The 56,468-nt window shown below is 70.5% G+C and carries 49 protein-coding genes, 2 tRNA genes and 1 pseudogene (2 of these 52 running past the window's edge); 21 read left to right on the top strand and 31 right to left on the bottom strand.

The features are described from left to right. From ehuD to IA22_RS0100965, 4 genes are all read left to right on the top strand, one after another. On the top strand, positions 1-624 hold the 3' portion of the coding sequence (gene ehuD / locus IA22_RS0100980; protein ID WP_014156095.1) for an ectoine/hydroxyectoine ABC transporter permease subunit EhuD. Its footprint begins 21 nt before the window's first position; 624 of the gene's 645 nt are visible here — the last part of the coding sequence; the start codon falls outside the window, past its left edge; the stop codon is at positions 622-624. Beyond that, positions 614-1,447, top strand: coding sequence for an ectoine/hydroxyectoine ABC transporter ATP-binding protein EhuA (ehuA, locus tag IA22_RS0100975; protein ID WP_030122452.1), 834 nt, complete (start codon positions 614-616; stop codon positions 1,445-1,447). Before ehuD ends, ehuA begins: the two co-directional genes overlap by 11 nt. A gap of 175 nt (positions 1,448-1,622) precedes the next feature. After that, the gene (locus IA22_RS0100970; RefSeq protein ID WP_015577294.1) at positions 1,623-2,381 is read left to right on the top strand and encodes an IclR family transcriptional regulator; all 759 of its coding nucleotides are present in this window, start codon (positions 1,623-1,625) and stop codon (positions 2,379-2,381) included. 97 nt (positions 2,382-2,478) lie between these two features. Continuing rightward, positions 2,479-2,552 (top strand) — tRNA-Lys (locus IA22_RS0100965). Positions 2,553-2,620: 68 nt separating this feature from the next. Here the strand turns inward: IA22_RS0100965 and IA22_RS0100960 are convergent. The 3 genes from IA22_RS0100960 to IA22_RS0100950 all read right to left on the bottom strand — a co-directional run bounded on the left by IA22_RS0100960 (position 2,621) and on the right by IA22_RS0100950 (position 6,429). Further along, positions 2,621-3,211 (bottom strand): lytic polysaccharide monooxygenase auxiliary activity family 9 protein, encoded by a 591-nt coding sequence (locus IA22_RS0100960; RefSeq protein WP_014156092.1) that lies wholly within the window; start codon positions 3,209-3,211, stop codon positions 2,621-2,623. A 166-nt stretch (positions 3,212-3,377) separates the two neighbouring features. Then, a complete protein-coding gene (locus IA22_RS0100955; RefSeq protein ID WP_030122451.1) occupies positions 3,378-5,105 on the bottom strand; it encodes an SPFH domain-containing protein in 1,728 nt (575 codons plus the stop codon). Positions 5,106-5,142: 37 nt separating this feature from the next. Then, positions 5,143-6,429: a peptidoglycan-binding protein gene (locus IA22_RS0100950; RefSeq protein ID WP_030122450.1), complete on the bottom strand. Its 1,287-nt coding sequence runs from the start codon at positions 6,427-6,429 to the stop codon at positions 5,143-5,145. Positions 6,430-6,594: 165 nt separating this feature from the next. On the opposite strand from IA22_RS0100950, the gene IA22_RS0100945 reads away from it, so the two are divergent. Next, positions 6,595-6,668 (top strand) — tRNA-Lys (locus IA22_RS0100945). 539 nt (positions 6,669-7,207) lie between these two features. On the opposite strand, the gene IA22_RS0100940 is transcribed toward IA22_RS0100945, so the two are convergent. From IA22_RS0100940 to IA22_RS0100920, 5 genes are all read right to left on the bottom strand, one after another. Further along, positions 7,208-7,921 (bottom strand): class F sortase, encoded by a 714-nt coding sequence (locus tag IA22_RS0100940; RefSeq protein ID WP_030122449.1) that lies wholly within the window; start codon positions 7,919-7,921, stop codon positions 7,208-7,210. Position 7,922: 1 nt separating this feature from the next. Continuing rightward, positions 7,923-8,486, bottom strand: a complete 564-nt coding sequence (locus tag IA22_RS0100935; protein WP_014156088.1) for a hypothetical protein — start codon at positions 8,484-8,486, stop codon at positions 7,923-7,925. Positions 8,487-8,552: 66 nt separating this feature from the next. Further along, positions 8,553-9,347, bottom strand: coding sequence for an HAD-IIA family hydrolase (locus tag IA22_RS0100930; RefSeq protein WP_014156087.1), 795 nt, complete (start codon positions 9,345-9,347; stop codon positions 8,553-8,555). Positions 9,348-9,488: 141 nt separating this feature from the next. Further along, positions 9,489-10,370 carry a hypothetical protein gene (locus IA22_RS0100925; RefSeq protein WP_030122448.1) on the bottom strand — a complete coding sequence of 294 codons (882 nt, stop codon included), beginning with the start codon at positions 10,368-10,370 and terminating at the stop codon, positions 9,489-9,491. A 211-nt stretch (positions 10,371-10,581) separates the two neighbouring features. Continuing rightward, on the bottom strand, positions 10,582-11,736 hold the full coding sequence (locus tag IA22_RS0100920) for an ROK family transcriptional regulator (protein ID WP_037814690.1): 1,155 nt from the start codon (positions 11,734-11,736) through the stop codon (positions 10,582-10,584). A gap of 56 nt (positions 11,737-11,792) precedes the next feature. On the opposite strand from IA22_RS0100920, the gene IA22_RS0100915 reads away from it, so the two are divergent. Both IA22_RS0100915 and IA22_RS0100910 read left to right on the top strand, forming a co-directional pair. Beyond that, the gene (locus IA22_RS0100915; RefSeq protein ID WP_014156084.1) at positions 11,793-12,899 is read left to right on the top strand and encodes a Gfo/Idh/MocA family oxidoreductase; all 1,107 of its coding nucleotides are present in this window, start codon (positions 11,793-11,795) and stop codon (positions 12,897-12,899) included. After that, positions 12,896-13,375, top strand: coding sequence for a heme-degrading domain-containing protein (locus IA22_RS0100910; RefSeq protein WP_030122446.1), 480 nt, complete (start codon positions 12,896-12,898; stop codon positions 13,373-13,375). Before IA22_RS0100915 ends, IA22_RS0100910 begins: the two co-directional genes overlap by 4 nt. A 45-nt stretch (positions 13,376-13,420) precedes the next feature. Here IA22_RS0100910 and IA22_RS0100905 read toward each other — a convergent pair whose 3' ends face one another. The 3 genes from IA22_RS0100905 to IA22_RS0100895 all read right to left on the bottom strand — a co-directional run bounded on the left by IA22_RS0100905 (position 13,421) and on the right by IA22_RS0100895 (position 15,596). Further along, positions 13,421-14,281, bottom strand: coding sequence for a fumarylacetoacetate hydrolase family protein (locus IA22_RS0100905; protein ID WP_015577302.1), 861 nt, complete (start codon positions 14,279-14,281; stop codon positions 13,421-13,423). Positions 14,282-14,406: 125 nt separating this feature from the next. Further along, complete coding sequence (locus IA22_RS0100900; protein ID WP_014156081.1) at positions 14,407-15,177, bottom strand: YidC/Oxa1 family membrane protein insertase; 771 nt, start codon at positions 15,175-15,177, stop codon at positions 14,407-14,409. Positions 15,178-15,263: 86 nt separating this feature from the next. Then, positions 15,264-15,596, bottom strand: a complete 333-nt coding sequence (locus tag IA22_RS0100895; RefSeq protein ID WP_014156080.1) for a DUF6412 domain-containing protein — start codon at positions 15,594-15,596, stop codon at positions 15,264-15,266. Between the two features lie 252 nt (positions 15,597-15,848). Between IA22_RS0100895 and IA22_RS0100890 the strand changes: the two genes are divergently transcribed. After that, the gene (locus tag IA22_RS0100890; RefSeq protein ID WP_014156079.1) at positions 15,849-16,856 is read left to right on the top strand and encodes an SEC-C domain-containing protein; all 1,008 of its coding nucleotides are present in this window, start codon (positions 15,849-15,851) and stop codon (positions 16,854-16,856) included. Between the two features lie 40 nt (positions 16,857-16,896). Here the strand turns inward: IA22_RS0100890 and IA22_RS0100885 are convergent, their stop codons facing one another. The 3 genes from IA22_RS0100885 to IA22_RS0100875 are packed head-to-tail and all read right to left on the bottom strand — an operon-like array spanning position 16,897 to position 21,583. Next, on the bottom strand, positions 16,897-18,330 hold the full coding sequence (locus tag IA22_RS0100885; protein WP_030122445.1) for an extracellular solute-binding protein: 1,434 nt from the start codon (positions 18,328-18,330) through the stop codon (positions 16,897-16,899). Then, positions 18,327-21,005, bottom strand: coding sequence for a caspase family protein (locus tag IA22_RS0100880; protein ID WP_030122444.1), 2,679 nt, complete (start codon positions 21,003-21,005; stop codon positions 18,327-18,329). Before IA22_RS0100880 ends, IA22_RS0100885 begins: the two co-directional genes overlap by 4 nt. 5 nt (positions 21,006-21,010) lie before the next feature. Beyond that, the gene (locus tag IA22_RS0100875) at positions 21,011-21,583 is read right to left on the bottom strand and encodes a hypothetical protein (RefSeq protein ID WP_234435327.1); all 573 of its coding nucleotides are present in this window, start codon (positions 21,581-21,583) and stop codon (positions 21,011-21,013) included. 227 nt (positions 21,584-21,810) lie between these two features. On the opposite strand from IA22_RS0100875, the gene IA22_RS0100870 reads away from it, so the two are divergent. Further along, positions 21,811-22,026, top strand: coding sequence for a DUF4287 domain-containing protein (locus IA22_RS0100870; protein ID WP_014156074.1), 216 nt, complete (start codon positions 21,811-21,813; stop codon positions 22,024-22,026). A gap of 102 nt (positions 22,027-22,128) precedes the next feature. Here the strand turns inward: IA22_RS0100870 and IA22_RS0100865 are convergent, their stop codons facing one another. Next, positions 22,129-24,450, bottom strand: a complete 2,322-nt coding sequence (locus IA22_RS0100865) for an ATP-binding SpoIIE family protein phosphatase (RefSeq protein ID WP_030122442.1) — start codon at positions 24,448-24,450, stop codon at positions 22,129-22,131. 199 nt (positions 24,451-24,649) lie between these two features. Continuing rightward, a complete protein-coding gene (locus tag IA22_RS0100860; RefSeq protein WP_030122441.1) occupies positions 24,650-26,218 on the bottom strand; it encodes an MFS transporter in 1,569 nt (522 codons plus the stop codon). A 114-nt stretch (positions 26,219-26,332) separates the two neighbouring features. Between IA22_RS0100860 and IA22_RS0100855 the strand changes: the two genes are divergently transcribed. The 4 genes from IA22_RS0100855 to IA22_RS0100840 all read left to right on the top strand — a co-directional run bounded on the left by IA22_RS0100855 (position 26,333) and on the right by IA22_RS0100840 (position 32,372). Beyond that, positions 26,333-27,244 carry a TetR/AcrR family transcriptional regulator C-terminal domain-containing protein gene (locus IA22_RS0100855; protein WP_030122440.1) on the top strand — a complete coding sequence of 304 codons (912 nt, stop codon included), beginning with the start codon at positions 26,333-26,335 and terminating at the stop codon, positions 27,242-27,244. A 150-nt stretch (positions 27,245-27,394) separates the two neighbouring features. Next, positions 27,395-28,924 (top strand): ATP-binding protein, encoded by a 1,530-nt coding sequence (locus IA22_RS0100850; RefSeq protein ID WP_030122439.1) that lies wholly within the window; start codon positions 27,395-27,397, stop codon positions 28,922-28,924. A gap of 48 nt (positions 28,925-28,972) precedes the next feature. Beyond that, positions 28,973-31,909, top strand: a complete 2,937-nt coding sequence (locus IA22_RS0100845; RefSeq protein ID WP_030122438.1) for a Z1 domain-containing protein — start codon at positions 28,973-28,975, stop codon at positions 31,907-31,909. Positions 31,910-31,925: 16 nt separating this feature from the next. Then, a complete protein-coding gene (locus IA22_RS0100840; protein WP_081889732.1) occupies positions 31,926-32,372 on the top strand; it encodes a very short patch repair endonuclease in 447 nt (148 codons plus the stop codon). On the opposite strand, the gene IA22_RS34965 is transcribed toward IA22_RS0100840, so the two are convergent. The 5 genes from IA22_RS34965 to IA22_RS0100815 all read right to left on the bottom strand — a co-directional run bounded on the left by IA22_RS34965 (position 32,319) and on the right by IA22_RS0100815 (position 38,741). Next, on the bottom strand, positions 32,319-33,614 hold the full coding sequence (locus tag IA22_RS34965; RefSeq protein WP_081889748.1) for a DNA cytosine methyltransferase: 1,296 nt from the start codon (positions 33,612-33,614) through the stop codon (positions 32,319-32,321). The two genes, IA22_RS0100840 and IA22_RS34965, sit on opposite strands and share 54 nt — an antisense overlap. A 348-nt stretch (positions 33,615-33,962) precedes the next feature. Continuing rightward, the gene (locus IA22_RS38175; RefSeq protein WP_360449284.1) at positions 33,963-34,562 is read right to left on the bottom strand and encodes a protein NO VEIN domain-containing protein; all 600 of its coding nucleotides are present in this window, start codon (positions 34,560-34,562) and stop codon (positions 33,963-33,965) included. A 151-nt stretch (positions 34,563-34,713) separates the two neighbouring features. Then, complete coding sequence (locus IA22_RS0100825) at positions 34,714-36,537, bottom strand: DEAD/DEAH box helicase (RefSeq protein ID WP_030122434.1); 1,824 nt, start codon at positions 36,535-36,537, stop codon at positions 34,714-34,716. 2 nt (positions 36,538-36,539) lie between these two features. Beyond that, positions 36,540-37,964: a ParB N-terminal domain-containing protein gene (locus tag IA22_RS0100820; protein ID WP_030122433.1), complete on the bottom strand. Its 1,425-nt coding sequence runs from the start codon at positions 37,962-37,964 to the stop codon at positions 36,540-36,542. Between the two features lie 93 nt (positions 37,965-38,057). Continuing rightward, entirely contained in the window at positions 38,058-38,741 is a 684-nt protein-coding gene (locus IA22_RS0100815; protein ID WP_030122432.1) for a hypothetical protein, read from the bottom strand. Between the two features lie 216 nt (positions 38,742-38,957). Here IA22_RS0100815 and IA22_RS36730 point away from each other — a divergent pair, with 216 nt between their 5' ends. Beyond that, positions 38,958-39,770 (top strand): hypothetical protein, encoded by an 813-nt coding sequence (locus tag IA22_RS36730; protein ID WP_157840913.1) that lies wholly within the window; start codon positions 38,958-38,960, stop codon positions 39,768-39,770. Between the two features lie 64 nt (positions 39,771-39,834). Here IA22_RS36730 and IA22_RS34960 read toward each other — a convergent pair whose 3' ends face one another. Both IA22_RS34960 and IA22_RS0100805 read right to left on the bottom strand, forming a co-directional pair. Further along, positions 39,835-40,026, bottom strand: coding sequence for a DUF397 domain-containing protein (locus tag IA22_RS34960; protein ID WP_081889730.1), 192 nt, complete (start codon positions 40,024-40,026; stop codon positions 39,835-39,837). After that, positions 40,023-40,880 (bottom strand): helix-turn-helix domain-containing protein, encoded by an 858-nt coding sequence (locus IA22_RS0100805; protein WP_030122430.1) that lies wholly within the window; start codon positions 40,878-40,880, stop codon positions 40,023-40,025. Before IA22_RS0100805 ends, IA22_RS34960 begins: the two co-directional genes overlap by 4 nt. Positions 40,881-41,080: 200 nt before the next feature. Here IA22_RS0100805 and IA22_RS0100800 point away from each other — a divergent pair, with 200 nt between their 5' ends. The 5 genes and pseudogenes from IA22_RS0100800 to IA22_RS0100780 all read left to right on the top strand — a co-directional run bounded on the left by IA22_RS0100800 (position 41,081) and on the right by IA22_RS0100780 (position 44,944). Next, a complete protein-coding gene (locus IA22_RS0100800) occupies positions 41,081-41,587 on the top strand; it encodes an ATP-binding protein (RefSeq protein WP_051694752.1) in 507 nt (168 codons plus the stop codon). Positions 41,588-41,842: 255 nt separating this feature from the next. Beyond that, positions 41,843-42,517: pseudogene (locus tag IA22_RS38100) on the top strand (SPFH domain-containing protein); the annotation flags it as partial. Positions 42,518-42,577: 60 nt separating this feature from the next. Further along, positions 42,578-43,423, top strand: coding sequence for a serine/threonine-protein kinase (locus IA22_RS38095; RefSeq protein ID WP_327215874.1), 846 nt, complete (start codon positions 42,578-42,580; stop codon positions 43,421-43,423). 74 nt (positions 43,424-43,497) lie between these two features. Further along, positions 43,498-44,361, top strand: a complete 864-nt coding sequence (locus tag IA22_RS0100785) for a M55 family metallopeptidase (RefSeq protein ID WP_038271591.1) — start codon at positions 43,498-43,500, stop codon at positions 44,359-44,361. A 145-nt stretch (positions 44,362-44,506) separates the two neighbouring features. Next, entirely contained in the window at positions 44,507-44,944 is a 438-nt protein-coding gene (locus IA22_RS0100780) for an Imm10 family immunity protein (protein WP_030122426.1), read from the top strand. Positions 44,945-45,026: 82 nt separating this feature from the next. Here IA22_RS0100780 and IA22_RS0100775 read toward each other — a convergent pair whose 3' ends face one another. Genes IA22_RS0100775 through IA22_RS0100760 form a run of 4 tightly spaced genes read right to left on the bottom strand, consistent with a single transcriptional unit; the run spans position 45,027 to position 48,641 of the window. After that, complete coding sequence (locus tag IA22_RS0100775) at positions 45,027-45,632, bottom strand: response regulator transcription factor (RefSeq protein WP_014156065.1); 606 nt, start codon at positions 45,630-45,632, stop codon at positions 45,027-45,029. Next, positions 45,629-46,846, bottom strand: a complete 1,218-nt coding sequence (locus IA22_RS0100770; protein WP_014156064.1) for a sensor histidine kinase — start codon at positions 46,844-46,846, stop codon at positions 45,629-45,631. Before IA22_RS0100770 ends, IA22_RS0100775 begins: the two co-directional genes overlap by 4 nt. Positions 46,847-46,905: 59 nt before the next feature. Then, complete coding sequence (locus IA22_RS0100765; protein WP_014156063.1) at positions 46,906-47,718, bottom strand: ABC transporter permease; 813 nt, start codon at positions 47,716-47,718, stop codon at positions 46,906-46,908. Next, positions 47,715-48,641 carry an ABC transporter ATP-binding protein gene (locus tag IA22_RS0100760; RefSeq protein ID WP_015577319.1) on the bottom strand — a complete coding sequence of 309 codons (927 nt, stop codon included), beginning with the start codon at positions 48,639-48,641 and terminating at the stop codon, positions 47,715-47,717. The genes IA22_RS0100765 and IA22_RS0100760 overlap by 4 nt, the downstream gene beginning before the upstream one ends. A gap of 381 nt (positions 48,642-49,022) precedes the next feature. Between IA22_RS0100760 and IA22_RS0100755 the strand changes: the two genes are divergently transcribed. Beyond that, entirely contained in the window at positions 49,023-51,236 is a 2,214-nt protein-coding gene (locus IA22_RS0100755; protein ID WP_030122424.1) for a HelD family protein, read from the top strand. 66 nt (positions 51,237-51,302) lie between these two features. Here IA22_RS0100755 and IA22_RS0100750 read toward each other — a convergent pair whose 3' ends face one another. Then, positions 51,303-52,049, bottom strand: coding sequence for an SAM-dependent methyltransferase (locus IA22_RS0100750; RefSeq protein WP_030122423.1), 747 nt, complete (start codon positions 52,047-52,049; stop codon positions 51,303-51,305). A 772-nt stretch (positions 52,050-52,821) separates the two neighbouring features. Between IA22_RS0100750 and IA22_RS0100740 the strand changes: the two genes are divergently transcribed. After that, positions 52,822-53,913: a hypothetical protein gene (locus IA22_RS0100740; protein ID WP_030122422.1), complete on the top strand. Its 1,092-nt coding sequence runs from the start codon at positions 52,822-52,824 to the stop codon at positions 53,911-53,913. Between the two features lie 34 nt (positions 53,914-53,947). Here IA22_RS0100740 and IA22_RS0100735 read toward each other — a convergent pair whose 3' ends face one another. The 3 genes from IA22_RS0100735 to IA22_RS0100725 all read right to left on the bottom strand — a co-directional run. Next, a complete protein-coding gene (locus IA22_RS0100735) occupies positions 53,948-54,625 on the bottom strand; it encodes a response regulator transcription factor (RefSeq protein WP_015577324.1) in 678 nt (225 codons plus the stop codon). Then, positions 54,622-55,869 carry a sensor histidine kinase gene (locus IA22_RS0100730; protein WP_038271588.1) on the bottom strand — a complete coding sequence of 416 codons (1,248 nt, stop codon included), beginning with the start codon at positions 55,867-55,869 and terminating at the stop codon, positions 54,622-54,624. The genes IA22_RS0100735 and IA22_RS0100730 overlap by 4 nt, the downstream gene beginning before the upstream one ends. A 98-nt stretch (positions 55,870-55,967) precedes the next feature. Beyond that, positions 55,968-56,468: the 3' portion of an MMPL family transporter gene (locus tag IA22_RS0100725; protein ID WP_030122419.1), read on the bottom strand. Its footprint extends 1,725 nt past the window's final position; 501 of the gene's 2,226 nt are visible here — the last part of the coding sequence; its start codon lies beyond the right edge, outside the window — the gene reads right to left on this strand; its stop codon occupies positions 55,968-55,970.

Genomic DNA, 56,468 nt, shown 5'->3' with positions numbered 1-56,468 from the left:
GACGCGGCCGGGGACGCCCTTCCCCTGCTGCTCGAAGGATTCCGGGTCACGCTGCTCGCCACCGTGCTCGGCACGCTCGTGGCGGCGGTGCTCGGGCTCGCCGTGGCGGTCGCCGGCCGCGCGCCCTCCCGGTTCGTGACGGTGCCGGTGAAGGCGGTGACGGAGTTCGTACGCGCCACCCCGCTGCTGGTCCAGCTGGTCGGCGCGGCGGCCCTCTTCACCTCCGTCGAGCCGCTGACGATCGGCATCGTGGTGCTGGGCATCCACTACGCCGCGTACACCTCCGAGGTGTACCGGGCCGGGATCGACGGCGTGCCCAAGGGCCAGTGGGAGGCCTGCCGGGCGCTCTCGATGTCGCCCCGCCGGACCTGGCAGGCGGTGATCCTGCCGCAGGCGGTGCGCAACGTGCTGCCCGCCCTCGGCAACTACGCGATCTCGATGTTCAAGGAGACCCCGTTCCTCGCCGTGATCACGGTGCACGAGATGGTCTTCGAGGCACGCGCCTACGGCGCCGACCACTTCGCCTACACCGAGGCGTTCACACTCGCGGGACTGGTCTTCCTGGTCGCGAGCTACCCCACGTCGCTGCTGATGAGAAAGCTGGAGAAGCGCCTTGGCCACTGAACCCGCCCCCCTGGAGAAGACCGCCGCCGCGGCCGTGGACCCCCTGCACACCGGTGTCGAGCCGCTCGTCCGGTTCGACAAGGTGGTCAAGCGCTACGGCGACCACGTCGTCCTGGACGAACTGGACTTCAGCGTGCGGCGCGGCGAGCACGTCACGCTGATCGGGCCCAGCGGCTCGGGGAAGACCACGATCCTGCGCCTGCTGATGACGCTGGAGAAGGTCAGCGACGGCGTGATCTGGGTGGACGGCTCGCCCCTCTCGCACGTACGCGGGCCGGACGGTTCGCTCAAGCCCGCGGGCGAGAAGGAACTGCGCCGGTCCCGGAAGAAGATCGGGATGGTCTTCCAGCAGTTCAATCTCTTCCCGAACATGAAGGTCCTCCAGAACATCACCGAGGCGCCGGTCAACGTCCTCGGCATGGACAAGGACGAGGCCGAGTCGCGGGCCCGGGAACTGCTCGACCTGGTCGGGCTCTCCGGGAAGGTCGACGCCCACCCCTCCCAGCTGTCCGGCGGCCAGCAGCAGCGCGTCGCCATCGCCCGCGCGCTGGCCATGCGGCCGGAGATCCTCCTGCTCGACGAGGTGACGTCGGCGCTCGACCCCGAACTCGTGGCCGGGGTGCTGGATCTGCTGAGCGACATCGCCAGGACCACCGACATCACGATGCTCTGCGTGACCCACGAGATGAACTTCGCCCGGGACGTGTCGGAGACGGTCCTGATGTTCGACGCGGGACGGGTCGTGGAGTCCGGTTCGCCGGAGAAAATATTCACCGACCCCGAACACGAACGTACGCGCGAGTTCCTCAACGCGGTGCTGTGACCTTGCCTTTGACATACGGCCCATGACCTTGGCACATGCCGAGCGGGTGCGCCCCAGCTGACGGGGCCGGGGCGCACCGCCAACTCCGCCACAGGGCCTGTAATTCGGCCATATGGCGACTATCGTGGATCGTGAGCTTGTGGTCACAACCTGGTAGAGCCCTGGAGGGGTAACCGTGGCGTTGAAGCCCGAGCCGAAGGCTCCGTTCCTCTCGGTGCAGTACGCCCTGCGGGTGCTGGAATCGGTGTCCACGCACGGCGACGGGGTGACGGCGGCCAGGATCTCCCGGGAGACGGGCCTGCCCACCGGGCATCTCGCCCCTCTGCTGCTGACGCTGCGCCGCGAGGGGTACGTCGAGCAGATCGCCGACGGCGCGTACGTCGTCGGGCCCTCGCTCCTGGAGCTCGGCTCCGGCACCGCCCGCAGGCGGGCCCTGGAGGCGAAGCTCCAGCAGACGCTGGTGCAGCTGCGGGACTCGGTCGGCGCGGCGGTCTACGTCAGCCGCTACGTGGACGGGGAGATCCGGGTCACACAGGTGGCCGACGGCCCGCGCACGCCCGCCGTCAACGAGTGGGTGGACTTCCGCTCGGCCGCGCACGCCAGCGCGATCGGCAAGTGCCTGCTGACGCAGCTCGACCGCAACGGCCGGCGCGACCACATGTCCCGGCACCGCATCGCACGGCTGACGTCGCGGACGATCACGAGCGAGAAGGTGCTCTTCTCGAAGCTGGACAGCCAGCCGGCGACGGTGCCGGTGCTCGACCTCCAGGAGTACGCCGTGGGCACGGTGTGCGCGGCGGTCCCGCTGACGGCGGGCTCGTCGGCGGGGTGTCTGGCGCTGTCGCTGCCGATCGAGCACGCGCACCGGCTGCGTGCCGCGGCGGACACCCTGAACCGGCGCGCGGCGCCGGTCCTGCTGTCGCTGTCCCTCTGAGGGGGCCCGGGGAGAGGTGCGGCCGGGGTCACACGGCGGGGTGCGGGCGCGTGTCATCAGCACCCCCGAGGACCAGGTATTATTTTCGAGTCAGCAGGCGCCGTTAGCTCAGTTGGTTAGAGCAGCTGACTCTTAATCAGCGGGTCCGGGGTTCGAGTCCCTGACGGCGCACAGACACCACAGTGGGCGGTCTCCTTCCGGGAGACCGCCCACTGTGCGTCGTGCCCTGCCGAGTCGTGTCAGAACTGCACGTCGGAGCACGCGTAGAACGCGTTGGTGGTGTCCGCGACGTTCCAGACGGCCAGGACGATGTGCTTGCCGGTCTTCTGGGTGGGCATCGAGCCCTGGTGGGTCAGCGTCGCCGGGGGCTGCTGGTTCCCGTACGGCACCGTCATGAAGGGCTGCGACTCCAGGGCCGCCCTGGTGAGCGGCTTGGTGGAGTCCCAGCCGTTCTTGGTGATGTAGTAGCGGAAGTCGCTCGTGGAGTGCCGGGCGGTGAACTGCCAGCGGAAGCTGTAGCCCTGCCCCGCGGTGACCTTGGTGGCGGGCCAGGCGCCGCCGCGCGGGTCGTCGAGCTGGGCGAACTGGCTGTTCCCACCGGAGCAGATCTTGCCGTCCGCCGGTCCTGCCGCCGGGAAGCCCTTGGGGCCCTCGACGCTCTGCGGCTCCCACTGGATGTTGCCGCAGTTGGCCACGGTGCCGTTGGCACAGAGCTTCTGCCGGCTGATGGGGGAATCCGTGTAGCCGTGACTGCTGGCGCTGCTGGTGGCGAACATGGAGACGCCCGCTATCGCCAGGCCGATGACGGCCGCGCTTGCCCTTTTCCGCATGCTGTGTCGCTCCTCGAGAACGTGGGGGATGTTCTGGGGATGTCCTGAGCCGTGCTGCGCGCAACGCTCGTGCGGTCTAGACCAAGTCCAGATTATTGACGCGGCATGAACATGTCCAGACCAATGTGGACCGGGTTTCGCCGCGTACCCGTGCCGCCGGGAGCGGTCACACGCCGTCCCCGCCGCTCCGGCCGGTGTAGAAGGCCACCGTCAGGTCCCTGACCAGTGCCTTGTGCTCGTAGGCGTCGAGCTCGACGATGCCGCGCGCCGTGAGCCTGCCGACCGTGTCGTCCACGGCGTCGACCACGGACGTCAGCACCGCGTCCCGGTGCCTCGCGTCGACGGCCGCCACCCGGCACCGCTGCATCGCCGCGGCGACCTCGGGGGCGTACTCGATGCCGGTCGGCTGCGCCGAGTACACCTCGACGCCCACGGGCACGCAGTCCGCCTTCAGCATCCGGGTCAGCGCGTCGCCCACCGCCTCCGCGTCGCGCAGGGTGCGGGTGTCCTCGTGGAAGGCGTCGGCGGGCAGTTGCGAGAGGACCCGGGCCAGGGCCGCCTCCACCTGGTCGCGCAGATAGCGCTCGTGGTCCGCGACGCCGAGGGCGGCGCGGGCGGTGTCCTTCACCCGCCAGACGACGAGGACCTCCACCCGCAGCGCGGTACCGCCGGCGTCGACGGCGGGCAGCGGCTCACTGCGCCAGTGCCGCAGGCGTACGTCGATCCGGCGGCGGCGCAGCAACGGGGAGATCCAGAGGAGCCCGGTGCGCCGGACACTCCCCCGGTAGCCGCCGAAGAGCGTCAGCACGGAGGCGTGTCCGGCCCGGCCCCGTCCCAGACCGCAGCACGTGAAGAGCACCACGGCCACCAGCAGGCCGAGCAGCGCCCAGGCCAGGGCCCCGATGCCGTGGTCGGGGCGCGCCGCGAGTCCGATCCGGCCGGTCACGGCGGCGGGCAGCGCGCCCTGCCACCACAGCACGGCGAGTCCGGCGGCCACCCCGGTGGCCGCCGTGAACAGCGCCGCCCAGCCGGGCAGCGCGGGGCCCGGCCGCTCGACGAGCCGGGGGTCGGCGAGCGGCGAGGGACGGGTGGGAGCCTGCACCTGGGGCGAACGCGGCACGGGCGGGCGGTGGTCACCGGACCGCCGTCCGCCCGTCCCGGCGGTGGCCCCCGCGGAGGCGCCGCCCGGACCGGCTGCCGTGGCGCCGGGGCCGTCGTCGCGGAAGAGCAGGTGCACGGGGATGGTCGCGGTGGTCTCGGTGGCGATGACGGGCTGGCGTCGCCCGGCGCCCCACCATGCGACCGGGTCCGCGGCGCCGACGGTGAGCGCCACCGGGGCACGCCCCTCGTCGCCGGCCGGCCGGGGAGCACCGGGCACGGTCTTCCGGGAGCCCGACACCACGGGTGCCGCGTCCGAGGGTTCTGCCTCACGCGCCGTCTCCGGCACCGCGTCGGACGGCTCATCCCTCACCGGCTCCGCGACCGGAGACGCGGGAGCACGCGCCGCCCCCGGCAGGACCGGCTCCGGCACCGGTTCGGGATCGGGGGCCGGCCCGTGCGGACCGGGCTCCGGGCCCGCGCCGAGATCGAGGTCGAGCTCGACCGGAGCGGCCGGGCCCACCACGGCCACCGCGTCCAGGGCCGGCCCCAGGTCGGCCGGGATGTACTCGTCCTCCGCGGCAGGAGGATCACCCGCCACAGGCATCGTGTCCGGCACCGCCGCCGTGGACTCCGCCACCGGATCCGGCTCCGCGCCGGGCTCCGGGAGCCGGGCCCCGTGCTCCGTCCCCGCGGGTCCCGGCACGTCCCCCGTGCCCGGCCCGGGCACGATCACCCGCGTGTCCCGCTCGCCCAGCTCGTCCCACTCGCCCCGCACGTTCTCCGTGGATCGCATTCCCGCCTCCGTCATGTCCGTTCCGTCACTGCAGCCGTCACGCGAAGAGCCGCCGCCATGTCTCCGGCCCCGGATAGCCGTCGGCCGCGCTCCCGCTCCAGCCCTGGGCACGCTGGAACGCCTCGACGTTGCGGCGGTCCGCCTCCGTCCAGCGCCGGCCGGGGCCCGTCACGTAGTGCGTGCCGTATCCCTTCCGGACGAGCTGGACGCCGAGTTCCCGGACGTGGTCGTTGGACTGCCCGGAGGCGAAGAAGCTCTTTCCCGGGTACGCCGCGGTCCCGCCCGGGGTGCTGCCGGTCCCGGCCGCGGGGATCCGGTGCCCGGTCCCCTTGACCAGCAGGCTCCAGGTGCCCGGCCCCGGGAGGCCGTCCGCGTCCTTGCCCTTCCACCCCTGCGCGAGCTGGAACGCCTGCGTCGCCCGCTTGTCCGCGTCGCTCCAGCGCGGCCCCGCCCCCGCCGTGTAGAAGCGCTTCCCGCCCTGGGCGATGAGCAGTTGCCCGAGCCGGGTGACGTGCGCGTTGTTCGTCCCGGGGCCGAACTTCGCGGCGCCGGGGAACGCGGTGGCCGAACCGCTGCCGCCCGCGCCGCTGACGATGCCCTTGTAGCGGTAGGCGACGTACTTCGAGGAGTTGCTCCAGTACGCCATCGGCGTCGTGGCCTTCCTCGCGTGCGGGCTGGTCTGCTCGTACGCGAGGTAGTGGGTGTGCGTGTGATCGGTCCAGCCGCCGAAGACCGTGACGTGCGAACCCACCGAGGGGTCCGCCAGGTTGTGGAAGAGGAGGATGTCGCCGGGCTCCAGATCGGCCCGGGCGATCTTCGTACCGAAGGCGGCGAGGCTTCCGGTCCACTCGTTCGTACCGAGGTTCCACGCCATCGACACGAAGCCCGAGCAGTCCTGGCGGTAGCCGTCCGACCAGTACGCCGCCATGTCGTAGGGGACCTTCGCCGTCACCCATTTCTGGGCGCGTCTGATGATGTCGGTACGCGTCGTCGTGCGCTGCGTGGTGTCGGGGGCGGAGGGCGGGCCCGAGGCTCCGCTGCCGCTCAGGGGCCCCACCGTGCCCTGCGGGCTGCCCGGCTGGGGGTCCACCGCCGTGTCGGCGCGCGGGCCCCGGCCGGCGGCGGTCGCGGCGGCCTGGCCCGCCCCGCAGGACAGGACCACCCCGGCGGCGGTGACCATGACCAGCGCACGTCGCGCACCGTGCGCGGCGGGGTGGCCGCCCTGGCGCACGGGCAGCGCCGCGGCCGTACGACGCTGCCGGGCGCAGCCCGGACAGCCGCAGTCGGCGGGGGGTTCGTACTCCTCGAAGACCGGCACAGTCATGCGACTCTTCCCTTCGGCAGTCGTCCAGATCTTCCGTGGATCAACATTCCCGGCGTATCTCATGTTGACTGACTAAAGGGACAAAACGACCATCCGACAGGCCGTACGGAGAGGAATTGGTCAGGAGCACTCTCCCGAGTCCGGTAAAGTTCTCCAGGTCAGCAGGCGCCGTTAGCTCAGTTGGTTAGAGCAGCTGACTCTTAATCAGCGGGTCCGGGGTTCGAGTCCCTGACGGCGCACGCAACATCGAGGCCCCCTCACCGAGTGTGAGGGGGCCTCGCTGCTGTGCGCGACGGCGCACGGCGCGCCTCGGGGTCGCCTTTCGCCACCCCTGTATGCCTTCTTCACGGTATTCACCAGAACCGCACGCATGTGGGGTGAACCGCCTGTTTCGTCCTTGCGTTCGTGCCGCACGGCCCGCGATCCGACCCCCCGGGGTCGGAGAACGGCGGCATCGGAGCCTTCCGGGACGGTCCGGCCGCGAGGGCCTCCACATCCGCGCGCCGTCGACCGGAGGGGCCGCAGACCGCATTCCGCGGCGGGCCGGGCTCCGGACGCTCCCGCCCGGATCCGGACATCCTGCCGTAATCACTCGGGGCTCCGGGCCGGGTCGCCCTATGGTGTCGTGTCAGTGAACGACCCGACCTCCCGCGTCGCGTCCGGGCCACTCCCGCGACCCGGACACCGCGGTCGAGGACCGGCCCGGCCGGCGACTCCGAGGGGGAGCGGACGCCGACCGGGCCAGGCTGCCCCGTCGCGGGTACCTCCGTGCGGAACGTCAGGCGTGGCCCCGCGCCGCGCTCACCGGTCCGCTCGCCCCGGCGCTCCGCCCGGTGGACTTCTCCGCCGTCAGATACGCGGAGACGACGACGTTGGCCGTGTAGGCACGGGACGCGTGGTCGTACGTACCGCCGCAGGTGATCAGCCGGAGCTCGGCCCGCCCGTCCTCACGCGGCCCGTACGCCTTCTGCGCGTCGAACCGTTCCCGCGTGAAGACCTGGACGTCGTCGACGGTGAACTCGGCGACCTTGCCGTCGGACCGGCTCACCCGGACCTTGTCACCGGGCTTCGCGGCACTGAGTCCGTAGAACACGGCGGGCTTCGTCTCGGTGTCGACGTGGCCGACGAAGAGAGCGGCGCCCTCCGCCCCCGGTTCGGTGCCCTCCGCATACCAGCCGACGGCTTTCGGTTTCTCGAACGGCGGGGGCTCGATGGCTCCCTCGTCGTCGAGACCGCGCCGCACGATGCTCGCGTCGATCCCGACGGAGGGGATCTCGACCCGCTGCGGCACGGCGGCACCGTCGAGCGGATCGTGGGCCGGCGGCAGCGGAACGCCCAGGGGGCGCCCGACCGCGGCGACGTCACCGGTCGTCGGGGCCGAGTTGCCGGCGGTGGCGGCACGGCCCCACAGCCACAGGCCCAGCAGGAGAACGGCCCAGGTGACACCGGTCAGCAGGCGGCCCGTTCCGGCGGGGCTGTCAGGGGCCGCCATGTCAGTGGAGCGCCGAGCGGCGTCGGCGCGCGCCGCGGAACGCGACGGCGACGGCCGCTACGGCGCCGAGTCCGAGTCCGATGACGGCGTGCCGGGTGCCGGGGCCCTCGTCGGCCGCGGCCTCCTCGGCCAGCACCGCGGTACCTCCGCCGCCGGCCCGGACGGGGGCGACGGGCGAGGGGCGGCCGTGATGGACGACGGTGACCGTGCCGGTGGCCTTGCCGTGGCCGTCCTTGCAGGTCACCCAGATCTCGTAGTCGTCGGGTGCGGCGTCGGAGCGGATCCTGGCGTGGGCGACGAGGCCCTTGCCGTCGGCCGGCTCGAAGCGCGCTTCGGAAGCGAACGCCTCGGAGTTGCCGCGGGCCGACCTGTCCTTGCCGCAGACGTCGACCCGGAGCTCCACCTCCCCGCCGGGGGAGACACGCGACGGGCTGACCGAGACCGTTCCCGAACGCTTCTCGTCACCGGGGTTCTCGGTCTTGGACCCGGCCGACGCGGCGGACGCGGGAAGGGCTATCGTCCCGGCCACGATCGCGGCACAGAAAGTGAGGGGCAGTGAACGCATCGTAAACCTCCTGAGGAAAGGTTCACGCCTGGGAGGGCACCCCGCATCCGCTGTAGCCCGCTCGGGTCACGGCATCGGGAGGTCGACCAGGTCCACGAGGTCCGCGATCGAGTCGACCACCGTGGAGGGCCGGAAGGGATAACGGTCCATGTCGGCCTCCGTGGTCAGGCCGGTGAGGACCAGGAAGGTCTGCATCCCCGCCTCCAGCCCGGCCAGCACGTCGGTGTCCATCCGGTCGCCGATCATGGCGGAGGTCTCGGAGTGGGCACCGATCGCGTTGAGCCCGGTCCGCATCATCAGCGGGTTGGGCTTGCCCGCGAAGTACGGCGCCTTGCCGGTGGCCTTCGTGATGAGCGCGGCGACCGAACCGGTCGCGGGCAGCGGGCCCTCGGCGGACGGGCCGGTCTCGTCGGGGTTGGTGCAGATGAAGCGGGCACCGCCGTTGATCAGCCGGATCGCCTTGGTGAGCGCCTCGAAGCTGTAGGTGCGGGTCTCGCCGAGGACGACGTAGTCGGGCTCGTGGTCGGTGAGGACGTAGCCGATGTCGTGCAGTGCGGTGGTGAGGCCGGCCTCGCCGATGACGTACGCCGTGCCGCGCGGGCGCTGGTCGTCCAGGAACTGGGCGGTGGCCAGGGCGGAGGTCCAGATGTTCTCCACGGGCACGTCGAGACCCATGCGCTTGAGGCGCGCGTGCAGGTCGCGGGCGGTGTAGATGGAGTTGTTGGTGAGGACCAGGAAGGGCAGTCCGGAATCCCGCAGCCGCTTGATGAAGGCGTCGGCCCCGGGGATCGGCGTGCCCTCGTGGATGAGGACGCCGTCCATGTCGGTCAGCCAGGATTCGATCGGCTTGCGCTCTGCCATGTGACGGACTCCTGCCGTACGCGCTGTGCACCGAGGTGCTGGACGCCGGCGGCACCGCGTTGTGCAGCGCCGACGCTCCCGATCCTAGGCTGCACGTCACGGCGGACGGAACCGGTTGATCACACGGACCCGCGAACCGGATCAGTGGCGACCCCCGCGCAGGCGCCGGGACCAGAGCACCGCGGCCGCTCCGGTAAGGACGAGCGTCACGGCGGCGAGGCCGGCTCCGCGGAGCGCGCGCGCCTGGCCGGTGCGGGCGAGCTCGGGCACGGGGTCGCCTTCCGCGTCCGTCACGGCCCCGTCGTCCCCGGGCGCCTCGACGCCGCCGTCGACCACGGCGAAGGTGTACGCGGCGGACTCGCCCACCCAGTCCCCGTCGCTGCCGGCCTGCTCGGCCTCGTCCCCGGCGGCACGCCGCTGGACGATGGCGGCGTGGGCCGTGACCCTGCCGGGCCGGGTGTCGGAGGTGAAGGCCATCCGGACCTCGACCGTGACGGTCCTGCTCGCGGGGACGGTGAAGCCGGGGAAGTCGTCGTCCTGCTCCCCGCCGCCGAAGACGCCGATCTGCTCGTCGCGGTCGGTGGACTCCCAGCTCACCCGGTGTTCCTCGTCGGGGTGCGCCCGCTCGGTGAACTCCAGCTGGATCTGTTCGGCCGTGAGCGTCCGGTCCTCGTCGGTGAGCACCAGGACGGGGTGGATGGAGTGGCACGACGCGGAGGTCGTGTTGGTGAGGTCCAGGAACCAGGTCCCGTAGCCGCCGCCGGAGGCGTAGGTGTCGGGGCCGCCGTGGATCCGCGTCTCGATGGGGAAGTCCTCGCCGTCGGGGTCGCCGCAGGCGGGCGACTCCGGGGCCGCGACGGCGACGGCGTGGGCCGGGGCTCCGGTCGCGGCGGGGACGGTGACCGGGATGGCGACGGCGGCCGGGACTCCGAGGAGGCTCACCGGAACGGCCAGCCCCGCGGCCAGTCCGAGCCGGGTGAGGGCACGGCCGTCGCGCAGCCGTACGGGAGGTCTGCTGGACACGGTGGTTCCACCCTTCGCTGCTCGCGAACGGCCGGGGCGGGCGGCCGTCTGCCGGCGGCGGCACCGCCACGCGCGGCCGGACGTACGGCCCTGGCGGTACGTTTCCGCCCACGACGCTGTCACGCGCGCGCGTGGGACCGCCAACGCTCGGCGCCCCGTACCGCCCGTTCGGGCGTCGGGATCCGCCCGAACGGCCCCGCCCGGTGGCGTTTCACCGGCCCCGCGCCAGCGGCGCCCGCTCGCCGCCGTCCTCTCCCGCGCGGCCGAAGAGCGGGGCGAGGATCAGCTGGGCCGCTCCTTCCGCGACGGGGCGGTCGCCGCCTCCTGCCACGGTGACGGGGACGGTGGTGGTGCCCTCCCGGCGGGCGCGCTCCTCGATGACCGCGCGCACCCCGCTCACATAGGCGTCCTCGTGGGCGGCGACCGTACGTCCGCCGAGGACGACCCGGTCGATGTCGAGGAGCCCGACGAGGTTCGCGGCGCCCGCTCCGAGGACCCGGGCCGCCTCGGTGATGTCGCCGCGTGCGTCGGCGGCCAGGCAGAGCGCCTCGACGCAGCCGCGCCCGCCGCAGCCGCACGGAGGGCCGTCCAGCTGGAGCGTCTGGTGGCCGAACTCCCCGGCCCCGGTGCGGGCCCCGCGGTGCACGGCTCCCCCGAGGACGAGTCCGGCGCCGAGGCCGGTGCCCAGGTGGAGGTAGGCGAAGTCGGCGTCGGCCCGTTCCCGCAGGGCGAGACCGAGGGCGGCGGCGTTGGTGTCCTTGTCGACGACGACGGGCAGCCCGGCGTGCTCGGCGAGGGCGTCGCGCAGCGGGTAGCCGTCCCACTGCGGGAAGCCGGTGACGCGGTGCAGCACCCCGCCGCGGTGGTCCAGCGGGCCGGGCAGGGCGACGCCCACGCCGAAGACCTGCGGGGCCGCGGCTCCGGGGGCCCGGGGGGCGTCCGTCCGTACGGTCCGCACCGCTTGGGCGGCCGTGGCGAGGACCTCGGCGGCCGGGGCTCCGAGGTCGAGCGGGACGGTGCGGGTCGCGACCGTGGTGCCGGAGAGGTCGGCGAGGACGGCGGTGAGTTCGTCGCGGTCCAGGTGGAGTCCGACGGCGTACCCGGCGTCCGGGACGAGGCGCAGGACGGTGCGGGGCTTGCCCCCGGTGGAGGCGAGCCGGCCGGCTTCCGCGGCGAGCCCCTCCGCCCGGAGCCGGGCGGTGATCTTGCTGACGGCCTGCGGGGTGAGTCCGGTGCGCTCGGCGAGCTCCAGCCGGCTGATGCCCTGCTCACCGGCCACGCGCAGCAGGTCGAGGACGAGCGACGCGTTGTGGTGGCGCAGGGACGGGAGATTCGCCCCGCCGCTCCTGCTGTTACTCCTGTTCACCACACCATTGTCCCCATCGCTTGCACTTTGGCAACAGCGTTGCTTAAGTGGTTCGCATGACTGCCAACGCTCCTCTCCGCGTCGGGCTCGTCGGCTACGGCCTGGCGGGTTCCGTCTTCCACGCCCCGCTGGTCTCCGCGACCGGGGGCCTCGTCCTCGACACGGTCGTCACGTCGAACGAGGAGCGGCAGGCGCAGGCCCGCGCCGAGTTCCCCGGCGTGCGGCCGGCCTCCTCGCCCGAGGAGCTGTGGCCGCGCGCGGACGAGCTGGACCTGATCGTGATCGCCTCGCCGAACAAGACCCACGTCCCGCTCGCCCGGGCCGCGCTGGAGGCGGGGCTTCCGGTCGTCGTGGACAAGCCGCTCGCCGGTACGGCCGCCGAGGCGCGCGAGCTGGCCGCACTGGCCGCGGAGCGGGGGCTGCTGCTCTCCGTGTTCCAGAACCGCCGCTGGGACAACGACTTCCTGACGCTGGCCGGCCTGATCGAGGAGGGCGAGCTCGGTGAGGTGCAGCGTTTCGAGTCGCGCTTCGAGCGGTGGCGCCCGCAGCTGAAGGGCGGCTGGCGCGAGTCGGGCGACCCGGAGGAGATCGGCGGGCTGCTGTACGACCTGGGCAGCCATGTCGTCGACCAGGCGCTCACCCTGTTCGGGCCCGCGGTGCAGGTGTACGCGGAGTCCGACGTGCGCCGTCCGGGCGCGGCGGCCGACGACGACACGTTCATCGCGATCACCCACGTCAACGGGGTGCGCTCCCATCTGTACGCGAGCGCCACCACCGCGCAGCTCGGCCCGCGCTTCCGGGCGCTGGGCTCGAAGGCCGGCTATGTGAAGTACGGCCTCGACCCGCAGGAGGCGGCTCTGCGCGAGGGCGCGCGTCCGGTGGCCGGCGAGCCGTGGGGCGAGGAGCCCGAGGAGCTGTGGGGTCGGGTGGGTTCCGGTGAGTCCCCGCTGACCGGCGGCGGCGACCCGGTCCGCACGCTGCCGGGTGACTACCCCGCGTACTACGCCGCTGTGGCCGCCGCCCTGCGCGGCGAGGGCGAGAACCCGGTGACGGCGCTGCAGGCCGCCGCCGCGCTGGACGTCCTGGAGGCGGCACGGCGCTCGGCCCGCGAGGGCGTGTCCGTGACCCTCCTCCCCCACCACGACGAGGAGCAGCACGCATGAGCACCGGTACACCGACCGTCTCCGAGCTGATCGCGCAGGAACGGCGCCTGACGCTGCCCCGCTTCGGCTACGACGACGCCTACGCGCTGGGCGGCCTGCTGGTCGAGCTGGCGCGTGAGCGGCACGCCCCGGTCGCGATCGACATCCGGCGGGGCGGTCAGCAGATGTTCCATGCCGCGCTGCCGGGGTCGAGCGCGGACAACGACGCCTGGATCGACCGCAAGCGCAGGGTCGTGGAGCGGTACGGGGAGAGTTCGTACCTCGTCGGGACGCGTTTCCGGGCGAAGGGCACGACGTTCGAGCAGTCCTCGCGGCTGGACCCGGACACGTATGCCGCGCACGGCGGCTCGTTCCCGATCGCCGTGGAGGGTGCGGGCGTGATCGGCTCGGTCACGGTGTCGGGGCTGCCGCAGGCGGAGGACCACGCGCTGGTGGTGCGGGCGCTGGAGCAGTTCACGGCGCGTCCGCGGGACTGAGGCCACCGAAGCGGCCGCCGGGTCTCCCGGCGGCCGCTTCCGCGTCTAGGCGTCCTCGAGTTCCTGGCGCTGGCGTCCGAGCCCTTCGATCTCGAGCTCCACCACGTCGCCCGCACGGAGGTAGGGCTTGGGCTCGGGGCGGCCCATGGCCACCCCGGCGGGGGTGCCGGTGTTGATGACGTCGCCCGGGTAGAGCGTCATGAAGTGGCTCAGATAGCGCACGACCTCGCCGACCGGGAAGATCTGCTGGGCCGTCGTGCCGTCCTGCTTCAGTTCCCCGTTGACCCAGAGCCTCATCGGCAGCGCCTGCGGGTCGGGCACCTCGTCGGCGGTGACGAGCCAGGGGCCGAGCGGGTTGAACGTCTCGCAGTTCTTGCCCTTGTCCCAGGTGCCGCCCCGCTCGATCTGGAACTCCCGCTCGGAGACGTCGTGCGAGGTCGCGTACCCGGCGACGTGCGCCAGCCCCTCCTCGGCGGTGTCCAGGTAGCGGGCGGTGCGGCCGATCACGACGGCGAGCTCGACCTCCCAGTCCGTCTTCCGGCTGCGGCGCGGCACGAGGACGGTGTCCTCGGGGCCGACGACGGTGTCGGGGGCCTTGAAGAACAGGATCGGTTCGTCCGGGATCGCCGCTCCGGTCTCGGCCGCGTGGTCGTGGTAGTTCAGCCCGATGCACACGATCTTGCCGATCCGCCCGAGAGGCGGTCCGACCCGGAGGCCGTTCGCGTCGAGCGGGGGCAGAACGTCGGGCGTCTGGGCCGCCTCGCGTACCCGGGTCAGCGCCGAGGCATCGGCGAGGAGCTCACCGTCGATGTCGGGGACGAGGCCCGAAAGGTCACGCAAGGTCCCGTTACGGTCAAGCAGTGCGGGGCGTTCCGAGCCCGCAGGACCCACTCGAAGAAGCTTCAACGGTCCATCTCCCCTTGGTCGAGATCGAGCCCGTCGGTGGGTTGCGGCCAGCGAAAGGCTTGGCCGATCCTCCAAGACATCGGATCACTCCGCAAGACCCTGTTCACACACTGGACCCGGGACGCTCAGACGGCGGGGGCGACGGCGGCCTCGGCGGCCGGGGTCTCCCGGTAGAGGTAGGCGCGCTCCAGGGCCGTCCAGGTGGTGCTCGTGACGATGTAGAGAGCCGCCGCGAGCGGGACGTAGGCGACGGAGACGAGGGTCAGGAAGGACATCAGCGGCATGACCTTCGTCATCGCTCCCATGCCGGGGACGGGCTGTCCGTCCGGGCCGGTGGCCGGCGTCATGGGGTTCGCCGCCATCTGCCGCTTGGTCCGTCCGTAGTTGAAGGTGGCGACGGCGGCGACGATCACGAAGAGCCCGAGGTAGACGAGCCCCTGCGGGCCGAAGGGACCGCCCTCGGAGAGCGCGTGGTGCCAGCGCTCGCCGAGCGGGGCGCCGAAGAGCTCGTGGCCGAGCAGCGAGTTCGGTTCGCCGCCGATCCTCTGGCTGGAGAAGAGGTGGTAGAGCAGGAAGAAGGCGGGCATCTGGAGCAGGCTCGGCAGGCAGCCGGAGAGGGGTGAGACCTTCTCCTTCGCGTGGAGCTCCATGAGCGCCTTCTGCATCCGGTCGGGGTTCTTGGAGTGCTTCTTGCGCAGTTCGGCGATCTGCGGCTGGAGCTTGGTGCGGGCCTTCTGCCCACGCGCCGCCGCCCGTGAGAGGGGGTGGACGGCGAGCCGTACGAGGGCGGTGAACAGGACGATCGCGGCGGCGGTGGACGCGTGCTGGAAGAGGGGCTGGAGCAGGTCGGCCAAGGCGCCGACCAGGCTCGCGAAAGCGGACATGAACGCGGACATGGGTGAGCCCTCCGGGGGTCTCGTCGTGCCGGGGAGTGGTGATTCGGCAGGACGACCCGCGCAGAAGGTCGTGGAAGGTGTGCCCTCTACGCGGCCGTCAGGAGGGCGGCCCCGGGCGCTCGGGGCCTGGTGCGTCCCCGTGCGTCGGGGTCGCGTTGCGGGAGGAACGCGGTGCGCTTCTCCCGGTCGCGCATGGCGGTGCGCACTCTCGTACGGGGTACGGGGGCGGCGCAGCGTGCGCTGATGACGGAGCAGACGAGGAGGGCCGAGCCGGCGGCCGCGGTGGCGGCGAGCGCGACGGCGGCGGAGAGGCTGCCGCCCTCGGCGAGGAGGACCTCGGTCAGGAACAGGACGAGGAGGGCGGCGGGGCGGCAGAGGCGGACGACCGCCCGGCGTACGCGGTTCATGTCGTCGTTCATCGGCCCTCCCCCTTCGCTTCGCGTCCGATCGTGTCCTCCAGCCGTTATACACGATCGGCGTCCGGCGTCCGAAGGAGCCGCCGGGGGCGGGCAGAGCCCGGCGGGGGCTCTCCGTGATCGGCTTGTCCTGCTGTCCGGCTCGCACACCCCCGGTCCCCTGGTCCGGCTGTTCTCCCCGGCGTCCGCCGGCCTTCACCGGCGCTCCCCACCGCGCCCTCTCACCTCACCCCCGTCCCGCAGTACCGTGTGGCCATGCGCCCCGACACGCCTGCCGACCACATCACCGAAGCCGAGCGCCTGCTCCGCACCGCGGGGCAGTATCCCGAGGACCACGAACCGCTGTTCCTCCAGGCCGCCGCCCATCTGGAGCTCGCCGGGGAGCGTGCCCGCGCGAGCACGCTCTACGACGAACTGCTGGCCTCCACCGATTTCCCCGTCGAGAACCCGCACCGGGTCAAGGCGCTCAAGGCGTCCAACCTGTGGGAGTACGGCCACGAGGCGGAGGCCCGCGCGATCATCGACGGCATCCGCGCCGCAGGTCCGCTCGACGCGGCACCGTGGGAGATCGCCGCGGAGACGCTCGAGGCGCACGACGAGCTGGAGGCGGCCCACGACTTCTTCTCGACCGCGCTGACGCTCCTCCTGGCGCCGGGCGAGGAAGTCCCGTACGCCACCGAGTCGCTGCTCATCGGACGGCACCGGGTGCGCAGGCTGATGGGCGTCGCCCATGACGCCTGGGACGAGCTGGCCGACACGCTCCACACGGCCGCCGTCCCTCTCGACGAACTGCACGACCCGAAGCGCCTGTGGGCCCTCGGTTCCTCGGACCCGGGTGAGCTCCAGGCGGAGATCAACCGGCTGCGCGCCGAACTGGGCACCTACCGCAGCGCGTTGTCCCGCCCGTTCCCCGTCGCCGTACTGCACTGGCCGCAGGACGAGCTGCGTGAACTCCTGACCGCCTACCCGGAGCTGTCCCAGGAGTACGTCTCGCACGAGGACCATCTGGCCCGTCTGGAGGCCGCGTTGCGGGATCTGCACGCCGCGGGCACGCCGAACCTCGGCATCGTGACGGGCACGGTCCCCTCCTACGAGGCGTTCGCCGCCTCGGAGGCCGCGTCGCCCTCGGACCCCGACCTGCTCCCCCAGTACGCGACGACGCTCGCGGCCCGTGGGCGCGCCGTCCCGTGGCCGCCGGCGCGCAGCGCGGCGTGCTGGTGCGGTTCGGAGCGTCCGTACCGCTCGTGCCACGGGGCGGACTGAGCAGGCCGCCGCGCGTGGGTGGGAGGGGCTCGCGCCCCTCTCACCTGCCCGCGAACACGTCCCGCAGCGCGTGGTCGAGATGGTCGGCGGCCGCCGCGGTGTCGGGTCTCTCCGCGGCCAGCAGCGCGTGCACATGGGACTGCAGGACCTGGGTGAACGCCCCGTAGTAGGGAGTGCGCGGCCGCTGCACGGCCTCGGTCAGCGCCGCGCCCAGGAGCCGGATGTACGCCCTGCGCGCCTCGGTCCCCTGCCCCTCCCGGGTCCCCTCCCCCGTGGCCTCCGCCTTCGGTGCGTCCCCGGCGGGACGGAGGGCGGCGGCGACGCGGGGCCAGCAGGGCTTCGGCACGCTGCCGTACACGGAGGTCCGGGTCGCGGCGAAACCCGCGTCGAGCAGGCACCGCTCGCTCTCCCGCGAGGTCAGGAAGGTGACGAGGGCCCTGGCGTCCTCGGCCCGTGGGGAGTCGGCGGTGACCGCGAGGTTCTGCCCGCCGAGCACGGCCTTGCCCGGCAGCCGGTTCACGGCGTACTGCTTCGCCTCCATCAGGTTCTCCAGTGCCCCGTAGGCGTAGGGCCAGTGGCGCAGGAAGACCGCACGGCCCTCGGCGAAGTCGGCGAGGGACGCCGTCTCGTCGGAGCTGAGCGCGGCGGGCTGGACGCGGCCCCGGCCGACGCGGTCGAGGAGCGAGTCGAGTCCCTTCTTCAGCTTTCCGGGGCTGGAGCTGTACCGGCCCTCGCCGTCGGTGAGGTGGACCCCGGCATCGGCGAACGCCTCGACGGTGTTGACGGTCAGCCCTTCGTACTGCTTCAACTGCGTCGTCCAGCCGGCCCGTTCGTCGCGGCGGACCGGGTTCAGCCCGAGGGTCCTGACCGTGGAGTAGAGCTGGTCCCACGTCCAGTTGGCGTTGGGCTGCTTGTCCGGGTCGATGTCGGCACCGGTCAGGAGGTCGGGCCGGTAGTACAGCAGTCCCACGTCGGTGTTGAACGGCCGGGCGTAGGAACGTTCCTTCCACAGGGTGGTGGCGTGGACCTGGCGGATGAAGTCCGCGTCGTCGGCGGTGCCGCTCTCCTCGACGGGCAGCGGGCTGATCAGTCCGGCCTCGGCGAATTCGGGGATCCAGGTGATGTCGAGGTTCACCACGTCGTAGCGGGCGCTGCCGGACTGGAGGGCGCCGAGGAGCTGGCTGCGCTGCTGGTCGGCTGCTCCGGGCAGCTCCACGAGCTTGGCCTGCCGGTCCTTCGATCCGGCGTGCCGGCGGTTCCACTCCTCTATCAGCTGCTGCCGCACGCTGCCGGAGCCGGTGACGTCGAGCCCGCTGGCGACGACGATGGGGCCCTCGGCCGTGCCCTTCGCACCGGACGTCCCGGAGTCGTCCGCTCCCCCGGTGCAGGCGGCGGAGACGAGCGCGAGGAGACAGCCGAGGGCAACGGCCGCCCTGGTCCGGCGGTGGGCGTGGCGACGGTCGGCGTACGTCATTCCGCGTCCCCCGTACCGGCCTTGGCGACCTCGGCCGCCAGTTCGGCCGCGATGTCGTCGCCGGGATCCAGACAGCGTCCGCCGCTCGCCGCGGCGAGCCGGTCGCCGAACCGGCCGGACGCGCAGGCGCCGTCCTGCAGCGAGACCGTCACGATCCTGACGGGCGGCGCACGTCGCGCGTCCGTGACCAGATCCGCCTGTTCCTGCTGACCGACGCCCTCGAAGTCCTCGCCGTCGGTGACCAGCACGAGCAGCCGCGGCTGTTCCACGACGGCGGGGTCGTCGCGCAGGGCCGCGAGCGCCGCGCCCAGCCCCGCCCCGATACGCGCGTGGAACGCGGCCGTCCCGGCGTCGGCGACGGCCTTCCGCACGTCGGCGCGGACGTGGGGCCGTAGCTTCACGAGTTGCGTCACCGGTTTCTCCGGGGCGACCGCTGCGGTCCACACCCCGTACGAGTCCCTGGTGCCCAGGGACCCCATCGAGCGGGCCACGAGGTCCTTGGCCCCGCCGATGCCGTCCCAGAGCCGTTTGTCCGCCACGGAGGTCGAGTTGTCGAGCAGGTAGAGCACCCGGCCGGGCCCGAGGGCCCCCCGGTAGCGGCTCAGGGTGTCGTTCAGCGACGCCGACGCGTCGGCGTCCGGGCCGGTCGTGGGGATCCGTTCGCGCACGGCCGTCGTGTTGTCCTCGGCCCGCAGCACCGAATCGTCACCGGGCGGAGCCGGGTCCCCTCCGTCGACGCCGCGGAACCCGTCGTCCGTGAAGCACTTCTGGGCGTTCCGGTCCGTGGTCAGCCACTCGTAGAAGTCGTCGACGGCCGCCTCGCGGGCGGCGGTGTCGCGGTCGGCCCCGTCCCAGGTGACCCGGACGAAGGGCAGGTCCAGCATCGGCACGTCGGAGGGGTAGTGGGCCACCCGGTGCGCCAGGGCCTCCGTCGCGCAGGCGGGGCGTCCGGCCTCGCCCGCCGACAGGTTGAACTGCGCCAGGGTCTGCTCCGGCACGAGGACCGCCGCCCGGTCCTCGAGTTCGTTGTGCGTACCGTCGGCCAGGGCGCACATCAGGTCCCTCGCGGTGGAGGGCATGGGCCGGAGCGCCTCCGCCATGCCCTGTTCGACGGTGGAGGCGTGCCCGTCGGCGGAGGTGGCGTACAACGCGTCGGTCGCCAGCAGGGCCGCCTCGGTGACCTCGGGGTCGGGGCGCAGGATCTCGACCTCCTGGACGGCCTGGAGTCCGGTGACGATATCGCTGAGCGGATCGTCGGTCTGGAGGCTCTGCGCCTGGAGCAGGGTGTCCGGCACACCGAGGACCATCGGCGTGTAGGCGACGGAGCCCAGGCGTTCGAGTTCCACGACGTTCCTCCCCGTGCTCGCGGAGGCCTCCCCGCCCCCCGGGCCGCCGGCAGCCCCCACGGCGGTGGCCCGCCGCCACGCGCTGCCCGCGGCCGGGATCCAGACGTCGGGCTGCGCGCCGACGTCCCGCTGGGGCCGCGGACAGGTGCCGGAGGCCGGGCAGACGGCGGGCGGTTCCTGCCAGAGCGAGGAGGACCGGAGGGCCGACACCGCGTCGGTGGCCTTGGCGTCGTACACGTTGATGCCGACGGTCCGGCAGCCGTGGGCGTCCCTCCTGGGGTAGGCGTCGGCGGCCTTCTGCACGGTGGGCTTCAGGTCGGGGTCGGTGAGCACCCGCAGTTCGAGGGGCGACGCGCACACGACATCGCCCGAGCCGCCCAGGAGGTACCACGTCCCGCCTGCGGCCAGGACGGCCGCGGCCGCCAGCACGAGCGCGGTCGTGCGGGTCATGCGGCGGACCAGGACGGGGAGCAGGCGGTGCGGGAGGGCCGGGACGCGCGGCCGCGGCCACCGCCCGGTGGGCCCCTTCCGCGCGCTGTCCTCCGGTGGCTGCCGAGGGGGTTCGGGGCCCGCCGCGAGCGCGAGCACCACGTCGTCGCCGTGCCGCCGCTCGTCCGGGATCCACGGGTGCCCGTCGACGGCCTTGTACGGCGCCATCGCCCGGCGGATCCCGGTCACGATCCTGGTGAAGGTGACGGGCTCGCCCTGGCCCGTGGTCAGCAGCCGGTGCAGGGCGGCCGTGAACTCCGTGCCGGTGCCGGGGTCGCCGGGCGGGATCTCCACACCCGGTTCCGCCGCGGTGAGCAGCGCGAAGTTCTGGCCGGCCGCAGGGCTGAAGGCCCAGAGGGCGTTGCCCGCGAAACAGCAGTCGAGGATGACGACGACCCAGTCGGCACGGGCGTAGCGCAGCTCCGGCATGATGTCGTCGCGCCAGGACAGGGTGTCCACGAAGGGGTGGTGCCGGTCCCTGGTCACCCGGGAGTCGGTGAACATCAGGTTGAGGTCGCTGCCGTCGGGTCGCACGATGCCGTGCCCGGCGAAGTAGACGACCAGCAGGCCGTCGACCTCCTCGCGGGCCGCGGTCAGGGCGGCTCGCACCCGGAGCGGGTCGACGGTGGCCGCCCGGTCGCCGTCCGGGGGAACCTCCACGAGGTCGTCCGGGCCGAGCATGCCGGTGTGTTCGGCGGTCAGCGCCTCGCGCATGAGGCGGAGGTTCGTGGCGACGGCCGGAAGGTCGTTCCGCGCGCCCTCGTAGTGCTCGACCCCGATCAGTACGGCTCGGTGCCGCTTGGCCCTGTTCGCCTCGCCGCGCGCGTCGTACGGCGGCACGGCCGCTAGCCCTGTCCGGGCTCGTCGCCGCCGCGCGGCCGGTCCGGCCCGCCGGAACCGGGCCCGGCCTCCGGGGCCCCGTCACGACCGGTGCCGGTGTCGCGGCCTCCGGTGTCAGGACCGCCGGCGTCACCGTCCGGGTCACCGCTGCCGTCACGGTCGTCGGCGCCGCGACCGCCGGTGTCCCGGCTCAGGCCGGCGCCCGGCCCCTGGGACGGCCCGTCAAGGGTGACTCGGGGTGTCTCCTCGGGATCGGCGAACCGGCGCCGGTTGCGCAGCCAGGTCTCCACGGACCGCCACGCGTTCTCGGACACGGAGCGCGCCACCTCGACGGAGACGACGAGGATGATGTCCTGGATCAGCTCCCCGCTCATCGCCTCGGTCTGCGTGAGCGAGTCCTTGCGCGTCAGGTCGGCCTCGCCCCGTTCGAGCGCGTCCTCCAGGACCGGCGCGTTCAGCAGCCAGGTGTGGAGGGCTTCGAGGTCGTCGCGCCGGGTGTGCGTCCCGCTCACGGCGATCCGTAACTCGATCTTCTCCTGTCCCGGCTCCCGCGCGCCCGTGTCCGCCCCGTCCGCCATGCGTGCCCCCATCGGCCCCATCGCCCTCGCCCCGCAAGGGACTGGTCACTGAACACACGAGTATTTCATGGGCATTGACACCAGGCACCCCTTTGTTCCGGGTCCGCTGAAGGTCCTCGCGCTCGTACCGACGAGTTCCGCCCTCGGCCGCGGTCATATCTCCTGACAGACTTTCGACCGCCTCGTGGCGCACGCCACGGCGCACCTCCACGACGGGACACGACGACATGACCGAAGCAGTGAAGGGCCCCGCGAGCTACTTCCCCTCGATCGAGAAGAAGCACGGGCGCCCGATCGCGGAGTGGAAGGGCCTCATCCGCTCCTCGCCGCTGACCGGGCACATGGAGATCGTCTCCTGGCTGAAGGCCGAACACGGCCTGGGCCACGGCCACGCCAACGCCCTGGTCGCCCACACCCTCGCCGAGGACAAGGCGGCCGGATAGGCCCCGGCGCGGCTCCCCGGCCCAGGGGCTCCACGGGCTCGGACGGCCCCGGCTCCGGCCTCCACTCCCTCGGGTCCGGCCTCCACGCGCTCGGGTCCCGGCTCAGGTCTCTCCCCCGGGAATCGCCTGTTCCGACCAGACGGTCTTGCCCTCGGGGGCGTAGCGGGTGCCCCACAGCGAGGCGAGCTGGGAGATGATGAAGAGCCCCCGCCCGCCCTCGTCGACCGCTCCGGCGTACTTCATGTACGGGGCGGTGGTGCTGCCGTCCCGGATCTCGCAGGTCAGCCCCCGGTCGAGGATGAGGCGGAGCTCCACCGGCGGGCTGCCGTAACGCACCGCGTTGGTCACCAGTTCGCTGACGATCAGTTCGGTCGCGTCGCCCGTGTCGCCCTCCAGGTGCCAGTCCGCCAGCGTCTTGGACGTGAGGCGGCGCGCGGTCGCCGGGGCGGACCTGTCGTAGGGCAGCTCCCAGGCGGCGTACCGGTCCTCGGGCATGGCGTGTGTGCGGGCCAGCAGCAGGGCGGCGCCGCGGAGTTCGGAGTCGTCCGGCAGCGCGCGGGCCACCGCGTCGCACAGCTCGCCCATCGGCCGGTCCGTGGGCAGGAGTGCCTGGCGCAGGGCGCCGGAGGTGGGCTGGGCGTGGCCGCGCAGCGCGTTGCTGTGCAGCACGACCAGGCTGCCCTCCTTCAGCTGGAGGGAGACGGCGGCGACGGGGGCCCGGTCAGCGGTTCCCAGTGGCGGCCCCACGGGCAGCCCGACGACGTAGGCGGCGCCGTCCGGTTCGACGACGAGGGGCGCGGGGTGGCCCGCCGACGCCACGGTGCAGGTCTCGGTGAACGGGTCGTACACCGCGTACGCGCAGGTCGCGGCCAGCGGTTCCTGGTTCAGCGGGTCGCTCTGCGGCAGCTGGGCGCGTTCCTCCGCGAGCCTCGCCGCCGTGTCGTAGAGGCGGGCGAGGAGCTCGTCGGGTTCCAGGTCCAGGGCGGCGAGCGCGTGGACGACGGTGCGCAACTGCCCCATGGTGGTGGCCGCGTGGATGCCGCGCTCGGACACCTCACCGATGACGAGGCCCGTGCGGGCCCCGGACAGGGCGATGGTGTCGAACCAGTGGCCGGCGTCCCCGCCGGGCAGCAGCAGATGGTCCGTCTCGACGGCGGGCTGGGGGGCCGTGCTCTGGGGCAGCAGCCGGCGCTGGAGGGCGCTGGCGATGGTGTACTCGTGCACGTACCGGCGGGCGTTGTCGATGCCGAGGGCGACGCGGGAGGCCATCGCCGACACGACCGGGACGTCCGCCTCGGTGAACGGCTCGGAGTCGCCGCACCGGTAGAGGCTGACCAGCCCGAGTACCGCCCCGTGCACCGTGAGCGGCGCCACCAGCAGGGTGTGCGCACCGATCCTCCGGAGGGAGCCGGCTCGCGCCGAGTCGGCGTCGGCCCACGGGGCGTCGTCCAGCGACAGGACACGGATCCTGAGGTCGGACAGGGCCCGGTGGTAGGGGGTCCCGGGGGCCACCGTCCGTACGTCCCCGACCGGGTGCGCGGCCTGCCCGATGCCGTCGTAGGCGGCGCGCCGCAGCGGCACCTCCAGGCCCAGCGGCCCGGGGTCGGGTGTCTCACCGCGCAACACCGCCTCGACGATCTCGACGACGCCGACGTCCGCGTAGTCGGGGACGAGCGCCTCCACCAGGTCGCGGCAGGTGGTGTCGACGTCCAGCGTCCCGCCCACGCCGTCGCGGACCGCGTCGAGCGCCGCGTCCCGGCGCAGGCGCCCGACCTGCTCGCTGATGTCGACGACGGACACGGAGACCCCCAGTACGGCGCCGTCGCCCCCGGGCCGCGCCCCGCTGCCCTCCTGGAGCCGGAACGCGGTCAGGGCGAGGGTGCGCCGCCCGCCCGGCACGTCACCGCGGGCGGCACGGAACGGCCGGTCGACCCCGGGCACACCCGTGCGCAGCACCTCACGTACGAAGGCCTCGACCCGCTCGGGTTCCTCGAAGGCGCACACGTCGCGGAAGAGCTTGCCGCGCAGATTCCCCGCCCGGTGCGTGTCGGCGCTCGTGGGGGCGCTGATCCGCAGGAGGCGGAGGTCCGGATCGAGTACGTGGACCCGCACGCGTGCCTGCGAGAACATCACGTCCAGCAGCGCGGCCCCGACCGCGTCGTCGTGGCCGGATCCACGGGTACCGGATCCACGGGTGCCGTCAGCCGCCCAGACGGCCCACCCGGCCCCCGCGAGGGGTTCCAGCCGCAGCCCGCCGGGAGCCTCGCCGTCCCCGCCCGACCGCCGGGTGTCACCGGCCAGGACGTCCATCACGCGCAGGCCCAGTGCGTCAGCGGTGGCCGGGCCGAAGCGCCGTTCGGCCGCCCGGCTCCACCCGGTGACCACTCCGGCGCCGTCCACGACCATCAAGGGCGCATCAGCCATGAGCGCGACTCCTTCGCCCCCTTCACGGGACCGGGACCGGCGCCTCCGCGCCGGCGGCCTCGGAAACGGGCCTCCGCACACGGCGGCACGTACGCAACCAGCATCGGTCCCAGGCCCGCCGCCCGCGACCGGAGGGCGCCGGGGCGGGCCGTGGCCGGACTCGGTCCGCCGTCCCCACGTCCATCGGACCGGCCCTCCGTCAACGGCGCACCGTGTCCGGACTCGTCCGCTCGGTGTCCGGTGCCGACGAGGACCCGGTCGTTCCGCCCACACCCCGCAGGAGGCCGACCGAGAGGGCGGCGGCGCATGCCATGACCAGCGCCGCGCCCACCGCCGCGAATCCCAGCCCATGGGTGAAGGCCTCGCGTGCGGCCGTCAGGACGGCGTCCGCCGTGGCGGCAGGCAGTTCGGCCGCGACAGCCGCCGCTCCGCCCAGGGTCTCGCCGACCGCGTCCGCGTGCGGTGTTCCCGCGGGCAGGGCGTCCGCCATGTCCCGGCCGTAGACCGCGGCCCCGACGGAGCCGAGGATCGCCATGCCCAGGGCACCGCCCAGCTCCTGCCCCGACTCCAGCACGGCCGCCGCCGAACCGGCACGCTCCGGCGGGGCGGCGCCCAGCGCGACTTCGTTGGCCAGGGTCATGGCGGCGACCAGTCCGCCCGCGTAGACGGCCCCGCCGACGAGGGCGAACCACAGGGGCGAGTCGGTCTGCAGCCGTGACAGCCACAGGAACCCGCAGGCGGCCATGAGGAAGCCGCCCGCCATGACGTACGCACGGTCGACCCGCTGGGCGAGCGCGGCACCGGTCGGCGCCATGACGGCCACACCCGCCGCCGGCACCAGACTCCACAGTGCGGCGGTCAGGGGGCTCAGTCCGAGTACGGACTGCAGGTACTGGGTGAAGAAGACGGCCATGCCCACCGTGGCGAACATCGCGAGCACGTCGGCGAGCACGGGGCCGCCGAAGGAACGCCGCCGGAGGAGGCCGAGGTCGATCAGCGGGTGGGCGAGGTGCTTCTGGCGGCGTACGAAGACGGCACCGAGCACGAGCCCCACGAGGACGCAGGCCGCGGGCAGCGGCTCGTAACCGTGCCGGGCCCATTCCTTGATGCCGTAGATGACGGTGAGGAGGGCACCGAGTGAGAGCGCGGCGCTGAGCACGTCGAAGCGGCCGTGCGCGGCGGTCGCGGTCTCCGGCACCAGGAAGGGCACGAGCACCAGCAGCAGCGCCATCGCGGGGAGGTTGATGAGGAACACCGAGCCCCACCAGAAGTGTTCGAGGAGCAGCCCGCTGACGACCGGCCCGAGGGAGATGCCGGCGGTCATGACACCGGTCCAGAGGGTCACCGCCTTCGCGCGCTGCTTCGCGTCGTGGAAGAGGTTGCGGATCAGCGCCAGGGTGGAGGGCATCAGGGCGGCCCCGCCGATCCCGAGCAACGCGCGTACGGCGATGAGCACTTCGGCGGACTGCGCGTACGCGGCGGCCACCGAGGCCGCTCCGAACACCGCCGCTCCCGCCAGGACCAGGGCGCGCCGCCCGATGCGGTCACCGAGGGAGCCCATGACGATGAGCAGGCCGGCGAGCACGAAGCCGTACATGTCCAGGATCCACAACTGCTGAGTGGCGCTGGGCTCCAGGTCCTGGCTGATGAACGGGATGGCGAAGTAGAGGATGGACACGTCCATCGACACGAGGAGCAGCGGCAGCATCAGGACGCCGAGGGCGGTCCATTCCTTACGGCCCGCGAGGGGACCGGATGTGTTCTCCATGCTCCGTACGGAAGCGGGCCGTCACGTACACCGCAAACAGCAACCTAGTGCACCGGCGGGAACCCGCAGATGAACGGGTTACGGCGACACCAGGTGCACTAGTACGGTGCCGCCATGACGACCGAACCGCCCTACCTCCGCATCGCCGGGGAGATCCGCCGCCGCATCGAGTCGGGCGAGCTGGCCCCGGGCGATCCGGTCCCCTCCACCCGCGGGATCACGCAGGAGTGGGGCGTCGCGATGGCCACCGCCACGAAGGCCCTCGGGGCACTGAACCAGGAAGGACTGGTACGGGCGGTGCCCGGTGTCGGCACGGTGGTCGCGGAGAGCGGCCGGGAACGCGCCACGACGCCCGCCCGCCAGCTGAGCCGGGAGCACATCGTCCGCACGGCGATAGAGCTGGTGGACGCGGAGGGCCTCGCCGCGCTGTCGATGCGGCGCATCGCGACGGAGTTCGGCACGTCCACCATGGCGCTCTACCGCCACGTCCCGAGCAAGGGCGAGCTCGTCCGGCTGATGGCCGAAGCGGTGTTCGGCAGCGGCCCGACGGGGCCCCGCCCGGCGGGCTGGCGCCCCCACCTGGAACGGGAGGCGCGCTGGCTGTGGAAGCAGTACGCCCGTCACCCCTGGCTGGCACGCTCCATGGCCGGCCTCACCCGCCCGATGGCCTCCCCGAACGCGATGCTCTACACGGAACGGGTCCTGGCAGCCCTGGCCGGCCTCGGCCTCACCCCGGAACAGATGCTGCACGTCCACCTCACGATCCTCGGCTACGCCCAGGGCATCGCGATGGCCGTCGAGCTGGAGTCCCAGGCCCGGCAGGACAGCGGCATGACGGCGGAGGAGTGGATGACGTCGATGGAGTCCCGCATGGACGCGATCCAGGCGACCGCGGCCTACCCGGTCCTGTCCACGTTCTTCGGAACCGACGACTTCGAACTGGAGCTGGGCACCCTCTTCGAGTTCGGCCTGGCGCGGGTGCTGGACGGGGTGGAGGGGATGGTGGAGGGGGCGAAGCCGGTGTGAGGCCCTGAAATCGCGCGTCCAATATCAGCCGTTGGCCGAATTCACCGGGGATTCCCCTATGTCGCACCTTTCCAATACGATCACATTCAACAACTAGCTACGGGCCGCCCACCCCCACACAGGTCCCGTTCCGTCTGTGCGAGGAAGCCCATGCCGCCCTACCAGCCGTCCTCGGACTGGCAGTACGAGATCCCGACGACCGGCAGCAAGCGGCTCCCGCCCGCAGCGCGTTACGTCGAGTCGCTGGCGCACCAGGGCTACGGCTTCGAGGCTGCGATCGCGGATCTCGTCGACAACTCCATCGACGCGGGTGCGCACAACGTCGTCATCAGCTTCCTGCGGGACGAGGACCGGCTGGTCAGTCTCCTGGTCGTCGACGACGGGCAGGGCATGAACGACGAGGCGCTCGACACCGCGATGACGGTGGGTGGCCGACAGGAGTACGGGGACAAAGCGCTGGGCCACTTCGGCGCGGGCCTCAAGGCCGCTTCGCTCTCGCACGCCGACTCCCTGACCGTGATCAGCCGCACCAAGCGCAGCCCGTCCACGGGCCGCCGCTGGCTGACGGCACGCGCCCAGGCCGACTTCACCTGCGACATCGTGGATCCAGGCTATTGCCAGGATCTGATCGACCGGTACGACGGCCTGATCGAATGGCACGGCACGATCGTCCGCTGGGACAAGGTCCGGGCCTTCGACACGATCACCGCCGGGCAGGCCGACCGCTATCTCGACGACGCCATCGAGAAGCTGGAGACCCATCTCGGACTCCATCTGCACCGCTTCCTGGCCGATGACGCGTTCAACGTCGACATCGTGGTCGAGGACGTCACGACCAAGGAGGAGCTGGACCACCGGGGTGTGGAACCGATCGACCCGTTCGGCTACCGCCTCCCCGGACGGGCGGGCTATCCGCGTACGTACACCGCTCCCGTCGAGGGCGTCGGCGACGTGGCACTGACCGCGCACATCTGGCAGCCGAAGTCTCCGTTGGTCAGCTTCCGCGGCATCGGCCCGCTCGCCGAGCGGCAGGGCTTCTACATCTACCGCAACGACCGTCTCGTCCAGGCGGGCGGCTGGAACAGCACCCGCAGCCCGGAGGGACACCTCGCGCTGGCCCGTATCGCGATCGACCTCCCGGCCGAGGCGAACGACGTCTTCAGCCTGACGGTCAAGAAGGACGGTGTGACGGTCACCCCGGCCTTCGCCCGAGGGCTGGAACAGGCGGCGGACGCGACGGGCCACACGTTCGGCGAGTACGTCCAGGAGGCGCAGACGACGTACCGGGAGGCCGCCAAGCGCGTCACCGAGGTCACGCGCGACGCGGTCATCCCCGCCGGCAAAGGGCTCGACCCGAAACTGCGACGGACCCTTCGGGACGAACTGCCGGAGCTGGAGGGAGAGGAACCGATCACCTTCCGCTGGGCGTCCCTGGCACCGGATCTGTTCTTCGAACTCGACCGCGACGTGCGTGAGATCAGGCTCAACAAGCTGTACCGGACTGCGTTCAACGGTGGGCGCAGGGGAGGGCTCAACGACGCTCCGGTCGTCAAGAGCATGCTCTACCTGATGGTGGAGGAGATCTTCCAGAAGTCCCGGGTACGCGCCACGCGAGCCGACAAGATCGCTCTGTGGAACAGCGTCCTGGTCGCGGCGGCGCGCTGCGAAATGACCCGCTGAGCCCTGCCGCGATCCGCTCCTGTCACACCTCTGAGAAAGCCGCCTCCCATGACCGACCATCTGTTCAACCTGCACGGGGACGTCCTCGCGGCCATGCGTCGGGGACCGAAGGGATTCGCGAAGCTCGCCTTCGTGCTCTCGGAGTCGGAGGAGCCGGCCGACCTCGACCTCGGCCATTTCCGGGACCGGATCGTCGCGGCACGGCCGGGGGACGAGCTCGTCGCGCTGTGGCACCGCACTCTGACCGCCTGGGACCTGGCGGAGCAGACGGACTGGTCCGGTGCCCCGGCCCGTACGGACGCCCGCCGCACCGACATCTTCGACCGCCTCGGCTTCGGTCCGGACGTACGCAAGGTGCTGGACGCGGCTGTACCGGTGTTCAAGGAGCCCGGCGCCACGGTCATCAGCAAGGAGTTCACGTCCTGGTACTCCAGGGACGCTGCGGCGGCGCGCGCCTTCTACTGGAACTCCTACGAGCAGACACTGCGCCGTAAGGGCTGGTCGGACGCGGCCGTGTCGAGCCTGGACGAGGCCAGCCACGCCGTGGTCGAGCGCCTCTCCGATCCGACCCGCACCGAGGCGTACGGGGCTCGGGGGCTGGTCGTCGGATATGTGCAGTCGGGTAAGACGGCAAACTTCACAGGGGTGACGGCGAAGGCCATCGACGCGGGATACCGCCTGGTCATCATCCTCGGCGGCACCCTGAACCTCCTGCGGGGCCAGACCCAGCGTCGCCTGGACATGGAACTGATCGGCCGGGAGAACATCCTGCGCGGCACCGACCCGGCGGACACGGACGCACTCATCGGCGTCGACTACCAGGACGACGAGGACTGGCCGGCGAAGTTCGTCAGCCATGGCGGCCGTCCGTCGACGCTGGGCTCGTTCGACATCGAGCGCCTCACGACGCGGGACAACGACTACAAGAGCCTGGAAACAGGCATCCGGGCCCTCGAATTCGACAAGCAGGACCGCACCCAGCCCCTGTACTCACCGGACAACCTGCATCACGCCGCCGCACGCGTGATGGTAGTGAAGAAGAACTCCTCGGTGCTGGCCAAGCTCATCAAGGACCTGAAGAAGATCGGTCCGATCCTCTCCGAGGTCCCGACGCTGATCATCGACGACGAATCCGACCAGGCGTCGGTGAACACGACGGATCCCAAGAAGTGGGAGGACGGCAAGGTCGCCCGCAAGGCCATCAACGGCCAGATCACACAGCTCCTCGGCCTGCTTCCGCGCGCCCAGTACGTCGGCTACACGGCGACGCCCTTCGCCAACGTCTTCGTCGACCCCGGCGACGAGGAGGACATCTTCCCCAGGGACTTCCTGATCTCGCTCCCCAGGCCGACCGGCTACATGGGCGTGCAGGACTTCCACGATCTGGAGTCCGACGGGACGGCCGAGGAGACGCACGTACGCGGCATCTACGACGACACCGGAGACCGCCTCCAGGAAGCACTGGACGCCTTCGTCCTCACGGGAGCGCTGAAGCTGTACCGCGCGGACCGTGACGTGCCCGAAGGGCCGTTCCGCCACCACACCATGCTGGTCCACGAGTCGGTACAACAGCGGGAACACGCCGCCCTGGCCCTACGGATCAACTCGATGTGGCACCGGTCGGCATACACGGGCCAGGAGGGCCACGCACGCCTCTCCGCCCTCCTGGCATCCGACTTCCAGCGCTTCGCGGACGACGGCCTGCCGACCCCCACGTCCTACGACGACCTGAAGCCGTACGTCTCCCGGGCCCGCCAGCTGATCAACTCGGGCGGCGAACCCGTGATCATCGTCAACGGGGCCACCGAGCGCGACTACGAACAGGCCGAGCTCGACTTCGACCGGACCCCGCACGTGTGGAAGATCCTGGTCGGAGGCACGAAGCTCTCCCGTGGCTTCACCATCGAGGGCCTCACGGTCACGTACTACCGCCGCCTCGCCCAGCAGGCCGACACCCTGATGCAGATGGGCCGCTGGTTCGGCTTCCGCCCCGGCTACCGTGACCTGGTCCGCCTCTACATCGGCCGCGAAGAACCGATGGGCAAGAAGAAGACCGTCGACCTCTACGAGGCCTTCGAGGCGATCTGCCGCGACGAGGAGACCTTCCGCGCCCAGCTCAGCCGCTACGCGACCCTGGTGGACGGAAAGCCGCAGGTCACCCCGGCCCAGATCCCACCGCTGGTCTCGCAGCACCTGTCCTGGCTCAAGCCGGCGGCCCGCAACAAGATGTTCAACGCGGAACTGGTGGAGATCCGGTCGCCGGGTCAGTGGGTGGAACCTACGGCGTATCCGACGGGTGCGGCGGAATTGCGGCACAACGCGAAGGTGTGGCTGCCTGCGCTTGAAGCACTGAGCCCGGAGATTTCCGTGTTCGTCACTCTCTCCGACGATGACCGGGGCGGATACACCCGCTATGCAGCCAAGACATCAGTCCTCAGCCACGCCAAGCTGCTTGGGATCATGCGCAACCTTGCCTGGGGCCGGCCAGATCTCTTCGCTCCTCACCTGGCCTATCTCAGCGATGCGAGCGACGCCGGCTGCGCTACCGATGACTGGACTCTGATTCTTCCCCAGACGTCTGGACCAACAAGCGTTGCAACCAGCATCCTCGGCAGCCAGCCCGTCGCACTCGTACAGCGCAAACGAAACGCGCGCGGCGTGTTCAATCGTGTCTCGGGTGTGGCCCACCGACAGTCCGCTGAACGGATCGCGGGCCTTCGCCCACTGAGCGAAGACGACCCATTCGCATCTCAGCTCTATCAGCCACGCCGCGGAGCCGTGCTGCTGTACCCGGTAGTCGACCCTGATCTTGGTAATCCAGCAGATCTCGTCTCTGCCAGCAGGATCGATCCGGCCAAGGTGGTACTGGCGGCGGCATTCATCCCAGCCGCCAGCGCAACAGGAGAGTCGGTACCCTACATTCGCTTCCGGGCGGTCGACTCGTCCCGCCGCGGGGAAGCGACTATTGAAGTGCCATGCCAATGATTCTGGAGTGACTCCGGTGCCTGAGCCCGCAGACTGGACCCCGCCAGAAGGATCGTGGGCCTCTTCTGCGGCGCGCAGGAGGAACATGCAGGCAATCCGCAGTCGCGATACGCAGCCGGAGCGGCTCATCCGGCGACTCGTGCACGCCAACGGCCTGCGGTACCGAGTCGCTGCCAGACCACTGCCGGACCTTCGGCGGACGGCAGACCTGGTCTTCCGCCCGGCGAAGGTAGCCGTATTCATCGACGGGTGCTACTGGCACGGATGCCCCGAGCACTACGTCGCCCCCAAGACCAACCCCGGCTACTGGTCAGACAAGGTTGCCCGGAACATGGCTCGGGACCGCGATACCGACGAGCGCCTTACCAAGGCGGGCTGGCTGGTTCTGCGTTTCTGGGAGCACCAGGACTCAGGCGCGTGCGCTCTCACCATCGTTAGTGCTGTCCGCGCACGCCGAAGCTGACTGTCGAGGTAGGAGCCGATCGGGCACAGACTTGGGACAGGCATGCTCACGAGCAGCGCGGAGGACATCCGCGATCGCGTTGCCCACTGCGGCCGCGACGGGCGGCGGAAACGCGTTACCGACCTGTCGGTACTGCGCCGTCTTACCGCCAGAGAACTTCCAGTTGTCCGGAAATCCCTGAATAATCGCTGCCTGCTCGACTGTGAGCATAGGACCGGCCTCCCGGAACAGGTCCCTGTCCTGACTCTTCTTCTTCACACTCTCGTCATGCGAGTTGGCGACACCAACCCCTGAGACACCCAGGTTTGCCCAGGCAGCCTTTGCACGACTCGGTCCGAGGTCGGCACCGCCGTGCTTCTTAGAACCACCAACCAGCGTGGGCGCAACACCGAAGTCTTTTCTGCTCTCGGCCTTTTGCGCCATCTCCTTCCAGCGATCAAGCCGCTGCTTTGCCAGATGCGCCACGTCACCACCCATTTTAAGATACGGCGCATACCTGAGGTCCATGGACTCCTCAAGCGCACGGAAGGCACTCCTAGGGCTTCCCGTAGCGGTGGGCCACACAAATTTAATGTCGTCCAACACATCTGTGCGGATAGCCACGAGGACAGCCCTTGGACGCAGCTGAGGCACACCAAAATCACTGGCCTCAAGTACTTCCCACTCGCAGACCTCATAGCCGAGTCCATCGAAATGCTCATCGATGCCCGTCACAGGATGCTTGGCTCCGCCCCCTTCGAGACGCGCCATAATGTATTTACGATACTCTTCAAACTTCGCGTCTTTGATGCCGCGAACGTTCTCAATCATCACCGCTTTAGGGTGAAGCTCATCAGCCAGCTCAAGAATCCGCGGAAAGAGGTCGCGCTCATCATCCTTCCCCAGCTGCTTTCCAGCATGCGAGAAAGGGGGGCACGGCACGCCACCGGCAAGGAGGTCAAGCTCACCCCGAACGAGCGGCTTCCCGAGGTACGCTTGCCCCTTTTTCACATCGGATTCACGACCCTCATCGAGGGGAATGGGAGAAAAATTGTTGACGTCGCCAGAAATGACGTCACAGTATTCTCTTTCCCAGCTCCACTCTTCCAGGCTACGAATATTCCCCCGAAGCGTCTCCACAGCATGCGGGTCGATTTCCACAAGCACCAGGTGCTTGAAGCCGGCCTGATGAAGGCCGATAGCCTGCCCTCCGGCTCCCGCGCAAATCTCGATTGAGGTCAGCACGTCATCACTGGGACCCATTGGGTCCTCCCGGCGGGACTGGAGGCCCATCGGCTCAGGCTCCTCTTAGTACGGTGGTTGATAGAAAGCAGGTGTCGCGCCGAGGCGGACCCACACGCGGGGGAGGCCCCCAGCTCGCGAGCAACCGCTTCGGCTCAAAGTTGACGCGCGATACGCGCAGAGCCTACCCGGGCGCGGCCTCAGGGCGCCGGCCTGAGAGGCATCCCCCGAGCACCGTCCCTGGACATCAGGGCAAAGCCGTTACTGCAGGGGCGAGGGACCTGCACAGTCTATTCGAACAAGCACTCCAATACGCCCTGTCTTGCGTCACCTGACAGCTCACCAGGCGCCCAGAGGTCTGTTCCTGACTCAGGCAGAGGTTAGTGGTGACGACCGGTGAGCCCAGACGGGGGCACTGGGCAGCCCTACAGGCAACAGCGCCCATGCCTCCGTAGCCAGTCCCGGCGCCAGGGCGCAAGCCGGAACCGTCAACCGCACTGACTCCCAGCGGCCACCCCTCCCACTGTCTGCCGGGACAGCCGAGTGAAGCCACCGTCGGTCCACCGTGGCCACGCTCGCCGCGTTCCCGTCGCTGCCGACCAGCACTGCGGCCAGACACCAGTCCGCATCTGCCGCCATGACCTCGTACTCATGGCGCGTCAGGTGGACCACCAGACGGGTCGGGTCCGTGGTGGCCTTGACCTCAATGTGTGCGCGTTCAGACACCGACCGGGCTGCCTCTATGTCATATCCGTAAGCGTCCGACTCCGCAGCCACATGCCTGACGTGTGGCACTCCGCCCTGCCGTAAGAGCCGAAGCAGCGCCTGTTCGCCAGCGGCCCCGACAACCCTCTTCGCGTCTTCAGCAGCCTGGCTCCACAGCACGCGAGGAACTGCGCCGGCTGTAACGTCATCCCACAACTCGCCCTCGCATACCTCCACCACAGGCTGCCCCGCCGCAGTCACCATGCCCATACTCCTGAGCCAGGCGAAGCCTTCGGCATACTGCACCGGCGTGAGATCCGCGTACTGCGGGTGGTTCGCGAAAAGCACCCGAACCCGCGGCACCCCAGCCACCCTCAACTCACTGAGCCAGCGAAGCGCCGCGCGGCGCGTTGACTCAGTGGCCAGCGACGGCATCGACGTGATTCAGCAAGGCTCGAACATCCGCCATATCCATGCCTGCCGCTCCGGACGGCTCATCCTCAAGATCACCCAACTGCTGCACAGACGGGTCATCAAGGATTTTCCCCATGAATTCGAGCTTCTCCTCAAGCCTCATCGCCACCACTTCATCGATCGTTCCCTCGACTGCGAGCACGGTGACTCGAGTCTGAGTATCAGGCGCCAGTCCGAGCCGGTGAATACGGTCCAGACTCTGGAGGAATCGTCCCGCCATGAAGTCACGATCCACGTACACAGCGTCGTGGCAAACGTGGTGCAGGCTGATTCCTTCCCCGAGGGTGGCGGGATTGGACAGGAGAACATGGCAGTCAGGGTCCTCCCTGAAGCGCCGGATCTGCTCCTCCCGATCGGCAGTGCCACCGTGCACCACTGCGGGCTGATACGCCTCGAACAGGCTCTCCATCGTCGTGATACTGCGCACGAAGGTCGTCCAGACCAAGGTCTTCCGCCCCATCGCAGCATTCGTCGCGACGATATTCAGGGCCTCTTTGTATTTGGGAGAAAGTTCGTGCGCTGGAAGGTTCCCCATAAGGGTGTACAGCGATTCCCCCTGGGGTACCTCCAGCGGGGGGACCTGGTAAGTCAACGGCTCGTACCGGCTTCCCCCCTCAATGAGCAATGCCGGACTGGTGGCTGCCATGAGCAGGCGAAGCATCGCCTTGCCCAGGGCGTCGAAGTCATCACGCGACGCCTCCGCCCTCGTGGTGAACCGACCGACTAGGGCGTCGTACACCTCACGATGCAGCTCCGGCATCTGCAGGCGCCGGATGCGTGTCTCGAACGGGGGCAGCCCCAGCTCCTTCTTCGTCGTCCGCGTGAACAACGGCCTCAGCACCGAGCTTGCGTACGCCAGATCGCCACCTGCTACAGCTTGTGTGACCACTCTCCGGCCGTGCCCCGGCCAGACAAACGACAGCAGGTTCTCCAGGTCGCGAGCCCCATTCGGAGCCGGCGTTCCCGTGAGGATGAGACGTCGCCGGGTCAGCGGTCCAAGCGCCATGCAGGCACTTCCGTATGTTCCCTGAGCGCCGAGCTTCATCCGGTGCGCTTCATCGAGAATGATCATGGAAGGCGCACCCCTCAGCCAGGTCGCCAGCGAGGCCAGCGACCTGTCGAGACGCTCATAGTTGACAACCAGGATCTCGGCCATGCCGTCGGGAGTCCTCCCCATGACAGCAGTCAGCGGTGGCTCCTTGAAGCAGAGCTCGCTCTCAGTGAGCCACGCCTCGTAGGCAGATTTGGGACTGACAACCAAGAGTCGACGGACTTCGCCGCGTTCGCGCATGGCTGCGTAAACTGCCAGCCCGACCCGGGTCTTTCCAGCTCCAGGAACGCTGAAGTTGGCACCGTGCTGCAGTGACAGCAGCCGTCCGATGTCCCGGCGCTGGAACTCCGTGAGGTCCGCACGCCATGTCGGTCCCAGCGCCGATGCCACGGCAGTGGCATCCCACACTGTGTCCGCGCGGGGTGTCTGAAGCTGTTGTTCCGCTCGGTCGGCATCATCAAGTACCTCTCCAACAAGCGCGCTCAGCTCGTCCGTCCAGACAACGGACTCGGGGTGCGGCCAGTCAGCAAGGACGTCGATGCCTACCAGAAAGTCATCGAGAGTCAGCTCAAGGGCGAGACGATCGCGCACCCCGCCAGGGAATCTGGCTGCAAGCCGGTTCAGGTCGCTGCGGCACTGTTCGCTTGCACGCAGCACAGCTTTGGTCCGCGTGACATCAAGGCCGATATGCAAAGACGATTCCGCAGCCGCCATGGTCACGCCTGTCCCTGCCGCACCGCGTCACGCAGCCACTCGACGCCCTCGCCAGGCACTTCAATAGTTTGCGTGGTGGCCTGGGCCAACTTTTTCAGGGTGGCCTTCAACTTGAGGACCGCCTCGTCCAGTGCCTCCTCGTCCAAGCTACGGGAGGCGCTCGCCAGCACCATGTCAGTGATGCACTGTTCAATGTCCTGGCAGGCATCGTTGAGGCGATCGGGGGCGGCCTGCTTACGCTTGCGGACACGAGCATCCTTGCCAGCAGGCTCAAGTGCGTCCTCGACGGCCTTGTGTGCCGCTTCGAACACAGACGTGGCCGCGTCCAGCTGAGCCGCAGGCACTTTCTCCTTCGCCCGGACTACCGCCTTCGCGCGGAGTACCGAGTCAGTAAAGGCACGAGCCGCAGCAACCTGGGGCACCTCGGCCTTGACAGCACGGTTGATACCGGGGATCACACGCGCGGGGGCCGCAGCAGGGGCCGCCTTCAATGCGTCTGGCAGTCGGTGCTCCAGGTACCGGCCACGGAAGTCGGCTTCAATGAGACGGACGTCAGTCTTGGAGAAGTTCATTACAATCGCGGCCAGACGGTTCTCCTTGAGTAGCTCGGCCTTCTGCGCATCAGCCTTTGATTCCTTGGCGAAGGCGCGATGCACCTCTCGAAGCCTCTCCTGCGCGTCCTCGAAGTCCAGCAGCCGCAACTGCACGTCGCCGGCCGAAGACCTGTCGCTCAGATCCCGGAGGCAGGAGAGCACCCAGAGGTCCTGTTCTGCTGTCGACTCCCTGATACGGAAGTCCCGCGCGACCTCCTTCAGCGGTCGGCCCGATTCCACCTGCTCATCGATCGTGAGGAGCCTGTTGATGTAGGAATAGGGCCGCCGGGTGTCATGCCGGAGCTGAAGAGACAGTTCGACCCTGTTGATGTCTGCCCAGGTACAGGAGTCCGGGAGTACAGCCACCCGGATGTTCTCGACACCCAGCTCGCGCAGGGCTGCCGCTCTGGTGTTGCCGTTGACCAGGATGCCCTCGCGGGTGATGAGTCCCGGCTCGTTCTGCTTGAAGTCAGCGAGGCTCTGCTTCAGCGCGTCAAAATCCTTGTCCCTCTTCGACGGGTCAGAAGGTTCCGCCTGCAGCAGGTGCTGAAGGTACTTCTGGCTGTCCTCGCTCCAGGGGTCCTCATCAAGTCGGCGGTCAAGCTGGGGGTCGTAGCTGCGCTGCGCTCTGATCCGGTGAGTACCCGGGTTGTAGTAGAGCGAGTTCACCGGCATGTCGATGACCTGTACTACCTGCGGCTTCGTACGCCACTCGATGGTCAGGGTCTCCTGAAGTCCGGTGCCGGCGGATACGTCGCTGAGACGCTGCTCCACGACATCCCGGTTTTTGGCGGCGTACGGCGGCAAGCCGAAGTCTCCGTCGTTCTTGATCACAGCTCGTTCTCCTCTGGCTGGCGAAAGGTCTGAACGGGGTCACGGGTGGGGCTGCTGCCGGCAGCAGCCCCACCACAGCTCTGCGGGCGGAACTCAGGCGGGAGGCAGGTCAAGGGCATCGCGGACCTTGTCACGCGCCTCCGCCGGCAGCGTGCGGAAGTCCGCCCACACCCGCTCCACGAGGCTGAACTCACGCTCGTCAGCTGAGACCCAGTCCTTGAGGGTCTGCAACTGCAGTCCTCCGAGCTTCTGGACGCGTTCGAGCACGCCAGCGAGATCTGCTTCCAGGCCCCGGCCCCCCACGCGGCAGCGATTGCATTCTGCGATGAGCTGCACCGATGAAGTGCCGTTGGGCAGCTTCACCTTCCGGCGGGCAATGTCGATCTGCGCGGTCTCGAAGGTTCCGGAGTAGGCCTGCCCAGGCGTGATCCCGCATGACCGGCAGCGGTTGCCGTCACGGGTCAGAGTCGTCCGCCGCTGCGTGTCCGTGATGGCCGAGCTGCTCTTGGTCGCCTTGCCCGGCTCCCAGACAGGCTCCCCCGCCGCGACAAAACGCTGTTCATGCTGGCCAAGACTCGCGTCCTCACGGGCAGTATCGATCTTCCACCCGTGGGCGCGCAGGTCACGCACCCTGCGATCCGCCTGACTGACGCCAGGGAAAGCACCCTTGACGTCTTCCTTGGTGAAGGTGCCGCCCTCCTGCACGACGTCCACCAGCCACAACGCGGCCCTCTTCATCGTGCCGAGCTTCTCGTTTTCCCACGACGGCATAGTCATCCACAGCCCCCAGCTACGTCCGATGCATGACAGTCCCGAATGCCAGTCCTCTGGCGCCCCTCGCTGACTCCACCACTCTTGCTGCTTGACGACCCATCACGCCAGGTTCTGCAAGCTTTCGAGGGGTTATGGAAAACATCCAAGCGCTGCCGAAATCTGCCCGTGTGGCACACAATTAGTGATCAACGCCGCCCTGACGACGAACGGAAGCCGTGCGTGACGCCGAAGCCGAGGACATGGAAAGAGTTGCCGCCTGGCATCACCGCCGCGCACGGGGCCCTAGTGACAGCACTGCGCGAGATCCGGGAGTGCAGCACTCGAACGCAGGCCGACATCGCCAGGGACGCTCACCAGGAGCCAACCACCCTCTCCAACCATCTGAACGCTGGCCGCATCCCTGACGAAGCGCTGCTGCGTGACTTCTACTCCGTCGTGGAAAAGGACGCCTCGGGCAGGGGCCCACTGCCGCACACCCTGGAGTTCCTTCTTGAACTCCGCATTCGTGCCAAGAAGAAGCACTGCCTCTGCTGCTCCGTGGGCTACCCGGTCACAACCACAAGCCCCCAGGCGAAGCCACCACAGCCGGCTTCGCACAGCGTCAAGGGACCTGATCGGATGCGAGCGCGGCGCCTTCGCCGCGAAGCCCGGCAGCACGGATTTCCGATTCCCCAGGGACGCGCCGGGGTGCCGGTCCCCCGAAGCAAGGGGGACCGGCACCCCGCAGACGCGGCAGAGCTCACGTGGTCCGAGACTGGAGTGGTAGCCCGATACCTTGCCGATGGCCGGAAACGGGACGCCGGGTTCCTGCTCTGGCAGGCGGGTGCGTCCTACTCGGCTGCGGAAATCGTGGTGGCCGTCAGCTCCTGCCGGGCGGCCGGGCTGGACGACGCCGCCGAGGCAATACTGATCAATGCTGCTGAACGGACCGATAGACAGGCGGTCTTGATGATCGCGGCTGCGCTAGACAAGGCCGGCCGGCACGGCGACGTCACGTTCATGCTGACTGCTGCGATGCGGGCCGTTGGCTGACTCTGGTTCTGGCCAGCAGCCTCGGTGGGCGCCTAGAGCGCAGGATCTGTCGACACCAGGCCCCTCAGGGACGTGAGGCAGAAACCAGTTCCGTAAATGCGGACCACGCGTAAGAAGAGACTGCCAGCGCGTTCCTCTGCGTGTCCTTCGAGTCCCTGACAAATACGTTCTCGGGACCGAAGGCGATCTCGACGCAGTTGCCGCCGCCGCCACCGCTGTAGCTGCTCTTGAACCAAGCAAGTTCAGTGGTGCTCATAGCGCTCCTCGCATCTGCTCCAGCAGGCGCGTGGTGGCTTGATGGCTCAGAGCCTGCGAGCGCATCTTGCCATAGCGCTGGAGCATCGCGCCTGCGGCTTTCGGGTCCGTGATCAGCCTGCTGCTGTCGTGCGCCTCGACGTATCCGATCCATCGGTTCTCCACCGTCTCAGCAAGTGAGAGCGGACCTTCGAAACCCGAGTGGTCCTCCTGGATCAGCGGCATGGCCTGGACCTCCACGTTCCGCAGACGGCCCACCCTGAGCAGGTGGTCGAGGAGCACTCGTGTGACTTCGTCGCCTCCCATGCGGCGTTCCAGCAGGGCCTGTTCGATGATGAAGCTGAATGTGGTGTCTGGCCGCTCCACCAGCAGGCGTTGGCGCTCAAGTCGGGCACACACCTGGTGCTCGAACTGCTCGTCCACGAGGGGTGGGAGACGCCTGTCGAAGAGCGCACGGATGTACGGCTCGGGTTGCAGGAGTCCTGGAATCACGCTGGATTCGTACGAGAGGAGTGAGATCGCCTCCTCCTCGACAGCCGCCCACTGCAGGAACCACGACGCCAGCCCGACCTTCCGTGTCAGGCTTCGTGACGCCGCCGAGAGCACGCGGCCAGCCGTCGGCCCCAGCACCTCCTCCGAGCGGTCGAGCAAATCCCGGGGAGGGAACCGCTTGCCCTGCTCGATCTTCGCGATGTACGCCGCCGAGTACTGGACCAGCGGGGCGAACTGCTCCTGAGTCAGACGAGCTTCGTCACGTAGCGCCTTGAGCACCGCGCCGAATGTCCGGAGGCTGTCGGACGACTCCGATTCACCGCAGTTCCCGCCGACTCCCACGCCACCGTTACCCGAAGCCATTCACGGCCGCCTCTCCTGTGCCGGGTCCGCCCGCGCGCGCCCCGTTCCGCGTCGCGCGCAGCGAACCGCTCGTCGCGCGCCCGACCAGACGAATGGTTACGCATGGTGAGCAACCCGGTCCAGTTCGGTCACCCGTACAAGCCGTTCTGTATGGCCTGCGTGTCTGCCGCCGGGCTGCGCACCCCTCCAGGCTGGACTCCATGCCCGCCCCTCACAGCCGCCCTGTCGTCGGCGTCCAGATGTTCAACCAGCGGTTCTCCGCCACCCGCCGCGGAGCCCGCCTCGCGCGCCTGCTCGCCTCGCTTCAGCTCGTCGAGTGGGGCCATCCGCACGGCACGGACGACCACGACAGGGCAACGATCGTCGTGGCCGAGCTCACCGCCAATGCCGCGTTGCACGGATGTGTGCCTGGACGGGACTTCGCCCTGCTGCTGACGTACGAAACCCACCGGAGCGTGGTCCGTATCGAGGTGTCCGACACCCATCCCGCGCGGCCCACCCTCCTCGCACCCACACAGGACAAGGACCACGGGCGGGGGCTGGCCATCGTCGATGCTCTCGCCAACAGTTGGGGCGTCCACGATCGCGTCGGCCCCGGCAAGACCGTCTGGGCGGAGTGTGCGCTGGCCACGGGGCGTGCAACAGGCCTCTCGTCGCCCTGCGCGTCGGTCGACCGTGTTCCGCCCGGTGCAGGGCTGCCGTTCTGAACACCCATTACATCCCAAGTGATGAGTGAGGGCCGGCACGTGGCTCGACTGCTGTTGGGCGACGTGTACAAGGTCATCGACGATCACCGGTTACGGCAGGGGGAATCCATGTCCCGGTAAGAAATGATCATCGGCAGTCACGCATTCGTGACCACGAACATATTGCGTAACTGACGACCGCCAAAAAGAACTTCTGAAACACTGAGGCCCGGCATTTCCCGATGTGGTGGATGCCCGAAGGGCAGGGGGCCTGACGTGGAAACCATGACTGTCGTGCTGATCGTGGTGGGATTGCTCGCGGTCCTCGCCCTGATCAAGGCGATCCATGTCGTCCCGCAGGCCAGCGCCGCCGTCGTGGAGCGCTTCGGCCGTTACGCGCGCACCCTCGACGCCGGGCTGCACCTCGTCGTCCCGTTCATCGAATCCGTTCGCAACCGGATCGATCTCCGCGAGCAGGTCGTCCCCTTCCCGCCGCAACCGGTCATCACCCACGAAAGGCTGGTCGTCAACGTCGACACGGTCATCTACTACCGCGTGACCGATCCCCGCGCCGCCACCTACGGTGTCGCCAGCTACATCCAGGCCATCGAGCAACTCACCGTCACCACCCTGCGCAAGGCCGTCGGCGACATGGACCTGAAGCGCACCCTGACCTCCCGTGAGGCGATCAGCACTGTCCTGCGGGAAGTCCTCGCCGGTGCTACCGGTACGTGGGGGGTTCTCGTCAACCGTGTCGAGCTCAAGTCCATCGAACCTCCGGCCTCCATCCAGGAATCGATCGAGAAGCACCTGGGGGCGGACCGGGACAAGCGAGCCGCGATCCTCATCGCCGAAGGCAACAGGCAGTCCGCCATCCTCACCGCGGAGGGCGCGAGAAGGGCCGCGTTGATGGAGGCGGAGACGCAGCGTGACGTGGCAGCGATCCTCGCCACTCCTGGGAACGCGCCGACCCCCACCGCTCCGGCGTCCCCCGTCCTGGTTCCCCGGCAGATGGGGCACGAACCGCTACGGAAGGAGGATCCGCGCCGTATCGGCCGGTACCACCTGACGGCGAGGCTGGGCCAGGGAGGCATGGGGACGGTGTTTCTCGGCAGGTCCCCAGGAGAGCGCTTGGTCGCCGTCAAGGTCATCAGCAGTGAGCACGTCGCCAATGCCGACTTCCGGCAGCGATTCGCCCGGGAGATCCAATCCGTCCGTCGGGTCGGCGGATTCCATACGGCTGCCGTGGTCGACTCCGACGCCACCAGCGAGCGCCCGTGGATGGTGACCGAGTACATCGCCGGCCCGTCGCTTCACGACGTTCTCAAGCAGTACGGCGCGATGCCCCCGAGAACCCTCCACACGCTCGCCCTCGGCATCGCCGAAGCACTGGAGGGGATTCACTCCTGCGACATCATTCATCGCGACCTGAAGCCCAGCAACATCATCATCTCGGCGACAGGTCCTCGTGTCATCGACTTCGGCATTGCACGAGCCTTCGACAGCACCACCCTCACCCGAACCAACGCCCGTCTCGGCACGGACGGGTTCATGGCACCTGAACAGAGCGAGGGCTCGGGAAGCACTTTCGCCAGCGACCTCTACGCCTACGGCATGGTGCTGTGCCATGCCGCCGGCGCCGCGCCGTTCGTCGGCCAGACACGCGATTCGGCCCTTGAACTGTTGCCGTCGGCTCTCGCCCCGGTCGTGGCCCGCTGTCTCTCCCGGGACCCGGCTCAGCGCCCGACCTGCACCGAGGTCCTCGAACAGCTCGCCCAGGTCCACCAGCAGTCGGACGACTGGCTGCCACCCCCCGTTCGCACGATGGTCGACTTCCACAACGCCCCAACGGTCTGACCTGGACCTGCGGGAGAGGGTAAGCAGCGCATCCCCGCCCACGATCCGCGGCTCGTCGCTAGGCTCCCCCTTCCATGAAGGCACCGAAGGAAATGAAAGAAACGAAGCCCCTGAAGGTACTCATCTCCGTCGACATGGAGGGCGTCTCCGGCATCGTCCACACCTCCGAGGTCAACCCCGACCGCTACGACTACGAACGCGGCCGGGCGTTGATGACCGCTGAGGCCAATGCCGTCGTCGCCGGTGTCCTGGATGCCGAGCCCGCGGCCGACGTCCTGGTCGCCGACGCGCACGGGCCGTTCCGCAATCTGCTGCCGGAGCAGATGGATCGCAGGGCGCGGCTGGTGCGGGGGAAGCCGAGGCCGCTGGGCATGGTCGCCGGGCTCGACGGTGACATCGACGCCGTTCTGTTGATCGGCTATCACGCCCGTGCCGGTGCCGGGCCGGGCGTGATCGCGCACACCATGAGCGGCGAGGTGCTCGATGTCCGGGTGGATGGGCGTTCCCTCGGGGAGATCGGCCTCAACGGTGCCTTGGCCGGGCACTTCGGCGTGCCCGTCGTGATGCTCAGCGGTGACGACGTCGCCTGTGCCGAGTTCGAGGAGCTGGTCCCCTCCGCGGTCGGCGTCGCCGTCAAGGAGGCCGTCGCGGGGTCTGCCGCTGTCACCCTGCACCCGGAGGAGGCCCGGGAACGGCTCCGTGCCGCCGCGGCCGAGGCGGTCGGGCGTCGCGCTCACATCCCGCCACTGGTTCTTGACGGGCCTCTCACTGTCGAAGTGGACATGCTCAGCCCCTTCTCCGTCGACCTGGCGCTGCTCGTGCCGGGCGTCTCGCGCGCCGAGGGCGGTCGGACGGTCGTGTTCGCCGCCGCCGACTTCGCCGAGGCGCACCGCCTGGTGCTCCTGCTCGTCCAGCTCGCCTCGATCAAGCCCGGCTAGCAGGGGTTCCCGCAACGTGAGGGAGCAACCGGCAGGAAGCCTGCCGGGCCGGCCCGGGCGGTCTCGGCCCGGCCCGGCCCTGTCGTGGTGTGCGTTGCCCGCCGGGCGGTGGGGCCTCGTCCGGGACTCCTGGTAGAACCGGCCTATGGCATACAGGTTCACGGCCCGTGCGGTGGCGGCCGAGGTCGACGTCGATGGCGAGATGCAGGCGGGCGTAGCGGAGTACGAGGACGAGGACGAGGACGAGGAAGGGTTCTTCCTGCTGTTCACGCGTCCTGTCGGTGAGCCCTCCCCGCAGGACGTCTCGCTCGGCCTCGACACCTATTGCGTGATGACACCGGACCAGTGCACGGCCTATGGCTGCGTCCGGGAGGTGGCTCTGGCCGGCAGCCTGCTCACGGTCACGCTGGATCCCGGTTGTCTGGACGAACTGGAGCTGGACGAGGCGGAGATCGAGGTGAGGCTCGACCTGTCGGCCGAGGTCATCGGTGACCTGTGCGACGCGCTGACGAAGGTACTGACCTACGGGCGTCCGGATGCCCGGCCCAGGCTCACCGGCCTGCCGGTTCACCCCTCGCGTTGAGCCGCCGGCTCCCTTGTCCACCCGCCTCGGCGACCGAGGGAGTGCGCGCCGTTCCGTATCCCTCCGGCACCCGGAAGCCCCGTCACAGCCACCCCCGCTCCCGCGCCATACGTGCCGCCACGTGCCGGTTCTCCGCGCCCAGCTTCATCGCGGCGGAGGAGAGGTAGTTGCGCACCGTCCCGCTGGAGAGCGAGGCGCGGGCGGCGATGTCCGCGACGGGGGCGCCGTCCTCGGCATAGGAGAGGAGTTCCGCCTCCCGGGGGGTCAGGGGTGATTCGCCGGCGGCGATGGCGTCGGCGGCGAGTTCCTGGTCGACGTAGCGGCCGCCGGTGTGCACCGTGCGGATGATCTGGGCCAGTTCGTGCGCCGACACCGTCTTGGGCACGAAGCCGCGCACCCCCACACTCAGGGCGCGCTTCAGGGCTCCTGCCCGGGCGTGGCTGGTGACGATCATCGAGGCGCAGCCGGGCACGGATTCGCGTAGTCGTGTGGCGACCGCGATGCCGTCGAGGCCCGGCATCTGGAGGTCGAGCACGGCGACGTCGGGGCGGTGCGCGACGGCCATGGCCAGTGCTTCGTCTCCGGTTCCGGCCTGCGCGACGACGGTGATGTCGTCCTCCAGGGTGAGGAGCGAGGCGAGCGCGCCGCGGATGAGGTGCTCGTCGTCGGCCAGCAGGACCGTGATCATGCGTCTTCTTCCCAGGGGATGCGTGCGGTGAGGCGGAAGATGCCGCCCGGTTGGTGTTCGGTGGTCAGCGTGCCACCCGGGCCGGCCAGTCGTTCCCGCAGCCCCGCCAGGCCCGTGCCGCCGCCGGAGGGGGTGTCGGGCGCGCCGTCGTTCTCCAGCACCAGCAGGGCCGTGGTCGGGCCCGCGGTGCGCAGTGCCATCGTGCAGCGCGTCGCGGCCTGTGCGTGGCGGAGGACGTTCGTCGTGCCCTCGCGCACCACCCAGCCGAGGGCGGACTGCACGTCCGGCGGCAGGCGGTCCGCGGGGCCGTACTCGATGCGGCAGTCGATGCCCGCGGCCTCCAGGACGGAGCGCGCTCCGACGAGTTCGGTGTGGAGGTCGGCGGTGCGGTAGCCGCGTACCACCGAGCGGATCTCGCGCTGGGACTCCCGCGCGATGCGCTGGACCTCCACCATGTGCTCCTCGGCCTCGGGCAGTCCGCGCCGTGCCAGTTGCGCGGCGAGTTCGCTCTTGAGCGCGACGACCGCGAGGTTGCGGCCCAGTACGTCGTGCAGGTCGCGGCCGAAGCGCAGGCGCTCCTCGGCGACGGCGAGACGGGACTGTGTCTCGCGTGCGGCGGCCAGTTGCTCGATCAGCCGGACGCTCCAGCCGGACGCCCTGGACGCGGCGGCCATGAACGGCACCATGAACACGCTGGCGCTGACGGCGAGGACCAGGGCCGGGCCGGGCAGTCCCGCCACTCCCGCTCCCGCCAGGGCGGCGACGGCGACGACCGCCACCAGGGCCGCTCCCCGGCGGGGAGACAGGGCGAGGGCGGGCGGCCCGGCCCAGAACATCAGCAGCCACACCAGGTAGGACGTCAGGTCGCCGTCGTCGATGCGTCCGGTCGCCAGCAGTACGCATCCCACGGTGGCCATGGCCAGCGTCAGGGCCGTGTACGCCGCGACGAGCGGGGTGGGCCGTGGGCCGGCGGTCAGGTAGTGGCGCAGGGCGGAGCGCCACAGCATGAACTGGATCACGGCGTGCACCGCGCCCAGTACGGCCACGGTCGCCAGGACGGGGGCGTCGCCGTCCGACTGGAACATCCAGATCGTCCAGAGACCCACCTCGGTGAGGGCGAGAAATCCGACGCTGCCCACCGCGTACCGGCGGTACCGCTCGGGGCCGTCCTGGCCGCCGAGCCGTTCCACCCAGTCCTCCACGCTCACGCTCATGATCTCCGACTTCCCCGTCCGGCGGCCGTCGCACCACGTGGGTCGTACCGGGTGCGGGGTCAGCCGCGCGGACCCCAGCGGAACCACCGCCGCACGCCGAGGGCCGCCAGGCCCGTCCAGGCCAGGGCGAGGAGCAGCGCGCGGCCCTGGTCCGCGGCGCCGAGGTCGCCCGTCCAGCCGCCCCGCAGGAGGTCCATCACCGGTGAGAAGGGCAGCCAGGCGCTGATGTCGCCGACCACGCCGGGCAGGATCTCACGCGGTACGAACATCCCGGAGCCGGCCATGCTCAGCAGCCAGAACGGCAGGAACGTCAACTGCGCGCTCTCCGCCGTGCGGGTGACGGCGGCGGTCAGCGCGCCCGCGGCCACGAGCATCGCGCCGCCGATGAGCAGGCCGAGGACCATCAGGTGCGGGGCGGCCGGCGCGGGTGCGTCCAGGACCACCGTCAGGCCGATGATCAGCAGCGCGCACTGGACGTACGCGAGCAGCAGGGCGGGGAGTGCTCCGCCGGCGAAGATCTCCCAGTCACGCACCTCGCCCGTGCGCAGCCGCTTGAGCACGAGGCTTTCGCGGCGGGTGACGTACACGCCGACGAGGTTCGTGTACACGGAGAAGATCAGTGCCAGGCCGAGCGATCCGGGCAGGAGGACGGTGGCGATCGAGAGGCCGGTGCCGTCCAGGTCGAGGCCGTCGACCACGCCTCGCATCGAGAAGGTCGTGACGGCCGGTACGAGGAGCGCGGTGATCAGGGCCGCCCTGCTGCGCAGCAGCAGGGTCAGTTCGGCGCGGCCGAGGGCGGCCATGCGGGACGCGGAGCCGCGTCGCACGGGCGGGGCGGTGTCCACGGGGCGGGTGGGCGCGGTCGTCGTCATCGTGTCTCCTCGTGGTCCAGGCCCTTGGCGATCTCCATGAAGGCCTCTTCCAGTGATGCGGACCGGGCGTCGAGGCCGTGCAGCGTGACGCCGGTGCGGTGGGCCCAGGTGAGCAGTTCGGTGGCGGTGCGCTGGAGGTCCCTGGTCTCCAGCCGGACCGTGCCGCCCACGGTCTCGTGCCGGGTGACACCCATGGCCGGGAGCGGGGGCAGCTCACCGAGGAGGCGGTCCTGGGGCAGCCGGAAGCTGATCCGGGCGGGGCGTTCGGCCACGACGTCGGCGACGCGGCCCGTGGTGGCGATGAGCCCCTGGTGCATGATCGCCAGCCGGTCGGCGAGCTGTTCGGCCTCTTCCAGGTAGTGCGTGGTGAGGAGCACGGTCGTGCCCTGGAGTTTCAGCTCGCGGATCAGTTCCCAGGTGTCGCGACGGGACTGGGCGTCGAGGCCGGTGGTCGGCTCGTCGAGGAACAGCACCTCGGGGCGTCCGAGCAGGGCCAGCGAGAGGTCGAGGCGCCGGCGTTCGCCGCCGGAGAGCTGCTTGACCCGCACGGCGCGACGGTCGGACAGGTTGGTCATGTCGAGGGCTTCGTCGGCGGGCCGGGCGCCGCTGGTGCAGCCCGCCCACATGCGTACGGTCTCCAGGACGGTCAGCTCCGGCGGGAAGCCGCCCTCCTGGAGCATCACGCCGATGCGGTGCCGCACCGCCGACCGCTCGCGGAACGGGTCGTGGCCCAGCACCCGGACCGATCCACCGGTGGGAGTGGCCTGGCCTTCGAGGAGTTCGAGGGTGGAGGTCTTTCCGGCGCCGTTGGTGCCCAGCAGGGCGAACAGCTCACCGCGGGCGACCGTGAAGTCGATGCCCTTGACGGCGTCGAAGTCGCGGTAGCTCCGTTTCAGTCCGACGGTTTCGATGACGGGGTTCATGCACTCCACACTCCCGGCGGAACGGGGCCGGGGGCAGTGCGCTCTGTCATCAGGTGCGTATGACACCTGTAATGCGGGGCCATGACATACGGCACGTGAGGGCGGGCGGCAGGTGAGGGCGGGCCCCGGACCGGACCTGCCCCGTGCGCGGTCTCAGCGCCGCGCGTGGCGGATCCGCAACCGTCCGAACCCTATGGCCCCGGTGATCCGGATCCTCGGCCCGCCGAATACGACAAATCCCCGGTCCGTAATTGCGGACCGGGGATTTCCTCACGTATATTGGGTCGTTCTGTGCACCCACAGAAAAGGCCCCTCAAAGGGGGCCACTAGAAACACCATATCCGGCAGGGAGCGATTTTGTCAACTCGCGAAAACGTCGAATTGCAGAAGGAGCAGGAATTCATCGACCGGCTCTACGACCGTGTCGACGCGCTGCGCGGGGACACCGCTCAGCGCGTCGAGGACGCGTTGACCCCGGTGGGGAACGGCTTGCAGGCCCGGCTCGAACGCGATGTGCTCGTCGCCGAGCGTTCCGGCCTGCTCGCCGCCCTGAACGCGGTGGACGGCTCGCTGTGCTTCGGTCGTATCGATCTTCGCGACGGCGCCGCGCACCACATCGGCCGGATCGGTATTCGTGAGGACGACACCGACCACACGCCCCTGCTCATCGACTGGCGCGCCCCGGTGGCCCGGCCCTTCTATCTCGCCACGGGGCACACGCCCATGGGGCTGCGCCGGCGCAGGCACCTCACCACCGAGGGCCGCACGGTGACCGAGCTGCACGACGAGATCCTGGACCTGGGGGACCGCGAACGCACCGGTTTCGAGGACCCGAGCGGGGACGCCGTGCTGCTCGCCGCCCTGAGCTCGGCCCGCACCGGCCGCATGGGCGACATCGTGCGGACCATCCAGGCCGAGCAGGACCGCATCATCCGCGCACCGCACCGGGGCGTCCTCGTGGTCGAGGGAGGGCCGGGCACCGGCAAGACGGCGGTCGCCCTGCACCGGGCGGCCTTCCTGCTGTACGAGCACCGGGAGCTCCTGGCCAAGCGCGCGGTCCTGGTCGTGGGCCCCAACCCGGCCTTCCTCCGCTACATCGGCGAGGTGCTGCCCGCGCTCGGCGAGACCGGCGTCATGCTCGCCACCCAGGCGGAACTCTTCCCCGGTGTCCACGCCCGGGGCACGGACACCCCCCGTGCGGCAGCCGTGAAGGGCGGCGCCGACATGGCCGAGGCGCTGGCCCTCGCCGTACGCGACCGGCAGGCACTGCCCGAGCCCGGCGCACCCCTGATCATCCCGCACGACGACGGTGACCTTGTCCTGGACTGGGAGATCGCCTACGAGGCACGGCAGGCGGCCCGCGAGACCCGGCTGCCGCACAACCTGGCCCGGCCGTACTTCACGTTCCACGTCATCGACGCGCTCACGAGGCAGCTGACCGAACGCATCGGCGCGGACCCGTACGGCGGCCCCAACTTCCTGGGCCCTGACGACGTCGCCCAGCTCGGCAAGAGCGTGGCCACGAGCGAGGAGGTGCACGCCGCCGTCGGCGAACTGTGGCCGCTGCTCACCCCCGAGGGGTTCCTCGCCGACTACCTGGCCGAGCCCGTGTACGTCCCCGACGAGGACGCCGAGGCCATCCGGCGCGCTGCCGGCGACGGGGAGTGGACCCCGGCCGACGTCCCCCTGCTGGACGAGGCGGCCGAGCTGCTCGGGGACGACGACAGCGCCGCGCGGGCCGCCGCCGAGGCGGAGCGCCAGGAGCGGGTCGCCTACGCGCAGGGTGTGCTGGACCTGTCGCGGGGTTCGGAGACCTACGAGTTCGAGGACGAGGAGGACTCGGAGGTCCTGGCCGCGCACGACATCATCGACGCCGAACGGATGGCGGAGCGGCAGGAGGAGGCCGACCACCGGAGCGCCGCCGAGCGGGCCGCCGCCGACCGGACCTGGGCGTTCGGCCACATCATCGTCGACGAGGCGCAGGAGCTGTCGCCGATGGCCTGGCGGCTGCTGATGCGCAGGTCGCCGACCCGGTCGCTGACCCTGGTCGGCGACCCGGCGCAGACCTCGGAGGAGGCCGGCATCGGCTCGTGGGACCGCATCCTGGAGCCGTACGTCGGGGACCGCTTCGAGCATGTGCGGCTGGGCGTCAACTACCGTACGCCCGCCGAGATCATGGACCTGGCGGCGCGGGTCGTCCGCGCCCAGGACCCGTCCTTCGAGCCGCCCGGCTCGGTGCGCTCCACCGGCGAGACGCCGTGGACGAGGGACTCCGGCGCCGACCTCGCCGGCGCCGTGGCGCGGGCGGTGGAGGAGCTGACGCCCGAGGAGGGCCGCCTCGCGGTCATCGCGCCGCGTGAGCTGCACGAGGAGATCGCGGCACCGCTCGACGGGATCACGGCCGGTGCCGAACCCGACCTCACCCGTCCCGTGGTGCTGCTCGGCCCGCGCGAGGCGAAGGGGCTCGAGTTCGACCACGTGCTGGTCGTGGAGCCCGGACGCTTCGGGACGAGCGACCTGTACGTGGCGCTGACCCGGGCCACGCAGCGTCTGGGCATCGTCCACCGGGAGGACCTGCCCGAGTCCCTGCGCTGAGGGCGCGCCGGGAAAGGGCGCGGGTCCGGGCGGCGTACGCCACCCGGACCCGCGTCGTTCAGGCCGTCAGCGGGCCATCAGCGCGAAGACCCCCCAGCCGAGGTATTCGCGCTGGTACCGCGTGTAGCGCGCGGGTTCGGTGGTGAGCTCGGCCCGCACCTCGGCGGCCAGCTCGTCACCGGGATTCCGGTCGAGCCAGCGGCGCAGGTTGAGCCACTGAGCCGCCTGGTAACGGTCCCAGCTGTCGCCGTCGGCCAGCACCATCTCCACGACGTCGTACCCGAGTTCGCCGAACTGCTCGACCAGCTCCGGCAGCAGCCGGAAGTCCGCCTTGCTGCCTGCGTGACAGGCCCTGGCGGTTTCCTCGTCCGGCACCTCACGGCGCCAGTACGGCTCGCCGATCAGCATCAGGCCGCCGGGGCGCAGACTCCTGGCCAGCAGCTCGATCGTGCCGGCCGCGCCGTCGCCGATCCAGGTCGCGCCGAGGCAGGAGACGAGATCGACCGGCTCGTCCGAGACGTAGCCGACGGCGTCGTCGTGCACGAAGGTGACCCGGTCGGCGACACCGAGTTCGGCGGCGCGGGCGCGGGCCTCCTCGGTGAACACCGTGCTGATGTCCACCCCGGTCCCGGTGACTCCGTGGTCACGGGCCCAGGTGCACAGCATCTCGCCGGAACCGCTGGCGAGATCGAGCACGCGGGTCCCGGGCGCCAGGTGCAGCGCCTGGCCCAGGGTGGCGAGCTTGGCCGGGGTGAACGGGTTGTGGATGCGGTGGCTACGTTCGCGAATGGTGAAAATGCGTGGAAGATCCACGAGAGGTGTTCCTTCGGTTCGATGAGGTCAGGACGTCTGCGGGGGACAGCCGACCGGAGTCGACCGCCGTGGCTCGGACCGTCATCAAAAGCACCTCGTTCGAACGTATGGATCTACGACCCGGCAACCGTAGGCCGTCGGGATTCACGTATCCACCGATTTTCCGGCCCTTCTCACGGGATGCCTGCGGCCCGCCGGAGGGGCACCGCACGGCCGACGTCTGCACGGAGGGGACCCGGGATCTCGCCGACGGCCCTCACCGGCGGTTCAGGGCCAGAAGAGCTTCACGTCCTCCGAGACCCTGATCCTGGAGCCCATGTTGAGGGCGTGAAAACGCGGGGTGTCCTCACCCAGGACACCTCGCGTCAACGTGGTCAATATCCCGGTCCCTCCGTGACGGCCGCCGCCCCGCCCCGGTCGGTGCCCCCTCCGGCGCTCGGCGCCCGGGTCCCGGGGCTCGGGCTCCGGTCCTGGGAGGTTCACTCCTTCGGGGTCCGGAATCAGGTCCTCCGCCCGGCACCCGAGCTTCGGGACCCGGGCGTCGGGACACGAGGGCCGGGATTCGAGCGGTGCCTTCAACCGGTAGGGAAAAGAAGGGTTTTGGGACTACCTCCCCACCCTCCCCGACCCGTCACGGCCAGCAAGTATGACTAATCGTGACCAACTTGCGGCGCAGCGTGGCGATTGCCTACGGTGCGGGAACAGGACGACCCCGACGAGGTGTTGGCGCACCGGGCCGGGGTCTCACCGCAAGATCGAAGGAACCGATCCCGTGGCTGTTCAGCACAGTAGCCCCGCCCTGCGCGCCCCCGCATCCTCGCGCTCCTACCCGATGGCCAAGGCCGGGTACGGCAAGCGCTCCATGCCGGACCAACGCCCGCGCAGCGCGACTGACTTCTCCCTGCTGCCCGCCCGCGAGCGGTACGTCGCCGGGTTCGTCGACCAGCTGCCCGACGGCGCCTCGATGGACGTCAAGAGCCTCGCCAAGCAGCTGCCGCTGTACGGTCAGCAGGCCGTCGGCTCGGCCCTCAGGGCTCTGGCCGCCGCCGGGCACCTGCGCCGCGTCCGGTGCCTGGTCGGCGAGGCGGGCCAAGTGCGCTGGGTGTCGCGGACGTTCTGGTCGCGTACGGCCCGCGACAACGAGTGGTGGGCCGCCACCGAGGTCACCGCCACCCTGGCCGCCGCCCCCGCACCAGCGCCAGCGCCTGCGCCCGTGCCCGTGACCTCAACTGCCACCGCGACCTCACCCGCCACCGTGCCCGCGCCGCCCTGGGTCCCGGTCGACGACGCGGAGGACACCGAGCCCGCATCGCCGCCGGTGCCGCCCGCCGCCACCCCGCCCGCCGCACAGGCCGTGCCGCAGCAGCGGGAGTCCGAAGGCGGCGGGAGCGGCGGGAGCGCCGGAAGCCCCTCCCCCGCCTATCTCGCGCTGGCGCGGCTCGGCCGTGTCGACTCCCGCCTAGCTCTGTCCGCCGCCGACTGCGCCGCCCTGGAGGCCGGGGCGGCCGAGTGGCTCGCTCGCGGTGTGGACACGGACTACCTCACGCAGGCGCTCACCGCCGGGCTCCCCGACCGGGTCGCCTCCCCCGTCGGTCTGGTCCGCCGCCGCCTCACCGACAAGATCCCGCCGCAGGCACCCACCGCACCGGCGCCTCCCGCCCCGGGCAGGCCCGTGCACCGCGTGATGCTGGAGTGCACCGAGTGCGGCACCCCGGGCCGCCCGGAAGCACTCCCCGACGGCCTCTGCCGCCCGTGCCGCAGCCCGGGCGGGAACGCCGCGCCCGTGGTGCCCGTAGGCCGCCCCAGCGAGGAGGAGGTCCGCACGTTCACCGCCGGGCTCAGGGACCTGCTCAAGGCGCCCTGAGCCAGGGCATGTTCCGACCGGCCCGGCGGCCCCGTCAGCCGCCGTAGGGGCGGGGCTGGACCAGCCCGCTCTGGTAGGCGATGACGACGAGCTGGGCGCGGTCACGGGCGTGCAGCTTGTTCATGGCGCGCTGGATGTGGCTGCGGACCGTCAGAGGGCTGACCACGAGCCGGTCCGCGATGTCGGCGTTCGACTTGCCGTGGGCCGCGAGCGCCATGACCTCGCGTTCGCGGTCCGTGAGGGCGGCGAGGCCTTCGGGCGGGGCGAGCGGGGCCTCGTCGGGGGTGGCGAGGAAGCGCGTGATGAGCGCACGGGTCGCCGTGGGGGAGAGCAGGGATTCGCCTGCCGCCACGGTGCGGATGCCGGTGAGCAGGACGTCCGCCCCGACGTCCTTGCCGAGGAACCCGCTGGCTCCGGCGCGCAGGGCCTCGGCGACGTTCTGGTCGTCCTCGAAGGTGGTGAGGATCAGGACGCGGGTGGCCGCCAGTTCGGGCCGGGAGCAGATGTCGGTGGTGGCGGCCAGCCCGTCGGTGCCCGGCATACGGATGTCCATGAGGACCACGTCGGGGCCGTGTTCGAGGGTCAGGTCGATCGCCTCGCGGCCGTCGGCGGCCTCGGCGACCACGGTCATGCCGGGGTCGGACTCGATGAGGATGCGGAAGGTGGCCCGCAGCAGGGCCTGGTCGTCGGCGAGCAGGACGCGGATGGTCATGGGGCGGTGCCTTCCTCGGAGCCGGACGGAGAAGAACCCGACGGGGACGATCCGGCCGGGGGCGGGTGGCCGTCCAGCGGCAGGGTGCAGGCGACTTCGAAGCCGCCCTCCGGCCGGGGCCCCGCGTGGAAGGTGCCACCGGCGGCCAGGGCACGCTCCCGCATTCCGAGGAGCCCGAAGCCGCGGCCGGGGCCCGGCCCGTCCGCCGGCCGGGCGGAGGGGGTGTCGTTGGTGACGGTGACGGACAGCCGGCGGGACGTGTAGGCGAGCCGGACCCGTGCGGTACGGGTCGCGGCGTGCTTGGTGACGTTGGTCAGGGCCTCCTGGACGATCCGGTACGCCGTCAGGTCGAGCCCCGGCGGAAGCGGGCGCGGCTCTCCGTCCTCGGTCACGGAGACGTGCAGACCGGCAGTCGCGCAGGCGGCCACCAGGTCGGGCAGTTGTCCCAGGCCGGGTGCGGGAGCGAGGCCGTCGCCGGTCTCCGCGTCGCTTTCCTGGCGCAACAGGCCGACGGTGGACTTCAGTTCACGCAGAGCCGCGGCCGTCGTCCCGGAGAGCTTGTCCAGGATCGCGTACGCCTGCTCGGGATCGGTCCGCGCCAGATGGGCGGCGGTGCCAGCCTGCGCGTTGGCCAGGGCGAGGTGATGGGCGACCACGTCATGGAGTTCCCGCGCGATACGCATGCGCTCCTGGACGACGCGGTGCCGCGCCTCCTCCTCGCGTTCGCGGGCCGCGTGCTCGGTGCGCGCGGCGGCGTAGTCGCGACGGACGCGTACGTAGCTTCCGAGCGCGGCGGAGAGCAGGATCCAGGCCGCCGGGTTGACGACGCCGATGATCCAGCCGCTGTGGAGTTCGCTGTGTCGGACGACGGACACGATCGTGGCCGTCGCCGCCACGACCGCCGTGCTCCAGGCGGTCACACGGCTGACCCTCAGGTTGGTGGAGTACTGCGCGGTCAGCAGCGGGCTGAACAGGAGGGGCGTCATGAGGTAGCCCATGGTGCCCTCGGCGACGGCACACAGGGTGGTCAGCGCGAGGACCGGCAGAGGGTGGCGACGACGACGGATCAGTGCCCCGGAGCCGACGGCGGACAGGACGACCACCGGCCACAGGGAGCGCGGGCCCGGCATCGTCCAGTGGTCGAGGAGCCCCCCGCCCACGGCGATCACGAACACCAAGACGATCTTCGCGGCCTCGGTGGTGCGGGGGCGGCTCGTCGCCCGGCGCTGCCAGGTGGTGCTCATGGGGTGCTCTCCGAGGTCATGGCCGGGTGCGGCCATCGTGACAGACACGGGCCGCGGAGCCGCCGAAGACGGCTCCGCGGCCCGCCGGGCGGTCCCGCTCAGGTGCGGGCGGGTTCCTGCGGGCGGGTACCGGTGCCCGTGGAGTCCTGCGCGGCCGGGGCCGGGGCCCGGCTGAGACCCGCTCCCTCGACGTCGACGCGGGGCAGGATCCGGTCGAGCCACCGGGGCAGCCACCAGGCGCGGTCCCCGAGCAGGGCGAGGACGGCGGGCACGAACGCCATGCGGACGACGAACGCGTCGAACAGCACGGCGACCGCGAGGCCGAAGCCGATCGTCTTGATCATCGACTCCCCCGCGCCGATGAACCCGGAGAAGACCGCGATCATGATGACCGCCGCTGCGGTGACCACACGGGCGCTGTGCCGGAAGCCGGTCACCACCGCCTGCGGCGCCCGCTCCCCGTGGACGTACGCCTCCCGCATCCGCGCGACGAGGAACACCTCGTAGTCCATGGCCAGTCCGAACACGATGCCCACCAGGAAGACCGGCATCAGGCTCATGATCGGCCCGGCCTGCTCCACGCCCAGCAGTTCGGCGCC

It is taken from the genome of Kitasatospora papulosa (assembly GCF_000717245.1).
Lineage (GTDB): Bacteria > Actinomycetota > Actinomycetes > Streptomycetales > Streptomycetaceae > Streptomyces > Streptomyces papulosus.
Note: the sequence above shows the minus strand (reverse complement) of the source record. Positions and strands in the feature narration are given on the sequence as shown.

What these genes read in the sequence shown, in the direction of transcription:
- IA22_RS0100955 (WP_030122451.1), bottom strand. Translation starts at nt 5,105, where the DNA reads ATGCGATCCACGGAGAACGTGCGGGGCGAGTGGGACGAGCTGGGCGAG.
- IA22_RS38095 (WP_327215874.1), top strand. Translation starts at nt 42,578, where the DNA reads ATGGGGCACGAACCGCTACGGAAGGAGGATCCGCGCCGTATCGGCCGG.
- IA22_RS0100885 (WP_030122445.1), bottom strand. Translation starts at nt 18,330, where the DNA reads ATGACGTACGCCGACCGTCGCCACGCCCACCGCCGGACCAGGGCGGCC.
- IA22_RS0100805 (WP_030122430.1), bottom strand. Translation starts at nt 40,880, where the DNA reads ATGGCTTCGGGTAACGGTGGCGTGGGAGTCGGCGGGAACTGCGGTGAA.
- IA22_RS0100960 (WP_014156092.1), bottom strand. Translation starts at nt 3,211, where the DNA reads ATGCGGAAAAGGGCAAGCGCGGCCGTCATCGGCCTGGCGATAGCGGGC.
- IA22_RS0100850 (WP_030122439.1), top strand. Translation starts at nt 27,395, where the DNA reads ATGCCGCCCTACCAGCCGTCCTCGGACTGGCAGTACGAGATCCCGACG.
- IA22_RS0100775 (WP_014156065.1), bottom strand. Translation starts at nt 45,632, where the DNA reads ATGATCACGGTCCTGCTGGCCGACGACGAGCACCTCATCCGCGGCGCG.
- IA22_RS0100915 (WP_014156084.1), top strand. Translation starts at nt 11,793, where the DNA reads ATGACTGCCAACGCTCCTCTCCGCGTCGGGCTCGTCGGCTACGGCCTG.
- IA22_RS0100855 (WP_030122440.1), top strand. Translation starts at nt 26,333, where the DNA reads ATGACGACCGAACCGCCCTACCTCCGCATCGCCGGGGAGATCCGCCGC.
- IA22_RS38175 (WP_360449284.1), bottom strand. Translation starts at nt 34,562, where the DNA reads ATGGTGACTGCGGCGGGGCAGCCTGTGGTGGAGGTATGCGAGGGCGAG.
- IA22_RS0100815 (WP_030122432.1), bottom strand. Translation starts at nt 38,741, where the DNA reads ATGACTATGCCGTCGTGGGAAAACGAGAAGCTCGGCACGATGAAGAGG.
- IA22_RS0100760 (WP_015577319.1), bottom strand. Translation starts at nt 48,641, where the DNA reads ATGAACCCCGTCATCGAAACCGTCGGACTGAAACGGAGCTACCGCGAC.
- IA22_RS0100785 (WP_038271591.1), top strand. Translation starts at nt 43,498, where the DNA reads ATGAAGGCACCGAAGGAAATGAAAGAAACGAAGCCCCTGAAGGTACTC.
- IA22_RS0100765 (WP_014156063.1), bottom strand. Translation starts at nt 47,718, where the DNA reads ATGACGACGACCGCGCCCACCCGCCCCGTGGACACCGCCCCGCCCGTG.
- IA22_RS34960 (WP_081889730.1), bottom strand. Translation starts at nt 40,026, where the DNA reads ATGAGCACCACTGAACTTGCTTGGTTCAAGAGCAGCTACAGCGGTGGC.
- IA22_RS0100735 (WP_015577324.1), bottom strand. Translation starts at nt 54,625, where the DNA reads ATGACCATCCGCGTCCTGCTCGCCGACGACCAGGCCCTGCTGCGGGCC.
- IA22_RS0100825 (WP_030122434.1), bottom strand. Translation starts at nt 36,537, where the DNA reads ATGGCGGCTGCGGAATCGTCTTTGCATATCGGCCTTGATGTCACGCGG.
- IA22_RS34965 (WP_081889748.1), bottom strand. Translation starts at nt 33,614, where the DNA reads ATGGGTCCCAGTGATGACGTGCTGACCTCAATCGAGATTTGCGCGGGA.
- IA22_RS0100860 (WP_030122441.1), bottom strand. Translation starts at nt 26,218, where the DNA reads ATGGAGAACACATCCGGTCCCCTCGCGGGCCGTAAGGAATGGACCGCC.
- IA22_RS0100935 (WP_014156088.1), bottom strand. Translation starts at nt 8,486, where the DNA reads ATGCGTTCACTGCCCCTCACTTTCTGTGCCGCGATCGTGGCCGGGACG.
- IA22_RS0100730 (WP_038271588.1), bottom strand. Translation starts at nt 55,869, where the DNA reads ATGAGCACCACCTGGCAGCGCCGGGCGACGAGCCGCCCCCGCACCACC.
- IA22_RS0100950 (WP_030122450.1), bottom strand. Translation starts at nt 6,429, where the DNA reads ATGACTGTGCCGGTCTTCGAGGAGTACGAACCCCCCGCCGACTGCGGC.
- IA22_RS0100845 (WP_030122438.1), top strand. Translation starts at nt 28,973, where the DNA reads ATGACCGACCATCTGTTCAACCTGCACGGGGACGTCCTCGCGGCCATG.
- IA22_RS0100910 (WP_030122446.1), top strand. Translation starts at nt 12,896, where the DNA reads ATGAGCACCGGTACACCGACCGTCTCCGAGCTGATCGCGCAGGAACGG.
- IA22_RS0100870 (WP_014156074.1), top strand. Translation starts at nt 21,811, where the DNA reads ATGACCGAAGCAGTGAAGGGCCCCGCGAGCTACTTCCCCTCGATCGAG.
- IA22_RS0100900 (WP_014156081.1), bottom strand. Translation starts at nt 15,177, where the DNA reads ATGTCCGCGTTCATGTCCGCTTTCGCGAGCCTGGTCGGCGCCTTGGCC.
- IA22_RS0100940 (WP_030122449.1), bottom strand. Translation starts at nt 7,921, where the DNA reads ATGGCGGCCCCTGACAGCCCCGCCGGAACGGGCCGCCTGCTGACCGGT.
- IA22_RS0100895 (WP_014156080.1), bottom strand. Translation starts at nt 15,596, where the DNA reads ATGAACGACGACATGAACCGCGTACGCCGGGCGGTCGTCCGCCTCTGC.
- IA22_RS0100875 (WP_234435327.1), bottom strand. Translation starts at nt 21,583, where the DNA reads ATGGCGGACGGGGCGGACACGGGCGCGCGGGAGCCGGGACAGGAGAAG.
- IA22_RS0100890 (WP_014156079.1), top strand. Translation starts at nt 15,849, where the DNA reads ATGCGCCCCGACACGCCTGCCGACCACATCACCGAAGCCGAGCGCCTG.
- IA22_RS0100865 (WP_030122442.1), bottom strand. Translation starts at nt 24,450, where the DNA reads ATGGCTGATGCGCCCTTGATGGTCGTGGACGGCGCCGGAGTGGTCACC.
- IA22_RS0100780 (WP_030122426.1), top strand. Translation starts at nt 44,507, where the DNA reads ATGGCATACAGGTTCACGGCCCGTGCGGTGGCGGCCGAGGTCGACGTC.
- IA22_RS0100930 (WP_014156087.1), bottom strand. Translation starts at nt 9,347, where the DNA reads ATGGCAGAGCGCAAGCCGATCGAATCCTGGCTGACCGACATGGACGGC.
- IA22_RS0100800 (WP_051694752.1), top strand. Translation starts at nt 41,081, where the DNA reads ATGCCCGCCCCTCACAGCCGCCCTGTCGTCGGCGTCCAGATGTTCAAC.
- IA22_RS0100770 (WP_014156064.1), bottom strand. Translation starts at nt 46,846, where the DNA reads ATGAGCGTGAGCGTGGAGGACTGGGTGGAACGGCTCGGCGGCCAGGAC.